Origin of the sequence: Cytobacillus eiseniae (assembly GCF_017874625.1) — a bacterium.
Taxonomy (GTDB): Bacteria; Bacillota; Bacilli; order Bacillales; family Cytobacillaceae; genus Cytobacillus; species Cytobacillus eiseniae.
This window is the reverse complement of record NZ_JAGIKZ010000012.1, coordinates 1-57,671: the sequence shown is the minus strand read 5'-3', so window position 1 is coordinate 57,671 and position 57,671 is coordinate 1. Positions and strand designations below refer to the sequence as shown.

Annotated in this window: 54 protein-coding genes and 2 riboswitches (1 of these 56 running past the window's edge); of the genes, 50 read left to right on the top strand and 4 right to left on the bottom strand. The window is 36.2% G+C overall.

Annotation, left to right across the window (positions count from 1 at the left end):
* Together J2Z40_RS11575 and J2Z40_RS11570 are read left to right on the top strand one after the other, a co-directional pair.
* A protein-coding gene (locus J2Z40_RS11575) for an ABC transporter permease (protein ID WP_066400525.1) crosses the window boundary here: on the top strand, window positions 1-1,567 show its 3' portion. Its footprint begins 128 nt before the window's first position; 1,567 of the gene's 1,695 nt are visible here — the last part of the coding sequence; its start codon lies off the left edge, out of view; the stop codon is at window positions 1,565-1,567.
* A 21-nt stretch (window positions 1,568-1,588) separates the two neighbouring features.
* Window positions 1,589-2,362 (top strand): HAD-IIA family hydrolase, encoded by a 774-nt coding sequence (locus tag J2Z40_RS11570; RefSeq protein WP_066400526.1) that lies wholly within the window; start codon window positions 1,589-1,591, stop codon window positions 2,360-2,362.
* Here J2Z40_RS11570 and J2Z40_RS11565 read toward each other — a convergent pair.
* Complete coding sequence (locus tag J2Z40_RS11565) at window positions 2,357-2,920, bottom strand: glycerol-3-phosphate responsive antiterminator (RefSeq protein WP_066400530.1); 564 nt, start codon at window positions 2,918-2,920, stop codon at window positions 2,357-2,359. The two genes, J2Z40_RS11570 and J2Z40_RS11565, sit on opposite strands and share 6 nt — an antisense overlap.
* Window positions 2,921-3,109: 189 nt before the next feature.
* Between J2Z40_RS11565 and J2Z40_RS11560 the strand changes: the two genes are divergently transcribed.
* On the top strand, window positions 3,110-4,753 hold the full coding sequence (locus tag J2Z40_RS11560) for a glycerol-3-phosphate dehydrogenase/oxidase (RefSeq protein WP_066400531.1): 1,644 nt from the start codon (window positions 3,110-3,112) through the stop codon (window positions 4,751-4,753).
* A 357-nt stretch (window positions 4,754-5,110) separates the two neighbouring features.
* Window positions 5,111-6,292, top strand: coding sequence for a galactokinase (locus J2Z40_RS11555; protein WP_066400532.1), 1,182 nt, complete (start codon window positions 5,111-5,113; stop codon window positions 6,290-6,292).
* A 284-nt stretch (window positions 6,293-6,576) separates the two neighbouring features.
* On the opposite strand, the gene J2Z40_RS11550 is transcribed toward J2Z40_RS11555, so the two are convergent.
* Window positions 6,577-7,752, bottom strand: coding sequence for an ROK family transcriptional regulator (locus J2Z40_RS11550; protein WP_066400533.1), 1,176 nt, complete (start codon window positions 7,750-7,752; stop codon window positions 6,577-6,579).
* A 243-nt stretch (window positions 7,753-7,995) separates the two neighbouring features.
* On the opposite strand from J2Z40_RS11550, the gene J2Z40_RS11545 reads away from it, so the two are divergent.
* The 8 genes from J2Z40_RS11545 to J2Z40_RS11510 all read left to right on the top strand — a co-directional run bounded on the left by J2Z40_RS11545 (window position 7,996) and on the right by J2Z40_RS11510 (window position 16,528).
* On the top strand, window positions 7,996-9,360 hold the full coding sequence (locus J2Z40_RS11545) for an MFS transporter (RefSeq protein WP_083954056.1): 1,365 nt from the start codon (window positions 7,996-7,998) through the stop codon (window positions 9,358-9,360).
* A complete protein-coding gene (locus J2Z40_RS11540) occupies window positions 9,344-10,366 on the top strand; it encodes a DUF2804 domain-containing protein (protein ID WP_083954057.1) in 1,023 nt (340 codons plus the stop codon). The genes J2Z40_RS11545 and J2Z40_RS11540 overlap by 17 nt, the downstream gene beginning before the upstream one ends.
* Window positions 10,360-12,126 carry a glycoside hydrolase family 2 protein gene (locus J2Z40_RS11535; RefSeq protein ID WP_083954058.1) on the top strand — a complete coding sequence of 589 codons (1,767 nt, stop codon included), beginning with the start codon at window positions 10,360-10,362 and terminating at the stop codon, window positions 12,124-12,126. The genes J2Z40_RS11540 and J2Z40_RS11535 overlap by 7 nt, the downstream gene beginning before the upstream one ends.
* A 63-nt stretch (window positions 12,127-12,189) precedes the next feature.
* A complete protein-coding gene (locus J2Z40_RS11530; RefSeq protein ID WP_066400534.1) occupies window positions 12,190-12,594 on the top strand; it encodes a hypothetical protein in 405 nt (134 codons plus the stop codon).
* A gap of 507 nt (window positions 12,595-13,101) precedes the next feature.
* Window positions 13,102-13,800: a response regulator transcription factor gene (locus tag J2Z40_RS11525; RefSeq protein WP_066400536.1), complete on the top strand. Its 699-nt coding sequence runs from the start codon at window positions 13,102-13,104 to the stop codon at window positions 13,798-13,800.
* Complete coding sequence (locus J2Z40_RS11520; protein WP_066400538.1) at window positions 13,797-15,158, top strand: sensor histidine kinase; 1,362 nt, start codon at window positions 13,797-13,799, stop codon at window positions 15,156-15,158. Before J2Z40_RS11525 ends, J2Z40_RS11520 begins: the two co-directional genes overlap by 4 nt.
* Before the next feature lie 52 nt (window positions 15,159-15,210).
* On the top strand, window positions 15,211-15,846 hold the full coding sequence (locus J2Z40_RS11515; RefSeq protein ID WP_083954059.1) for a PepSY domain-containing protein: 636 nt from the start codon (window positions 15,211-15,213) through the stop codon (window positions 15,844-15,846).
* A gap of 118 nt (window positions 15,847-15,964) precedes the next feature.
* Window positions 15,965-16,528, top strand: coding sequence for a PepSY domain-containing protein (locus J2Z40_RS11510; protein WP_066400539.1), 564 nt, complete (start codon window positions 15,965-15,967; stop codon window positions 16,526-16,528).
* A gap of 88 nt (window positions 16,529-16,616) precedes the next feature.
* Here the strand turns inward: J2Z40_RS11510 and J2Z40_RS11505 are convergent, their stop codons facing one another.
* Complete coding sequence (locus tag J2Z40_RS11505) at window positions 16,617-17,162, bottom strand: TetR/AcrR family transcriptional regulator (RefSeq protein WP_066400540.1); 546 nt, start codon at window positions 17,160-17,162, stop codon at window positions 16,617-16,619.
* Window positions 17,163-17,333: 171 nt separating this feature from the next.
* Between J2Z40_RS11505 and J2Z40_RS11500 the strand changes: the two genes are divergently transcribed.
* The 33 genes from J2Z40_RS11500 (at window position 17,334) to J2Z40_RS11345 (ending at window position 49,484) form a co-directional block, all read left to right on the top strand.
* Window positions 17,334-18,767 carry a DHA2 family efflux MFS transporter permease subunit gene (locus J2Z40_RS11500; protein WP_066400541.1) on the top strand — a complete coding sequence of 478 codons (1,434 nt, stop codon included), beginning with the start codon at window positions 17,334-17,336 and terminating at the stop codon, window positions 18,765-18,767.
* A 240-nt stretch (window positions 18,768-19,007) separates the two neighbouring features.
* A complete protein-coding gene (locus J2Z40_RS11495; RefSeq protein ID WP_066400544.1) occupies window positions 19,008-19,847 on the top strand; it encodes a phosphate ABC transporter substrate-binding protein in 840 nt (279 codons plus the stop codon).
* Window positions 19,848-19,902: 55 nt separating this feature from the next.
* Window positions 19,903-20,802 carry a phosphate ABC transporter permease subunit PstC gene (gene pstC, locus J2Z40_RS11490; RefSeq protein ID WP_066400545.1) on the top strand — a complete coding sequence of 300 codons (900 nt, stop codon included), beginning with the start codon at window positions 19,903-19,905 and terminating at the stop codon, window positions 20,800-20,802.
* A 1-nt stretch (window position 20,803) separates the two neighbouring features.
* Window positions 20,804-21,628, top strand: a complete 825-nt coding sequence (gene pstA / locus J2Z40_RS11485; RefSeq protein ID WP_066400546.1) for a phosphate ABC transporter permease PstA — start codon at window positions 20,804-20,806, stop codon at window positions 21,626-21,628.
* 14 nt (window positions 21,629-21,642) lie between these two features.
* Window positions 21,643-22,467, top strand: coding sequence for a phosphate ABC transporter ATP-binding protein PstB (gene pstB / locus J2Z40_RS11480; protein WP_083954060.1), 825 nt, complete (start codon window positions 21,643-21,645; stop codon window positions 22,465-22,467).
* Window positions 22,468-23,047: 580 nt separating this feature from the next.
* Window positions 23,048-23,509, top strand: coding sequence for a flavodoxin (locus tag J2Z40_RS11475; protein WP_066400547.1), 462 nt, complete (start codon window positions 23,048-23,050; stop codon window positions 23,507-23,509).
* Between the two features lie 194 nt (window positions 23,510-23,703).
* Window positions 23,704-24,660 carry a DUF2268 domain-containing putative Zn-dependent protease gene (locus J2Z40_RS11470; protein ID WP_066400550.1) on the top strand — a complete coding sequence of 319 codons (957 nt, stop codon included), beginning with the start codon at window positions 23,704-23,706 and terminating at the stop codon, window positions 24,658-24,660.
* A gap of 652 nt (window positions 24,661-25,312) precedes the next feature.
* The gene (cpaB, locus tag J2Z40_RS11465) at window positions 25,313-26,095 is read left to right on the top strand and encodes a Flp pilus assembly protein CpaB (RefSeq protein ID WP_066400551.1); all 783 of its coding nucleotides are present in this window, start codon (window positions 25,313-25,315) and stop codon (window positions 26,093-26,095) included.
* Between the two features lie 76 nt (window positions 26,096-26,171).
* Window positions 26,172-27,338 (top strand): CpaE/TadZ family protein, encoded by a 1,167-nt coding sequence (locus tag J2Z40_RS11460; protein WP_066400552.1) that lies wholly within the window; start codon window positions 26,172-26,174, stop codon window positions 27,336-27,338.
* A 25-nt stretch (window positions 27,339-27,363) separates the two neighbouring features.
* Window positions 27,364-28,740, top strand: a complete 1,377-nt coding sequence (locus J2Z40_RS11455) for a TadA family conjugal transfer-associated ATPase (protein ID WP_066400553.1) — start codon at window positions 27,364-27,366, stop codon at window positions 28,738-28,740.
* Window positions 28,718-29,644: a type II secretion system F family protein gene (locus J2Z40_RS20105; protein WP_066400558.1), complete on the top strand. Its 927-nt coding sequence runs from the start codon at window positions 28,718-28,720 to the stop codon at window positions 29,642-29,644. The genes J2Z40_RS11455 and J2Z40_RS20105 overlap by 23 nt, the downstream gene beginning before the upstream one ends.
* Window positions 29,645-29,648: 4 nt before the next feature.
* Window positions 29,649-30,584: a type II secretion system F family protein gene (locus J2Z40_RS11445; protein WP_066400559.1), complete on the top strand. Its 936-nt coding sequence runs from the start codon at window positions 29,649-29,651 to the stop codon at window positions 30,582-30,584.
* Window positions 30,585-30,902: 318 nt separating this feature from the next.
* Window positions 30,903-31,106, top strand: a complete 204-nt coding sequence (locus J2Z40_RS11440) for a hypothetical protein (protein ID WP_066400560.1) — start codon at window positions 30,903-30,905, stop codon at window positions 31,104-31,106.
* A gap of 82 nt (window positions 31,107-31,188) precedes the next feature.
* A complete protein-coding gene (locus tag J2Z40_RS11435; protein ID WP_066400561.1) occupies window positions 31,189-32,589 on the top strand; it encodes a VWA domain-containing protein in 1,401 nt (466 codons plus the stop codon).
* Between the two features lie 56 nt (window positions 32,590-32,645).
* Window positions 32,646-33,041, top strand: a complete 396-nt coding sequence (locus J2Z40_RS11430; RefSeq protein WP_066400562.1) for a TadE/TadG family type IV pilus assembly protein — start codon at window positions 32,646-32,648, stop codon at window positions 33,039-33,041.
* Window positions 33,038-33,691: a pilus assembly protein TadG-related protein gene (locus J2Z40_RS11425; protein WP_066400564.1), complete on the top strand. Its 654-nt coding sequence runs from the start codon at window positions 33,038-33,040 to the stop codon at window positions 33,689-33,691. Before J2Z40_RS11430 ends, J2Z40_RS11425 begins: the two co-directional genes overlap by 4 nt.
* 87 nt (window positions 33,692-33,778) lie before the next feature.
* Window positions 33,779-35,107 (top strand): hypothetical protein, encoded by a 1,329-nt coding sequence (locus J2Z40_RS11420; RefSeq protein ID WP_066400566.1) that lies wholly within the window; start codon window positions 33,779-33,781, stop codon window positions 35,105-35,107.
* Window positions 35,108-35,164: 57 nt separating this feature from the next.
* Complete coding sequence (locus J2Z40_RS11415) at window positions 35,165-35,950, top strand: hypothetical protein (protein ID WP_066400568.1); 786 nt, start codon at window positions 35,165-35,167, stop codon at window positions 35,948-35,950.
* A gap of 11 nt (window positions 35,951-35,961) precedes the next feature.
* Window positions 35,962-36,687, top strand: coding sequence for a hypothetical protein (locus tag J2Z40_RS11410; protein WP_066400571.1), 726 nt, complete (start codon window positions 35,962-35,964; stop codon window positions 36,685-36,687).
* A gap of 40 nt (window positions 36,688-36,727) precedes the next feature.
* Window positions 36,728-37,534, top strand: a complete 807-nt coding sequence (locus J2Z40_RS11405; RefSeq protein ID WP_066400573.1) for a hypothetical protein — start codon at window positions 36,728-36,730, stop codon at window positions 37,532-37,534.
* Window positions 37,535-38,169: 635 nt separating this feature from the next.
* Window positions 38,170-38,844, top strand: a complete 675-nt coding sequence (locus J2Z40_RS11400; RefSeq protein WP_066400574.1) for an OmpA family protein — start codon at window positions 38,170-38,172, stop codon at window positions 38,842-38,844.
* 32 nt (window positions 38,845-38,876) lie between these two features.
* Entirely contained in the window at window positions 38,877-39,242 is a 366-nt protein-coding gene (locus J2Z40_RS11395) for a DUF4064 domain-containing protein (RefSeq protein ID WP_066400576.1), read from the top strand.
* A gap of 143 nt (window positions 39,243-39,385) precedes the next feature.
* Window positions 39,386-40,342 carry an AAA family ATPase gene (locus tag J2Z40_RS11390; RefSeq protein ID WP_066400579.1) on the top strand — a complete coding sequence of 319 codons (957 nt, stop codon included), beginning with the start codon at window positions 39,386-39,388 and terminating at the stop codon, window positions 40,340-40,342.
* Window position 40,343: 1 nt separating this feature from the next.
* Complete coding sequence (locus tag J2Z40_RS11385; RefSeq protein WP_066400582.1) at window positions 40,344-41,561, top strand: DUF58 domain-containing protein; 1,218 nt, start codon at window positions 40,344-40,346, stop codon at window positions 41,559-41,561.
* Entirely contained in the window at window positions 41,558-43,768 is a 2,211-nt protein-coding gene (locus J2Z40_RS11380) for a transglutaminase domain-containing protein (RefSeq protein ID WP_066400585.1), read from the top strand. The genes J2Z40_RS11385 and J2Z40_RS11380 overlap by 4 nt, the downstream gene beginning before the upstream one ends.
* 35 nt (window positions 43,769-43,803) lie before the next feature.
* A riboswitch (purine riboswitch) is annotated at window positions 43,804-43,905 on the top strand.
* A gap of 175 nt (window positions 43,906-44,080) precedes the next feature.
* Window positions 44,081-45,601, top strand: coding sequence for a glutamine-hydrolyzing GMP synthase (gene guaA / locus J2Z40_RS11375; protein ID WP_180316821.1), 1,521 nt, complete (start codon window positions 44,081-44,083; stop codon window positions 45,599-45,601).
* Between the two features lie 158 nt (window positions 45,602-45,759).
* A complete protein-coding gene (locus J2Z40_RS19805) occupies window positions 45,760-46,155 on the top strand; it encodes a site-specific integrase (protein WP_066400589.1) in 396 nt (131 codons plus the stop codon).
* An 8-nt stretch (window positions 46,156-46,163) separates the two neighbouring features.
* Window positions 46,164-46,661, top strand: a complete 498-nt coding sequence (locus tag J2Z40_RS19800; RefSeq protein ID WP_245350071.1) for a tyrosine-type recombinase/integrase — start codon at window positions 46,164-46,166, stop codon at window positions 46,659-46,661.
* A 114-nt stretch (window positions 46,662-46,775) separates the two neighbouring features.
* Window positions 46,776-47,306 (top strand): hypothetical protein, encoded by a 531-nt coding sequence (locus tag J2Z40_RS11365; RefSeq protein ID WP_066400591.1) that lies wholly within the window; start codon window positions 46,776-46,778, stop codon window positions 47,304-47,306.
* A 181-nt stretch (window positions 47,307-47,487) separates the two neighbouring features.
* Window positions 47,488-48,168 (top strand): hypothetical protein, encoded by a 681-nt coding sequence (locus J2Z40_RS11360; protein ID WP_066400592.1) that lies wholly within the window; start codon window positions 47,488-47,490, stop codon window positions 48,166-48,168.
* Window positions 48,161-48,526, top strand: coding sequence for a hypothetical protein (locus J2Z40_RS11355; RefSeq protein WP_066400593.1), 366 nt, complete (start codon window positions 48,161-48,163; stop codon window positions 48,524-48,526). Before J2Z40_RS11360 ends, J2Z40_RS11355 begins: the two co-directional genes overlap by 8 nt.
* A gap of 113 nt (window positions 48,527-48,639) precedes the next feature.
* Window positions 48,640-49,023 carry a hypothetical protein gene (locus tag J2Z40_RS11350; protein ID WP_066400594.1) on the top strand — a complete coding sequence of 128 codons (384 nt, stop codon included), beginning with the start codon at window positions 48,640-48,642 and terminating at the stop codon, window positions 49,021-49,023.
* Window positions 49,024-49,145: 122 nt separating this feature from the next.
* The gene (locus J2Z40_RS11345; RefSeq protein ID WP_066400595.1) at window positions 49,146-49,484 is read left to right on the top strand and encodes a hypothetical protein; all 339 of its coding nucleotides are present in this window, start codon (window positions 49,146-49,148) and stop codon (window positions 49,482-49,484) included.
* Window positions 49,485-49,747: 263 nt separating this feature from the next.
* Here J2Z40_RS11345 and J2Z40_RS11340 read toward each other — a convergent pair whose 3' ends face one another.
* Entirely contained in the window at window positions 49,748-50,878 is a 1,131-nt protein-coding gene (locus J2Z40_RS11340; protein WP_066400596.1) for an SEC-C domain-containing protein, read from the bottom strand.
* Window positions 50,879-51,100: 222 nt separating this feature from the next.
* On the opposite strand from J2Z40_RS11340, the gene J2Z40_RS11335 reads away from it, so the two are divergent.
* The 5 genes from J2Z40_RS11335 (at window position 51,101) to J2Z40_RS11310 (ending at window position 57,074) form a co-directional block, all read left to right on the top strand.
* Window positions 51,101-51,685 (top strand): tyrosine-type recombinase/integrase, encoded by a 585-nt coding sequence (locus J2Z40_RS11335; protein WP_083954062.1) that lies wholly within the window; start codon window positions 51,101-51,103, stop codon window positions 51,683-51,685.
* A gap of 103 nt (window positions 51,686-51,788) precedes the next feature.
* On the top strand, window positions 51,789-52,298 hold the full coding sequence (locus tag J2Z40_RS11330; RefSeq protein ID WP_066400598.1) for a hypothetical protein: 510 nt from the start codon (window positions 51,789-51,791) through the stop codon (window positions 52,296-52,298).
* 230 nt (window positions 52,299-52,528) lie between these two features.
* On the top strand, window positions 52,529-52,999 hold the full coding sequence (locus J2Z40_RS11325; RefSeq protein ID WP_209795153.1) for a hypothetical protein: 471 nt from the start codon (window positions 52,529-52,531) through the stop codon (window positions 52,997-52,999).
* A 642-nt stretch (window positions 53,000-53,641) separates the two neighbouring features.
* Window positions 53,642-53,743, top strand: a riboswitch (purine riboswitch).
* Window positions 53,744-53,921: 178 nt separating this feature from the next.
* The gene (locus J2Z40_RS11315) at window positions 53,922-55,250 is read left to right on the top strand and encodes a solute carrier family 23 protein (protein WP_066400600.1); all 1,329 of its coding nucleotides are present in this window, start codon (window positions 53,922-53,924) and stop codon (window positions 55,248-55,250) included.
* A 357-nt stretch (window positions 55,251-55,607) separates the two neighbouring features.
* Window positions 55,608-57,074, top strand: a complete 1,467-nt coding sequence (locus J2Z40_RS11310) for a methyl-accepting chemotaxis protein (protein WP_066400601.1) — start codon at window positions 55,608-55,610, stop codon at window positions 57,072-57,074.
* The last annotated feature ends 597 nt before the right edge of the window (window positions 57,075-57,671 follow it).

The following is a 57,671-nucleotide window of genomic DNA, read 5'->3' as shown; positions in this document are numbered from 1 at the left end:
TGGATCATTTACAGATCCAGCCATTTTAAGTTCAAGTATTGAAAAATTAAAAGCCATTAATCTTGATAATTATCGACAAATATTTTCAAATGCAGGTTATTTAGATTCGTTGAAAAATAGTTTGTCCTTAGCTCTAGTTGTTATGGTTCTAGTTATCTTAATTTGTATTCCGCTGGCTTATGGAATTGCTCGTACAAATATGCCTTTCAAAAAAACCATTTCAGCTTTATGTACTATTCCATTGATTATCCCTACTTTTATCTCAGCATACGCTTTTATTATTATGTTCGGTCGTGCGGGCTGGGTGACTCATTTTTATGAACTGCTCGGTGGGGATGGAATGTTAATCAATCCGTATTCAATGACTGGTATCGTTCTAGTTCAAGTATTTTTCTTTTTCCCATATGCTCTTTGGCCGCTTGTTGCAGCCTTCAAAATAAGTGATGTGACATTAGAAGAAGCTTCGCTAAATTTAGGAGCGAAAAATTGGTTTACTTTTATATTTGTGACATTTCCTTTAGCCATTCCAGGGATCATTTCAAGTGCGCTGTTAATATTTACGGTTAGCTTTTCAGATTTTGGCACACCGATCGTTTTGGCACCGAAAGATTTAAACTTAATGGTTGTTGAAGCATATCGCGAAATTTCAGGTTTCTTCAACTGGGGTGGAGCAGCAATTTTAACAGTCATTATGATTATCGTTGCAGCATTTTTCTTCTGGCTACAGCATATTCTGACAAAAGGGAAGAATTATGGGTCCGTGTCAGGAAAGCCGAAACAACAAAAAATGGTGACTAATAAAGTATTGACTCGATCTCTATCAGTTTACTCTTTTCTTATTGTATTAGTACCACTGCTTGCATTGTTATCTGTATTGCTTCAGTCAGTAGCGACAACTTGGGGGAAGGATCTACTCCCATCAGGCTACACACTTAAACACTATCAAACAATATTCTCAACATCGTTAGGGAATATCCAAAATAGTGTTATTTTGGCAATCGGTGCACTTGTATTAAGTGTAATTATTGCAATATTTGTTTCCTATTTCGTTGTAAGACAAAACTCAGCGAAAATGGATTTCATGACTTCGATCCCACTTGTCGTTCCAGGGATTGCTTTTGGTATTGCGTTAATTCAAACATTTAATGTTGCCCCTCTACAATTGACGGGTACAGCTATTTTATTAATTATTGCTTATACCATTCGTCGTCTTCCTTATATGGTTCGATCAACAATGGGGGCGATGCGGGCAATTAAGCAAGATATTGAGGAAGCAGCAATTAATCTGGGTGCAACACCTTTAACAGCTGCGATTACAGTGATTGGTCCTTTATTATTACCGGGAATTGCAGCGGGGTCTGTTCTTGTATTTATTACTGTTATTAAGGAAACCAGTATTTCGATTCTACTTGCACCACCAGAATGGGCGCCTATGAGCTTAGCAATCTTTCAAAATATCCTTCGGGCAGAGTATTATTCTGCAGCGGCCATGTCCGTCATATTAGTAGCTTTAGTTCTAGTACTTCAAGGACTTGCGAATTATATCGGGAAAAAGCAGCGTTTGTAGGAAATTAGGAGGTAACTTGAAGTGAAAGGCTATGTATTTGATTTAGATGGGACGATTTATGTAGATGAACATGTGATTGATGGAGTACCAGAGGCGATTAGCCGTCTAAAAAAAAGAGGAGATAAGGTCGTTTTTTTAACAAACAAATCGATTTCAAGACGTTCTGACTACGTCAAGAAGCTAAATGATCTAGGAATTCAGGTAGAATTAGAGGAAGTGATTAATTCCAATTATATTACTGCACTCTATTTAAAATCCGTTTTACAACCGGATGAAAAAGTGATGTGTATTGGTGAAGAGCCATTGCTGGATGAACTCAGAGAGCAGGGAATAAAGTTATCAGACCAGCCGAATGCTGTATCCTATGTCGTATTAGGCTGGGATAGGGACTTTACCTATAAGAAAATAAATAATGCTTATCAAGCTTGGAAAAACGGTGCGAAAATTGTCGCGACGAATCCTGATCGTACTTGTCCTGTTCAAGGAGGAGAGATTCCAGATTGCGCCGCAATGATTGGAGCGTTAGAGGCTGTTACTGGTGAGTCTGTTTTCCAGGTGACTGGAAAACCATCACAGCTTACGGCTCAGTATGTTTTAAAAGAAGTATTAAAAATGCCTGTTAATCAATGTTTCATGATTGGTGATCGATTAGAAACAGATATCAAAATGGGCAATGAAGCAGGGATGTCATCTGTGCTAGTTATGACCGGAATTACGACAAAAGAGCTATTAGAAGCTTCCATTCATAAGCCTAAGCATGTATTAGATAGCGTGAAATACATTGATCAATTATAAATCATAGTTCCACATGGAGTGGTCTCCAGCAGAAACTGCGAGTGCACCTGCCTTTAAGGCTGAGAGTACTTCTTTTCTTTCAGTGATGAGACCCCCTGCAATGATTGGATGTGGAAGGCGATTGACAAGCTGATCAATAATTTTAGGCATAATCCCTGGTAGTATCTCGACTGCACTAGGATTGCAGGACTTAACCATTTCAATTCCTTTTTCAATGGCAGCTGCATCCAATAGAAAAATACGTTGAATAGTGACTAAACCAAATTCCTTTGCATACTTTACAACATGACTTCTCGTTGTAATGATGCCGGTCGGTTTTAAGTGTTTAGCTACATATTCAACGGCAGATTTTGAATTAGATAGCCCTTCAATGAAATCTAAGTGAAGAAATACTGTTTTTCCATAAGCTTGTAGCTTTTGAATGTAGTTAGCACTAGTTAATAAATCACCAGTTAATAAAAACACGACATTTGGCTTTGATTGACAGGCGCTGTCTAAATCTTTTTCATCAACAACAGAAGCGATTATTTGTGAGTCTACAAGGTCAACAATATTCATATTAAAAGTCTCCTTTAATGTAGAAAAGTAAATATAAATAAGGCAATTATATCATTTTTCAGAATAAAAAAAATATAAAATTTTCCGGTCAGAGAATGGATGAGAGACCATACTTTTCACACTGCAATTTTAAGTGGTGTGTTAAAGTATGGTTTTTTTCGTGTAGCCACATTAGAAAGGAAGAGCGTAATGAGTGAATTTTCATTTACCCAAAGAGAACAATGGATGAAGGAAGTGGACCAAGAACAATTCGATGTTGTTATTGTTGGTGGAGGTATTACAGGCATCGGTACAGCTTTAGATGCGGTAACAAGAGGGATGTCTGTTGCACTTATTGAAATGCAGGATTTTGCAGGAGGCACTTCTAGTCGATCAACGAAATTAGTACATGGTGGTCTTCGTTACTTAAAGCAGTTTGAAGTGAAAATGGTTTCTGAGGTAGGGAAGGAGCGTGAAATTGTCTATAATAATGCTCCTCATGTCACACATCCAGAGTGGATGTTGCTCCCAATTTATAGAAAAGGTACATTTGGAAAATACTCTACTTCTGCTGGTCTTCGTATTTATGATTTTTTAGCTGGTGTAAAAAAAGAAGAGCGTAGGAGGATGCTAACAAGGGAGGAAACACTTGCTAAGGAGCCATTATTAAAACAGGATGGTCTAATTGGTGGAGGCTATTATGTGGAGTATCGTACGGATGATGCACGTTTAACGATTGAGGTTGCAAAAAAGGCTGTTGAAAAAGGGGCTATCCTGCTAAATTATGTTAAAGCTGATTCGTTTATTTATGAAGCAGATCGAATTATCGGAGTCATAGGGGAAGATCAATTTTCAGGGAGGAAAGTACATTTACTCGGTACAAAAATTATCAATGCAACAGGTCCATGGATTGAATCTTTAGTAAAAAAAGATCGAATCATTAAAGGGAAGCATTTATTTCATACAAAGGGTGTACACATTGTAATTGATCAATCCAACTTCCCGTTAGAACAGGCTATTTATTTTGATACATCTGATGGAAGAATGGTTTTTGCGATTCCGAGGGATGGCAAAACGTATGTGGGTACTACAGATACAGAATATCATGGCGATTTAAAAAATCCAGTGGCAACATTAGAGGATAAGCAATACATTATTGAGGCGATCAAATATATGTTCCCAGATGTTCAAGTTCAAATAAATGATATAGAGTCTTCCTGGGCGGGGATTCGTCCGTTAATTCGTGAAGAAGGAAAGGGGCCATCAGAGATATCAAGAAAGGATGAAATTTGGATATCACCAACAGGATTAATTACGATTGCTGGAGGAAAGCTCACAGGTTACAGAAAGATGGCTGAACAAATTATAGATGTTGTGGCAGCGGATATGAATAAACAAGGTTTTAATTTTGGTGTATGCCTAACAAAGCATTTACGTATATCGGGAGGAGATTTTGAAACGCCGACTGATTACAACGTCTATGTAAAGGAAAAGAAAAATGAATTTACACATGTAGGGTTTTCGCAGGAAGAGGCACATTATTTATCTTCAATTTATGGAACAAATTCGGATATTCTCTTACAACTTGCAAGAGAAATTGAAGAAACTGAAGAGTTACCAAGATTTATTCGCTTACTTATACAGTATTCGGTTAAATACGAAATGGTAATGAACGTAAGTGATTTCCTTGTACGTAGAACGGGTGCGATACTCTTTGATATTCAGTGGGTAAAAAAATGGAGGAAATCCATTGAGGAGGAATTTCGAAAAATATTTAAATGGAATGAAGAAACTGTAGAAAGTAATAATAAAGAGTTAGAGAGAATGATTATGGAAATAGAACAATTAGTGTAATAGAACAGGTGTCTATATTTGCAGAGCAGTTGTGAAGTTGTTCTAAAAGTATGAAGGTGTGGCTAAATGGCAGACTTCGGTTGATAGAAGCGTAAGATGAAAGACCTTGAATATGAACGGTTCCAAATGCAGATTTTTTAGGGCTTCCCATAAGTTTAGCAAACTTGTAGGAACTCCTTTTTTAGTTCACGAAAAGAATCCACCTATACTTTATATTCTTTCATATCAAATTGCCTCCAAGAAAGAAATATAGTAAACTTACAACAACTTAATTAAAATAATTTATTAAGACGAGTAAATAATCTCTAAAATACTTTCTTCTAAAAATGAAAATGACATTTACTATTTGGAGGCTCTATGAATAGAACAGCCGATTTAATTTATCAATTTCAAACGATTTTTCATATAACAGAAATACCAAGGATCTTTTTTGCCCCAGGAAGAATTAATCTAATAGGAGAACATACGGATTACAATGGGGGACATGTATTTCCTGCCTCAATTTCTTATGGAACTTACGCTTTAGCAAGAAAACGGGACGATCAGAAATTACGGTTCTATTCTATGAACTTTCCAGAAATAGGCATAATTGAGTGTGATTTATCTAGTTTAGAATGGAAGGAATCTGATCATTGGGGGAATTATCCGAAGGGAATTGTTCATTATATCAATGAAACATCCGAAGGGATCAATAAGGGTGTGGATATCCTGTATTATGGAAATATTCCTAACGGTGCGGGACTTTCTTCTTCTGCTTCGATTGAATTAGTGACAGGCGTTGCTTTACTTTCATTATTTGATCTGCCAATCAAGCGAATTCCATTAATTCAGCTTTGTCAAAAGGTAGAGAATCAGTATATCGGTGTGAACAGTGGGATTATGGATCCGTTTGTGATTGGGATGGGGAAAAAGGATCACGCTCTTCTATTAAACTGCCAAACATTAGAATACGAATATGTCCCAATTGTTTTGAAAGACTACTGTGTTATGATTATTCATACGAATAAGGAACGAAAATTAGCAGCATCTAAATACAATGAGCGTCGTACACAATGTGAGAAGGCGCTCAATGATTTACAAAAGGAACTCCCAATCAGTAGTTTAGGTGACTTAATGCCAGAAGAATTTGAGGAGCGTAAGCATCTTATTCAAGGTGAAATCAATAGAAAGAGAGCCAAGCATGCTGTTTACGAGAATGCACGTGCATTAAATGCACTGGAGAAGCTAAATCAGGGTGATCTTCTCGCTTTTGGAAAGTTAATGAATGAATCACATCTTTCCTTAAGAGATAATTATGAAGTAACAGGGCTTGAACTGGATACAGTAGTACATGCTGCTTGGGCGCATGAAGGAGTCATTGGTGCACGCATGACCGGAGCCGGGTTTGGCGGTTGCGCAATTGCCATTGTAAAAAAGGACAAAGTGAATGACTTTAAGAAACATATTCAAGCTAGCTATCGCAAAAAAGTTGGCTACGATCCAACTTTCTATACAGCCACAATCGGTGATGGTGCGAAGGAATTGACAAAGGTCAGATGATTATGATGCAAGTGCAGGGCTCAGTGAAAAAGCTATGAATGTGGAGTTAATAGACGTGGCAGACAAAATTTAGAATCAAGTGATGAATATATTTAGATTAGATTCTTTTCCTAAAGAGACTGTGCAAATAACCGATTTCAAACCTATTGGAGGGAATAACGCATTTGTTATTGAAACGAATATTATTGAGGATGTTTTGATGAAAAGGAAATGTCGGCAGCTAATAGTAGTTTCCTTTTCTTAAATAGTATAAAAAAATAGGCTGAACACTTTTTGAATAAGGTTCAGCCTATTAATATTGGTTCAAATAATTCAATTAATATTAATGATACAGCACCTAATATAGTAGCATCATTTCCTAATTTTGTAACTATGACATTCGTATGCTGTGCTTCATTTGTTAATACTCTCTCATCAATCGCTTCAAGGAGAGCGGGCATGATGAATTTCTCGCTAAGCATAACTCCTCCACCTAATACAATAATACTTGGATTGACAAGATGAATTAAATTCGTTAATCCGATTCCAATAATCCTTCCTGTATCCCTAAGTAAGTCTATGCAGAATGGGTTCCCGTTTTCGGCTAATTCAAAAATATCCTTGCCTGTTAATTTCCCTACATGGTCTTTCAGTTGTTCTCTTCCACGTTCGGCAATGGCTTCTCCACTTACTAAGGTTTGCAGGCAACCGCGGTTTCCACATTCACATGTTTTTCCGTTGATATCGATGGTCATATGGCCAAATTCTCCTGCCATACCTTGTGCTCCATGGTACAGCTTTCCATTCAACACAATACCAGCGCCTACACCCCGCCCGATATTAACAGCAACCGTGCTTTCGAAATCACCAAGCCCCCCAAACCATGATTCGCCAAGTGCCATAGCTCGTGCATCATTTTCAACCTTTACCATTAAGTTAAATTCCTTTTCCAACTGTTCTCTAATTGGAACATTCCTTAAATTTAAAATTGGTGCAACTAATGATGTTCCAGACTCAACATCAACAACTCCGTGCATAGCAACACCAATGCCAATCATTTGCTCCTCATCAAGTTGAGATTCTTTTATTAAGTTATAGATATTGTCTTTTAAAATGGCAAGGAACTGTTCATTTGTTAATGGTCTTGTCAGCAAATATGAAGTTCTCTCGAAAACTTCACCAGTTAAGTCTGTCAGTATACAGTCCACTTTTTCTGGACCGACATCAACCCCGATAACATATAAAGAATTTGTATTTATATGTAGCAAGGTAGGTTTACGTCCGCCGCTTGAATGACCAAGCTCACTTTCCCTAACCAGTCCTTGTTCGATAAGTTCCTTGACAATACTACCGACAGTGGGAGGGGTGAGACTTGTTTCCTTAGCAATCTGTGCGCGTGAGATAGGTTCAGATGTCCGTATTTTATTTAATACAATGGACTTGTTAACGGATTTCATCAATTGAAATGTTCCACGTTGCATAGAAAATCCTCCGATCATTCAATGAGTAATATATGTAATTAATTATAGCATATACTTTATAAATTAATTTAATTAATATATTAAACTCCTGTAAAAACTATGTTATAATACTTTTAAATTGTTAGAAAAATTAAAATAATCATTCAAAACTTACAAGTTGGACAGACAACGATAGGATAGTTCTCACAAGTAGGTTAGTAGCAGACATAAACATAAACGTCAAAGGTGGTGGAGGGGAATAATATGGCCTTAAATAATGTGAAAACAGTGAACGAAAAGGATTATACCTATATGAATAAAATATCTCCTCGGAATTGGCTAATATTTATTGTTTTTGGTTTAATCGGACAGATCGCTTGGACTGTAGAAAACATGTATTTAAATCTATATATTTATAAAACAGTCACTTACAATCCTGATGCCATTGCGATTATGGTTGCAGCTAGTGCGGTTGTAGCAACTCTTACAACACTAACAATGGGGGCGTTATCGGATAAAGTAGGGAAAAGAAAAGTTTTTATGTCCGTTGGCTATATTATCTGGGGCATCTCCATTATTGCTTTTGGCTATATCTCAAAAGAGACAGTTGCTGTTATTTTTCCAGGCAGCAATGTAATCGTAACGACAGTGATCATTATTATTCTATTAGATTGTTTAATGACGTATATTGGTTCAACTGCTAATGATGCAGCCTTCCAAGCATGGATTACAGACGTAACAACACCTGCAAATCGTGGAAGAGCAGAGGGGCTGCTTGCCACGATGCCATTATTGGGGATGCTAGTTGTATTCGGTGTATTAGACTCATTTACTCAGCAAGGTAACTGGAAGTTATTTTTCTGGATTATTGGGCTTACCGTAACTGCAGCAGGTATTATTAGTATTTTTCTAATTAAAGATCGTCCGATTGAAAGGAAGGACTCTCATTACATCCAAGATTTAATATATGGCTTTCGCTTATCTACTATTAAAAACAATATGATGTTATACATTATTTTTGGTACAGTTTGTCTTTTAGGAATTGCCCAACAAGTATTTTTGCCCTATTTCATTATTTACTTTGAGTTCTTTATCGGGATTGCGGACTATGCGATTTTATTAGGTATCGTCTTAATACTCTCTTCCGTTATCAGTATTATTGGCGGACAGTTTGTAGATCGATATGGAAAGAAGAAGTTTCTATTGCTATCTGTCCTTTTATATATTTTGGGGATGTTCACTTTATTCATCCTTGGAAGAACGAGTGCAGATCATATGACACTCACTTACATATTTACAATTATTTTTGCAGTAGTCATGATGGGTTCTTATTTAGTTTCGATGGTTATTTTAAATTCAATGGCTAGAGACTTATTACCTGTTGCCCATATTGGCGTGTTTTCTGGGATACGGATGATCTTTTTTATTATGATTCCAATGGTGATTGGTCCATTTATAGGATCAACAATCATTAAAAATAGTCAATTTACTTATACGGATGAGTTTGGAATAAGCCAATTGGTTCCCACGCCTGAAATCTATTTGGGAGGGGCAATTATAGGATTGCTAGCATTAATCCCGATATTTTTGATTTTGAAAAGGATGAATAAAGATGATGAAACAATTTGAAATAACAAAAGAAGGGGACTTGCTTGATCAAAAAGGGCGAGTGAATCAAGCGGGATATGCAAAGGATCTAGTCCTTCGCTATAACCGAGAGATGGTCAAGGCGTCTAAGTGGAGAATAAAAGAGTGGGATTATTATTTAATAGGGAATAAGGATTTTGCCGTATCATTAACGGTTGCTGATAACTCGTATATGGGATTGGCTGGTGCTCAGTTTTTTGATTTTGTTCAACAGAAAAAGCTTGATTTTTCAAAGATTATTCCTCTTACAAAGGGAAAAATGAATTTGCCTACTCATAGTGAAAAGGGAGATATAATCTATCAAAATCAAAAGGTATCTATCCATATTCAATCATTTGACACGCATAAAAGGCTTTATTGTAAAATACCAAATTTTGATGGGAGTCGTGCGTTTGAGCTAGATGTGAACTTGTTTTACCAGAATCAGGATTCAATGGTGATCGCAACGCCATTTAAAGAAAATGAAAAAGCTTTCTACTACAATCAAAAGGTGAATAATCTTGAAGCGGCAGGCAGGTTGAAAATAGGCGAGACACAGTATAACTTGGATCACATGATGGGCGTATTGGATTGGGGAAGAGGCGTTTGGACCTATGATAATACTTGGTATTGGAGCTCGGCTTCAACGAAACTAGCAGATGGTTCGTTATTTGGCTTTAATCTGGGATATGGTTTTGGAGATACGAGCAAGGCGACTGAAAATATGGTTTTTTATCAAGGGAAAGCATATAAACTGAATGATGTTGATTTTGGCATTCCTGCTTCAAGCTATTTAAATACTTGGCATTTTACCTCAAGTGATCAAGCAATCGATTTGAAGTTTGAACCTATTTACGATAATCGTACGGATTTAAATGTAGGTGTAATTAGACAGGATGCTCACCAGGTCTTTGGTTTATTTAGCGGCTATGTTGTGATTGATCAAGAGAAAAAAATTGGGGTGAATCAGCTATTTGGATTTGCTGAAAAGGTGCGATTTAAATGGTAGGTGAAAGCATGAATCAGCTCTATACAGTGTGGGGAGAAGACTTGAAACAAGATCATGTGTTACAAGAATATCCAAGACCACAAATGAAAAGAGACAGTTACTTGAACCTTAATGGTTATTGGGATTATGCTATTAGTGAATCTGAGGTAGTTGATAGCTATGATGGGGAAATTCTTGTTCCCTTTTCACCAGAAAGTGTTCTTTCTGGTGTTCAGCGTGTAGTTACTCCAAACGATTATTTGTTTTATTACAAAGAGGTAGTTTTACCTAATGATTTTATGAAGGATCATATATTGCTTCATTTTGGAGCGGTTGATCAAATCTGTGAATTGTGGATTAATGACCAATATGTAGGGAAGCATATCGGTGGATTTACTCCTTTTCATTTCGATATTACCGATTATGTGATTGGATCACAGTTTGCTGTAAAACTGCGAGTAAAGGATGTTACAGATACAAGCTATCATCAAACAGGAAAACAGCGAATAGACAGAGGAGGCATCTGGTATACGCCGCAATCGGGAATCTGGCAAACTGTATGGATAGAGAGTGTGCCAAGTAATTATATCCAAGCATTAAAGCTGACTTCATTATTTGATGAGAAAAAAGTGAAAATCGAACTGCAAAAAGCAGGCACTGGACTCGTTAAGGCTGAAGTGTATTTTGGAAATGAACTAGAAGGAACCACTGAGTCTGAAGGGGATGAGATCATTATTTCCGTTCAGCATCTCTATCCATGGACACCAGAGACGCCTAATCTTTATCAAATCAAGCTAATTTACCATGAGGATATAATCGAAAGCTATATTGGCATGCGTCATATCGAAAGGAAAAAGGATGAGCATGGAATCTTTCGTTTCTATCTTAATCATCAACCTTATTTTCAATCAGGTGTTTTAGATCAAGGATATTATCCTGATGGATTATTAACGCCGCCATCTGATGAAGCGATGATATATGATATTGAGAAAATGAAGGAAATGGGATTTAATATGCTTCGTAAACATATTAAGATTGAGCCATTAAGATGGTACTATCATTGTGATCGGCTAGGTATGCTAGTCTGGCAGGATATGATTAATGGCAGCGAACGGAAGGATATTATTTTTCACGGGTTATTGGCGAATCTAGGTGTGCACCTAAAGGATCATCGATACAAATTATTTGGCAGGAAAAACGAAACCGGGAGAAATCAATTTCTTACTGAACTTGAAGAAATGCTTGTACATTTACAATCAGTTACATCCATCGTTACTTGGGTACCTTTCAATGAAGCGTGGGGGCAATTTGATGCAGTGAAGGTGGAAAAAATGGTAAGAAATTTTGATCATACGAGATTAATAGATCATGCGAGTGGGTGGTCTGATCAATATGTTGGCGATTACTATAGCAGACATACGTATTTTACAAAGCTAAGGTTTAGGCGAAAGCATGGGGGAAAACGCATCAGTGCTTTAACGGAGTTCGGCGGGTATAGTTTACCGATTAAAGGGCATCGATTCCATGATGAATCTATTTTTGGCTACAAAAAATACGACACAGAAATGAAACTGGAAGAGGCGTACACGGATCTTTATCAGCAGCAAGTGGTTCCACAAATAAAGAATGGACTTTCTGTATTAATTTATACACAACTTAGTGATGTGGAAGATGAGATGAATGGTTTACTCACATATGATCGTAAAATCAACAAAATGTCCACCGAAAAAGTTAAGGAAATAAATGAATTATTGTATTCCACCTTTCATAAACAATTTTGATAGTAAAGTGTCTATAATCCTTTAGTGGTATAATGATTATATCAATGAAAGGGGAAATGAAAGTTGGAAAAAGAACAAGTTGTTTTCTTATCAAATGAGCTGGAACAAGCAAATCTCTCTTTATTTAACGTAAAAAAATTAGATACAACCGTTAAAAACTTCCTGCCAGGTTTTCAAAAGGGAAAAGAAGCTATCGCTGGTTTTGAAGTGACAAAGCGGGAGAATAATAGCAGCTATCTCTTTACTTTCATACATACAGGGGAAAACTATTATTTAGTTATCTATTCGCAAAATAAAAAAGCGATGGCAGAATTGAAGAATATAGAAATGATTGATGGCAACCCGCACATCGTTTGGAAATATAGTCCAGCAAAGCGAGATGGGAAGAACCAAGAACGAAAAGATTATTTTACAAAAAACTTTGGCCGAGGCCATTCGCCAAATCCCCATTCCAAAGTCTTCTACTGATATAGAAACATTTATTGTTGCGCTCTTTGATCTTTGCGAACATCGTCTTGAAGCAGATCAAATGGGTGAAGGAAAATAAAATGAATAGAATAGAATAGAATAGAAGCTTCCCATAGGTTGAGTAAACTTGTGGGAAGTTTTTTTGTTTTACTCTTTTGGCTGTTTTCTTAAAGATTGTTGTTTTTAAATCAATTGTTAGAATGAATGCTTTACCAACTAGGTCGGTTGATTGGAGCGGAAGGTGCGAGACTCCTGCGGGATGTGTAGGACAGCTGAGACTCCACAGTAGCGATTGCTCCGAGGAGGCTCAGCGCCTACCCCGCGGAAAGGGAGCAAGCTGGAGCGGAAATCAACTTTTACCAACTTTATCTTAATATGTAACAATGTTTGCAAAAATAGCCATTCTTTTTAAAGGTGTTTGAAGGCATATCATGTTGTCTCGTTGAATGTATGATGATGAATATGTTAAAAAGAAGATGTATAATTTGATGAAATTGTGAGGTTAACATGGATAAGCCAAAAATTTTAATCATTGAAGATGAGGAAAAGATTGCCCGTGTTTTAGAGCTTGAATTGACTTATGAAGGGTATGAGGTCCAAAAGGCTCTGGATGGTTTGGAAGGTTTTCGGTTGTATCAAAAGGAATCTTGGGATTTGATTTTACTTGATGTGATGTTACCAGGGATTAGCGGGATTGAAGTGTTGCGGCGAATTCGTTCAAATGATCCACATACGATTGTAATTATGTTGACAGCTAAAGATTCTGTTGAGGATAAAGTGTCTGGCCTCGATCTTGGTGCGAATGATTATATGACTAAGCCGTTTCAAATTGAAGAGCTGCTTGCGCGCATCCGTGCTAGCATGCGCGTTCATAAGCAGTCTGTTGTAGGGGAATTTAATCAGGACTGGATTATTGTCGGTGATTTAAAGTTAAATGAAGTGACGAGAGAAGTTCTGCGAGGTGAAATGAGCATCGAACTGACGCCACGAGAGTTTGATTTACTGGCATTTTTAATGAGCCATTCTCGACAAGTGTTAAGACGAGAACAATTATTAAATCATGTATGGGGATACGATTACTATGGCGACACAAATGTAATTGATGTTTATATTCGTTACTTGCGTAATAAAATTGATAAGCCCTTTCATTCGCCATTGATTCATACAGTTAGAGGAGTCGGCTATGTGCTGAAGGAGTCAAAATGAAGCTGCGAAATAAAATAAATTTGTATACATCCGTTTTATTCATTTGCTTACTCATTTTAATTAATTTTTCTATTTATCTCTCTTTTAGTAGAGTGATGATGAATAGTGAATTAGAACGCGCGATTGCAGAAGCGAAACAAGCAATTAACGGCATTCAAACGGTCGATGCTTCCGTACCACTTGAGGATATTTTACGGGCATATGTTCCAATCAATGGGATGTTGCGGATTGTTCAAGAGACAGGAAAAGCAGAAGCAACTGTGACAGCATCGGGTCAAACGATGCTTCGGGACGAATTAGCCTTTACTTATCAACAAAAGGAAGTGCAAAGCATTATTGAATACAACAATCTTCCGTATGCTTTTGTAACCATTCCAATGATTTCTCGTGAGGGGGCGGTTGTGGAATTACAAGTAACGGAAAATCTGAATTCAACAGATGAAATGCTAAATCGCCTCCGAATTGTTCTTGTGATTGGTACGATTTTGGCAATGATCCCCGTCTTGATTTCTTCCTGGCTACTAAGTAACTTTATTACTAGACCGATTTCATCCATGATTTCAACGATGAAGGATATCAAGGGAAGTGGCCAATTCAAACGAATTCCCTTGCCAAAAAAGTCAAAAGACGAACTTTATCTAATGGGTGAAGGGTTTAATAATATGATCGAACTTTTAGAAGTGAATTATGAAAAACAAGGACAGTTTATTTCAAATGCGTCTCATGAATTAAAAACCCCACTAACAGTAATCGAGTCATATGCTTCATTGTTAAAAAGAAGAGGGAAAGATCAACCAGAATTATTTGATGAATCCGTTCAGGCCATTCATTCAGAAGCTATTCGAATGAAGGATTTGACCGAGCAATTGTTGCTGCTTGCCCGTAATGAAGATAAATGGTTGCTCGATGTGAAGGAGCTGCATTTAAATCAAATCGTCGATGAGTCAATACGTTCCTTTCAGAAAGCTTATAATCGTGACATTGAATATAAGCAAGAGGCTGAAATAATTATTAAAGGGGACCTTCAAAAATTTAAACAGTTGTTTTTCATTTTTATGGACAATGCGAGGAAATATAGTGAAGAAATAATTACTGTGAGAATAACAAGGAATGACCAAGGAGCCATCGTTGAAATAGTGGACCGCGGCATTGGGATCCCGGCTGCTGATTTAGAAAAAGTATTCGATCGTTTTTACCGAGTGGATAAAGCCCGTTCAAGAAAAACAGGCGGCTTCGGTTTAGGATTATCTTTAGCAAAAGAAATTGCAGATGTACTTGGTGTTACAATTACTTTAGATAGCATAGAAGGACTTGGCACAACGGTAAAAATTAATTTTCCTGCACCTAGTTCTCATTAAATTCTCATTTTCATCGTGTACAATTTTATAAAAATGATATGGAGTGAGAAAAGTGGGCGGTTTGAATAAAAAGAAATTTGTGATTGGCGCAGTTATCCTTTTGGCAATCATGTTTGGTGTTTGGCAAGTATCGAACAAGATGACTTCGGCAGAGCCTCTTACCGCTGAACAAGCTACTAGTAAGGTAAAGGAACTTTATAGCGGTCAGATTGTAGAGGTAAAGGAAGGCGAAAATTTATATTTGATTACGATACAATTGGAAACTGGTACGTATGATATTGAGATTGACCGCCATTCTGGAGATATTGGCAAGCTGACACAGACAACAACAGACCTTGTGAGCAACGAAAAGGTGAAGAAAGAGCCTCACGATGATTCATCATCTACTCTCCCTAACGACTCTTCAGTGGAGAAGCCGAAGGAGAAAGATCCTTCGGGGGAATCAGAATCTAAGCAAGAAAAAAAAGATTCAACTGCTGCTGAAAAACCGAAGCTACTAACTGAGAAGGAAGCAATAGCGATCGCTCTCAAGGAGTTAAATGGAGAAGTAGATGATGTGGAGCTAGAAAGCCAAGGAGGAATCACTTATTATTTAGTAGATATTGAACGGGAAGATAATGAGGATGAGGCTACGATACAAATTAATGCGGTTTCTGGTGAGATCATGTCAATCGTTTGGGACGATTAGCATTTGTAAAAATGAAAGACATCTTTCTATTTTCTCATCAATTTCTCATTTTGCTATTAAGAAACCCTCATTTTAGTTGTCTATAGTATAGATATACTAAAAAAGGAGGTACAGCAAAATGAAAAAACGAAATGTACTGATTGCCGGAGTAGCTGGTTTCATTTTATTAGGTGGAGCGATTGGAGTAGGCGCATTAACAGATTCCACTCAAGGGTCAGGGAATAACCTAATGACGGTAAAGAAAGCAGAAGAAAAAGCATTAAATGAAGTAAAAGGGATTATTGAAAGTGTTGAACTTGAGAATGATAATGGCCAGCTTAAATATGAAGTGGAAGTTCAGGATCTAAATGGCCATGATGATATTGACATTGATATTGATGCGAAATCTGGGGAAGTCATCAAAGTGGATCAAGGTGATGACAAAAATGAAAGCAAAGATGCTCCTATTTCCATCAAGAAAAACGATCTTACGAAAAAGCTAACAAAAAATGAAGCAATTGCCATTGCGACAAAGGAAACGCCTGGCAAGGTAGTAGATGCAGACTATGACGATGGCGAATATGAAATTGAAATCCATACAGCGACACATGAAGTAGAATATGAAATCGATGCAAGAACTGGACAAATCTTAGAAAAAGATATGGAAAAGTTTGATGATGACGATGATCGTTATGATGATTAATAGAGGCTACTAAGTGATTGAAGCTTGCCAATAGGCAGGCTTCTTTTCTTGATCTCTCCAAACAAGTTTGAAAGCTATTCTGACTAATCTAATGTCTCTTCGTCATCCATATCGACATTTGTCCTGCAATATATTCAGAGCTATAATGTTTTCCATCGCGAATCCACCACATTAAAATACCTAGAATGGAGGAGGCAATAATATCTTTTGAAACAGCATCTTCGCTTGCTACTTTTCGCAGATCTCTTCTAGCTTGAATGAAATCCACAATAAAATGATGAAGCTTCATTTGGAATGCTCTTTCCTCAAATAACACAGATAAGTATCTTCGGTGTTGATAAAAATAATCCAAAAAGGTTAGCAGCTGTTCATCTAAATTAACTCTTTCTTCCTGCAGTAATGGGGATAATTTTTCAGTTAGATCATCGATAAGATCATATACTACATGCCTCAATAAATCTCGCATATCTAAATAATGCAAGTAGAATGTAGCACGATTTAATTCGGCCTTAGCCGTTACTTTCTGAACCGTTAGTTCTTGTAAACTTTGAGACTCCATTAATAATGATTTAACAGCTTCCTTTAATAAACGTTTGGAGCGAATGGCACGTGGATCTTCTTTTTTTATAGACATTTTTTATTTCTCCTTTATCTATTAAACAACCACTTTTGCGACATTTTTTAGGGAGATGTTGTATAGTTAACGGTTTATTAAAATATGTTGGTGGTTTCTTCATAAAAATGTTGTTACAATTCATTTTATCGTCATTGTGTTGATAAAGTAAATGGGAGGTCTTACGTTTCTATGGCGCAACAAATAAATAAGAAAGTATTAGTATTTGTGTTGCTCCTTGGTGGTTTTTTATCGATATTAAACCAAACACTTCTAAATGTTGCTTTAAGTAAATTCATGGAAGTGTTTGATGTTGGTGCGACAACCGTTCAATGGTTAGCAACAGGATTCATGCTCGTTAATGGTGTATTAATTCCCGTTACGGCATATTTAATGAAGCGTTTTTCTACACGGCAATTATTTATTAGCTCGATGTTATTATTATTAGTTGGTTCAATTATTTGTGCAATTTCAATGAATTTTACGATTTTATTAATAGGACGTATGATTCAAGCTGCGGGTGCTGGGATTATAATGCCACTCATGATGAGTATCGTTATGTTTATTTACCCGCCTGAAAAAAGAGGCAGTGCCATGGGCCTGATAGGGCTTGCGATGATTTTTGCTCCAGCGATCGCACCAACGTTATCTGGCTTTGTTATTGAATATGCATCATGGCGCTGGTTGTTTATCGGTTTAATTCCACTCGTTGGAATCGTTATCCTATTAGCATTCAAATATTTAATTAACGTATCTGAAGGATCGAAGGCAGAATTGGATGTACGAAGCGTCATTCAATCAACATTAGGTTTCGGACTCGTACTATATGGATTCAGTAATGCTGGCGGTCACGGCTGGGATGATGTGCTTGTATTAACAACGATTATTGCAGGTGTTTTAGTATTAGTATTATTTACGATACGTCAATTACGCGCAAGTGATCCGTTCTTAAATGTACGTGTATTTCAAAACAAAACATTTACAATGACATCGTTCATTAACATTATCATAACGATGATGTTATATGCCGATATGATTTTACTGCCGATTTATTTACAAGATGGCCGGGGCTTTACTGCATTTGATGCAGGATTATTATTATTACCGGGAGCGATTATTAACGCGATTCTATCTCCTGTTACTGGGAAAATGTACGACCGATTCGGTGCGAAGCCATTATTCATTATTGGTTTGCTTTTTGTTATTCCTTCCATGTGGGTCGTAACAGACTTAACTGAAACAACCACATTTTCATTTTTAATGATTCGTACGATTTTCTTGCGTATCGGTTTAAGCTTTATTACGATGCCACTGAATACAGCAGGTTTAAATGCGTTATCGAAGGAACTTGTTACACATGGCACAGCCGTAAATAATACGGTTCGTCAAATTGCAGGGGCCATTGGCACAGCAGTTGTCGTCACTATATATACATCAAGAGCTACAAATTATGCAGGTGATTTAGCCAATCAAGGTGTGAGTGAAGGAATAAAGGAATGGGCATCCATTTTTGCTTCCAGTGATTCATACTACTTCATGATGATATTAGCGATAATTGCACTTGTAATTACCTTTCTAACACCAGTGAAAAATCCTAAGTCATCTGAAACATCAACGGAGCTGTAATAAGAATATTCAGCTTGACCACTTCCTAAAAAGAAAGGAAGTGGTTTTTTGCTTTTTTCTGAATGAAAAATATTTAATTGTAATGTTTTTGATGTTTTATTAGAAAGCTAAGAATGAACAATATACTTCACCTCAAACTTTACAAAACTTTTACAAAACATTCATTAAGAATTTACGTACAAAGTGTATTCTTTACATTTGGAATAGAAGTAACCAATCGATCATCTTGGGGGTTTAGTAATGACTTTTATTAGAAAGACGGCAATTGGATTATTGGTGCTATTCACAGTAAGTGCCCTATCAGCATGCAACAATAGTAATAATAAAACGGATTCATCAAATGATCGTACGAATAGAATTTCGATTTCAGGATCGACATCAGTAGGGCCATTGGCAGAAAAAATTGCTGACAAATACATGGATACAAATGATGTGAAGATAGAAATCAATCAGATCGGTTCATCAGCTGGAATTACGAATGCTACAAGTGGTGTGTCAGAGATTGGCATGTCATCCCGTGATTTGAAAGAAGAAGAAAAAGCAAGCGGTCTTGTTGAGACAATCATTGCGTACGACGGAATTGTTGTTGTCACTCACCCTGCAAATAAAGTGAAGAATCTGACGATGGATCAAGTGAAGCAAATTTTTACAGGAGAGGTTTCGAACTGGAAAGAACTTGGTGGAGAAAATTTGGAAATCGTCGTTGTTTCCCGTGAGGATGGATCAGGCTCACGTGAAGCCTTTCAAGAGATTGTAGGTTATTCTTCCGGCGAATTAATTCGAAATGCGATTATTGCAAGTGGAAATGGGAATATAAAAACGACGGTTGCGATGAATAAGCATGCTGTTGGATTTATTTCATTTGAATATATTGATTCTTCCATTTCAACGATCGATATTAGTGGAGTGAAAGCAACGGCGGAAAATGTATTACAGCAAAAGTATAGCCTTTCCCGTCCATTCTTGTTTGCGCATAAGGAAGATCACTTAACAACCGCTGGACAACAGTTCATCGAATATATTTTAAGCCCAGAAGGTCAAGATATTGTAGAAGAAGTTGGGGCTATTCGTGTAAAATAACAGTTTTATCAAATAGACATAATCATTTGTAAATGCGAGCTTGGAGGAATGCTGAATGTCAGCCCTACCTGAAAAAATGGGAAATGCAAATAAAAAAAAGTACATATTAGAGGGTTTATCATCAAAACTGTTCCAATTTTGTGCACTTATTTCGGTTATCAGTTTATTGTTAATCGTCGGTTTTGTTTTTTATAAAGGCTCTCTGCCATTTGTTGTAGATGGATATAGCTTTATTGACTTTTTAACGGGAGTCGATTGGGTGCCAAGCGAAGAGAAATTTGGAATCTTACCTATGATTGTTGCATCTGTGTATGCGACAATCGGTGCCTTAATTATTGGAGTTCCAGTTGGATTGTTTACCGCGATATTTTTAGCGGAAATTGCTCCAAAAAGAGTAGCGAAGTTCATTTCACCAGCCGTTCAGCTGCTAGCAGGGATTCCTTCTGTCCTTTATGGGGTTTTTGGACTGGCGATTATCGTTCCATTTTTACAAAATGTTTTAAACTTACCGAGAGGGCAAAGCTTATTGGCAGTTATACTTGTGTTGGCGATTATGATGCTTCCAACAATTGTGACAGTAGCCGAAACTGCCATTCGCGCAGTGCCGAAAACCTACCGTGAAGGTTCATTGGCGCTTGGAGCCTCTCAAATAGAAACCATATTTAAAGTGGTTGTTCCAGCGGCAAAATCAGGAGTAATGGCTGCGATTGTTTTAGGAGTAGGAAGAGCAATTGGAGAAACAATGGCGGTTATATTAGTAGCAGGAAATAGTTTAATCATTCCGACTAGCCTAACCGATAGTCTTCGTCCGTTAACAACGAATATTGCATTAGAGATGGGCTATGCATTTGGTTCACACCAAAACATGCTATTTGCAACAGGGATTGTTTTATTCTCATTTATTCTAATATTAAACTTTGTTTTAGCAAAAATTAGTGCGAAGGGTGAGAAATAAGTTGAGAACGCTAAAAGATAATATATTGCGTGGATTCCTTTGGTTTGCGGCATTCTTAACCGTTGCCATCCTTGTGACGATTGTTGGATATATTTTTATGAAAGGCTATCGTCTAATAAACTTTGACTTCATTTTTGGCGATTATTCGCCTACAGGCCATGGTGGGATTTGGCCGATGATCATTACGACGATTTATACGATTATCATTTCTCTAATTATTGCTACTCCGATCGGGATTTTCGCAGCTGTATATTTGCAAGAGTATGCAAAACAAGGTCGATTAGTTAGAATGATTCGTTTTGCAACAGAAAGCTTAACAGGGATTCCATCAATTATCTATGGATTATTTGGAGCGGTTTTCTTTGTAACTACATTGAAATTAGGTATGTCCATTATTTCAGCTTCCTTAACTTTAACGATTATTGTATTGCCAGTGATCATTCGAACGACAGAAGAATCGTTAAAAACAGTTCCTAATACTTACCGTGAAGGCTCTCTTGCTTTAGGAACGACGAAATTACAAACGTTATATAAGGTAATTTTACCAAGTGCGATGCCTGGGATTTTATCCGGAATCATTCTCTCTATCGGAAGGATTGTTGGAGAATCAGCTGCAATCTTTTTAACTGCAGGTACGGTAGCAGCGATGCCAGAAGGGATCTTCTCATCAGCAAGAACTTTAACTGTCCACTCTTTCTTAGTTACACAGGAGTCAGGTGATATTGAACTTGCTTCTGCTGTTGGGATTGTATTAATTGTTATTATTTTAGTGTTGAACCTATTGGCCACATTTATATCGAAAAAACTAAATAAAGCAAATTATTAATTGAGGTGTCTAACATGAATTCGATAGAGACTAAATTGAATAAAGCACGGACAGGGAAAATAACACCTATAAAGCAAGATTCTGAAGAAAAGGCAATTATCAGTGTAAGGGATCTTAATTTGTTTTATGGAGAAAAGCAGGCACTTTTCTCCGTATCAATGGATATTCAGGAAAAAGAAGTGACTGCTTTAATCGGGCCTTCTGGGTGTGGGAAATCAACGTTTTTACGTACATTAAATCGCATGAATGATCTGATTGATAGCGTCCAAATTAATGGTGACATTGTGATCGACAATGAAAATATCTATCAAACGAATGATGTAATCAAATTGAGAACGAAAGTAGGAATGGTATTCCAAAAAGCCAATCTATTCCCAATGAGTATTTATGATAATGTGGCATATGGGCCAAGGATGCAAGGGTTAAAAAATAAAAAGGAATTAGATAAAATTGTAGAAGAAAGCTTGCGAGGGGCGGCTATTTGGGATGAAGTAAAGGATCGGCTAAAAACATCTGCACTAGGCTTATCAGGCGGACAGCAGCAACGCATTTGTATTGCCCGTGCGATCGCTATGAAGCCAGAAATTATTCTTATGGATGAGCCAACTTCAGCATTGGATCCCATTTCAACATTAAAGGTAGAAGAATTGATCGAGAAAATGAAGAAGGATTTTACGATTGTCATTGTTACACATAATATGCAGCAGGCTGCACGTATTTCAGACAAGACAGCCTTTTTCCTAAATGGAGAAGTGATTGAGTATGAACAAACAGATAAAATTTTTTCAATGCCAAATGACCAGCGAACAGAAGATTATATTACAGGAAGATTTGGTTAATACACATTTATGTTTCAAGTTCTACTACATAGTGGCGGTGTTTAATAAAGTAGTTCTGGTAAAACAGATAGAGCATTCAAAGTAGCAGCAAAAAAAGCAATAGCTATAAAGAACCGCATGGATTTAGTGTGAAAATCCATGCGGTTCTTTATATTTTAGCATGACACGATTTCGTTTGTGGACACTGGGTACGTTATTGTTCTAAATCATGCCAATTCGGAGAGGTTTCGGACACAGAGTGCGCTATTTGCTAAAAATGAGGTGAAAATGACACTGTTTTAGATAAATAACGGAACGTGTGTCCGATAAAAGCATGAAAGTGCAATGATTATAGCAAATAGCGGAATGTGAGTCCTAACATAATATTTTTGCATACAGCATCGCAAAGATAGAAAATCCCATTGCTATTATATACTAAAGTTTGAATTCATTGATATAACAAGGATGCTGCTTTTTAATTAGAAATTAAATGCAAATTGATACAGATCAATTTATATAGGAAGATCCACGCCTATACTTTATTAGTAACGTGAAAATAATGAAAAAAGATAATTCTTCACTTATAAGGGAGCGTGAAAAGATGAATACAATTATAGTTTACGCGAGTATGACTGGTACGACAGAGCGAATGGCCCGTACTATTGCCAATGAGTTAATGAAGGAAGGGGATAAGGTAGTTATTAAAGATGCAATAGAAGCTTATGCGGAGGAATTAAAATCTTATGATCGTCTCCTTATGGGCAGCCATACATGGGGAGATGGGGAGCTATCCGATGAAATAATTGGCTTCTATGAGGAATTAATTCACACTGATTTAACAGGGAAACTGGCTGCCGCTTTTGGACCTGGGGATTCCACCTATGCACAGTTTGCAAGAGCGGTTGATATTTTGGAGGATTCTTTAAAGAATCAAGGATGTGAAATCATTGCAGAGGGATTAAAGGTTGATTGTTGGCTAGAGGATGATCAGTCGATGGAAGAGAAGAGTATTTCTTTTGCAAGAACAGTCATTCAATCTTCAAGGCTGCATAGTTTTGCGTAAATTGCTTCTCTTTTTGCTAAATTGAGTTTGAGCTACTTTTAGTTTTCAAGATTTTGTCTGAGCTTCTCTTACTTTATAGAGAAGTTTTTTTGTGAATAGAGTCTTTTTTAACTTGTGGAAAATTCAAAAAATAGCAAACATAGTGATATACTATTAGTAGAATGGAATATTTTTCAATATTTAGGGGGAAGCAAATGAAAAAGATCATACTATTCATAGTTATTATGTTACTCGCTAGTTGTTCAACTGATGATGCACATTCTATCCCAGAGGATACAAATATTAAAAATGTCTCAATTGAAAAGCTAACCATTAATAATCAAGAATTTGAAATTATTCCTACTTACAGCTACTACTTAGATTATATTGCGGAGCAACAGAACAGCAATATAAGTAAAAATGAATCGTTCTTAAATCATGTTGTTACTCCAGTCAGTAATGAAATTTATGGAAATAGTTATTCACTTAATGGAAATTACCACTTTGCTACACCAAGGAGTATTAGTGTGTTAAATGAGTATATCAGTCAATTAGTAGAAAAGCATGGAGACATTATACGTTTCCTAGAAGAGGGTTTAACCGACTCTTCAGACATGCTTCCTGGCGGTAATTATAAAATTTTTCTAACACCCTATAATCCAGATGAAAGCTCATTATATATGCAAGGGGTTGCAGGATTTGCTGATGAAGGATTAATCGTTCTTCAAATAGATCCAAATGTATTTACAGGTGCTAGCCTAAAAGAAACAGTTGCTCATGAATATCATCATACGGTGTATATTGAGTTCTCTGACTATGAAACTCGTCTTCACCACTTAATCGATCGTGTCATTATGGAGGGAAAGGCAGATACTTTTGCAAAAGCGGTATACCCTGATCACTCGCCCCTTTGGATCGAACCTCTCAGTCCAGATACAAGTAAAGTAGTTTGGGCTTATATTAAGGAAAATAAATATTCGTACAAATATGAAGATATCATCAATCTCTTTTATGGAAGTGTTGCTGACGGTTTGCCACGTTGGTCAAACTACAAAATGGGTTATCACCTAATGGAAAGCTTTTTATCAAACAATCCGGATATGTCAGTTGAGGAATGGACCTTTATTCCTGCGACAGAGATTATTGAAGGGACTGAGTTTAGTTTGAAGTAAGCTGAATATCTGAACAGAGGACATAGACTGAATTGATTAGTTTCCCTCAATTTATCATCCTACTACTTGATATACTTTGTATAAAATAGTGAGGCGGAGAAATAGGATCACTCGCTTCATTTCATGAATAAATATGAGGATAATTTTCTTATTTTTCTCTCTGATGGATAAAAAAGAACATGATCGAGCATTCGATCATGTTCTTTTTTTTGACTTTTCCCTCACAATAACGGGTAGTAAGACCCTTAATGTAAAGTGTTAGAGAATACGAATGATCGATAAATAAGGATCAACTCCCTCCACTGATATAAGCTACCATTTTAAAAAAGGTAAAAAATAGTTTAATAGACCCATAAAATGTAATAAATGTAACAAAGTGTGCATCTTTGTAATGAATGATTAACGAATATCTATCTCATTTCCTGTATGAGAGTAATGCGATTATCATGGAAAATAATCTCAAATGCAAGATATATCTAGGTATTTAATTATAGACAAGATTCGACTTTCTCATTCGTAAGTTTGACGAAAATGTGAACGCGTGATAAAAATGATTTAGTTAAATATAGGAAAACCTACTAGTTATCTGTAAAAAGTGAAGTGTAAAAAAGGATAAGAAACTGAAATAAATATTTAGGAGAGAAGATGCTGGATGTTAGAGTCAAAAAGAAGAGCAATCATATTTATTTCGATTTCATTAATTCTAGCGTTGATTGCCGGATATATGTTTTTACAGAAGGTTAATGAATTGAATGCAAATTTAGGCGGAACAACAACTGTGTATGTAGCGAAGGAAGATATCAATTCGAGAACAATTATTAAGCCAGATATGGTGGAAACTGTCGACCTTCCGAATAAGTTTGTCACAGAAGCACATGTGAAAAATCCGAAAGACATTACAAATAAAGTATCTATTGTTCCTTTATCAGCGGGCGATATGGTTACATTGAATCTCCTAAAGCCATTTTCTGAAGTTGGAGACCCTAATCATCGTTTAATTGCCCTTTTTGCGAATGAAAGAGTATCGTTCGATCAGGAACTTGATGACCTTGATCGCGTTGATATTGTAGTTTCACAGCAATTTGAAGGAGAACCGAAAACAGAAATCTTTATGACAGATGTCCATGTATTCCGCGTGGATAAAAGCAAAAATGAATTTAGGGGTATCGCATTGGAAGTAACAAAAGAGGAAGCTCCTAAGTTAATACATATGCAAAATTATGCAGATAGCATAAGAGTATTAAAGGCAAATGTAGGCAAAGAAGACATATTAGAACAAACAGAGGAAAAGCCAGTAGAAAAGGAAGCGGAGAAAGAGGTCGAAGTAGAAAAAACAAATCCGCCGCCAGATCCAGCAGCTAATGCAGAGCAGCCTCCAGCACAAGATGTTCCAGCAGAAGGGCAGAATGAGAATACGGAGCAACAGAACAATTAACTAGAATACTAGATAGGTAGTAATTTATTTTAAGAAAATGTAATCGGAAGTATATAAATGGTCGGAGGTACAGAATATGGGTACAGAAAGCAGTATTCTGCTTGTTAGTGATGATAAACAAATAAGTGAGCAGATTATGCAGCAGGCATTACAAATGTATCCCAACTTACAGCAGGCTGCTCCTTCTGAGGTGAAAAAGGAAATTGATCGACTTTCTCCTGATGTAGTATTGCTAGTTAACCCAGATGATGAATCGGGAATTGAGCTTGTTCAATACATACATAGTGAGTATCCGAATATCATTATTGTTTTTATTGCGAAACAGCAGGATTTTCTGTTGCTGCGTGATGCATCAAGAGCAGGTTCAACTGATTTCTTTATCCTTCCAGATGAATTGAGCCAGTTCAGTGACAGGATAGAAAGAATCCTTCTAATTGCTAAAGAGCAAAATGCGAAGAATGAAAATAGCTTGATCGCTCCTCAAGGGGGCCTACGACGAGGAAGGGGACAAATCTTTTCTTTCTATAGTGGAAAAGGTGGCAGTGGATCAACCCTTCTATCTAGCACGTTTGCACAAACACTTAAATTAGAATCAACGGCACAGGTGTTATTCATTGATATGAATTTACAATTTGGCGGGGCAGATATGTATTTAGGAATTGAAAGTAATCGTTCATTAGCCGACTTAAGGCCCGTTATTAATGAATTAAATGAAAATCATATAAGAAATGTTAGTGAGAAAGAGCCTTTTTCGAAAATGGAAATCCTATTAAGTCCTCGAGATGCAGAAATTGCAGAAAGCTTAAATGAAGATTTCTTTACAAAATTATTGCGTGCATGTAGACGAAGCTATGATTTTGTTATTGTCGATTTGCCTTCAACAATGTCGGCAAATACATACGTTGCTTTAGAGGAAGCAGATCAAATCTATTATGTTATGAATCTTGATACACCTTCCTTTCAAGTATTTAAACATGTAGAAGATTTATTCAAAAGGTTAGGAATGGACACAGAGGGACGGCTACAAATTGTTGTGAATCAAAAAGGAAGAGAAAATGAGCTTACCCCTTCAGATGTAAAGAACTTTATCACTTCTCCTGTTGGAGCTGAAGTGAGAAGGGATATAAAGGGTGTTCAGACATTTATTAATAAAGGTGAACCGCTTCGAAAAGCTACTAAAGAAAAGAAACTCATCCCGATGGCAAAAGATATTCGGAAGTGGGTCTTATCTATTCTGAAATAGGCATGGGAAAGGAGGCCAACCACTTATGTCATTATTTAATCGTTCAGAAATAAAGAAACCTGATACGAGCAAAGAATCACAAGTAAGCTATTCTACTTACGATAGTCCTTATATAGAAGAATTAATCGAGCATTATAAAGCAAGACTTTTGCGTGAAACGAATCTTGAACAGTTGACAAGTCTTACTCAAGGGGAAATGCGGTTAGCGATTGAACGATTAATTAGTCAATTTATGACAGAGGAGAAAGTGATCATTTCTCGACGGGATAAAGAGATCCTGCTAACTCGCTTAATTGATGAATCAGTCGGTTTTGGCCCCTTAGAACCTCTGCTTCAAGATGATGAAATAACTGAGATTCTTATTAATGGTCACAATGAAGTATACATCGAGAAAAAAGGACAATTGCAATTAACAGGCTTGCAATTCCGTGATGAAGCACATGTAAGGCATATTATTGATCGGGTTGTTGCGCCATTAGGCAGACGAGTGGATGAGAGTTCACCAATGGTCGATGCCAGATTACTTGATGGGAGCCGGGTGAACGCTGTTATTCCTCCTGTCAGCTTAAATGGAACCTTAATTTCTATAAGGAAATTTAGAGCTGACCCATATAAAATGAGCGATCTTATTGATTTTGGTTCTTTGAATGAATCAATGGCTACATTTATTGATGCAGCGGTCTTTGCGAAAATGAGTGTTCTTATTTCTGGAGGAACAGGTAGCGGGAAAACCACGTTATTAAATGCTTTGGCACGAGCAATCCCTGGCAAGGAAAGGGTTATTACAATTGAAGACTCTGCAGAATTAAAGCTTGATCGACCAAATGTAGTCGGCATGGAGGCGAGACCTCCAAACGTTGAGGGATCAGGTGAAATTACGATTAGACAATTGGTTCGAAATGCTTTGCGTATGAGACCCGATCGGATTATTGTCGGTGAGGTGCGTGGGGCAGAAGCATTTGACATGCTTCAAGCAATGAATACAGGACATGAAGGCTCTCTTACAACCGTCCATGCGAATTCGCCATTAGACGCATTAAAGCGTGTGGAAGGGATGGTCATCATGGCAGGAATGGATTTGCCATCGAAAGTGATAAGAGAATACATTGTTGGTGCAATTGACCTTATTGTCCAAGGGACCCGCCTTCCAGATGGACAGAGAAAGCTCGTATCCATCTCAGAAGTGGTTAAAAAGCCGAGTGGAGAAGCAGAAATTCACGAAATCTTTAAATTCAAACGAACAGGTATTGATTCAGACGGAAAGGTGTTAGGCTATTTTGCACCAACAGGAATTGTACCTAATTGTTTAGAAAGATTACAGATTTTTGGAGCAGATATTAATGAGTCCATTTTCCAGGCTGAGGAAGAGGTGAAGAATAGTGACTATATCTATTCTTTATAGTCTAGCCGTCCTCTTCTGTCTCTGGGGTGTATATAATCTACTAGGTTTTCGCACAGCAAAGAAGGAGTGGCGAAATAAAGTAAGCAAATGGTTTGGGAATAGAAAAACAAGGAAAAGCTTCATTCTTATCCTTGGTGATAAATTTGACCAAACAAAATTTGGGCTGAAGGCCATTTATCAATTAAAGCGGGCAAATATTCACCTAATGGCCTCAGAGTTTTATGGAATTTTATTATTTGGAGCAATCGTTACATCCTTTCTCTTGAATAATTTTTTTGGAATTAGTTTTCCTATTAATATCCTTATTTCTGTCATTTTAATGGATGTTAGCAGGCGTGTGCTCTTTCTTATTAGAAAGAACAAATTTCAAGAAAGAATGAATGATCAGTTACCAGAGATTTGTCGGATTCTTGCAAACTCAACAAGATCTGGAATGACGTTGACACAAGGGATTGGCATAGCTGCTCAAGAATTGAATGAGCCGGCGAAGGAAGAATTTCAAAGACTGTCTGGTGAATTACAGCTAGGTGTTGATTTTAGCCGTGCTTTGAGGAATTTACAAAAAAGAATTCCATCTAGAGAGTATCAGTTATTTATTGCCTCATTGTTAATTCAAAAGCAAGCAGGAGGAAATATGCATGCGGTATTGGATGAAATGGGTCAAACACTTGAGGAAAGAAAACTGCTATTACAGGAAATAAAGACAATGACAGCTGAACAAAGATATGTCGCTTATATTGTCCCTGTTCTGCCCATCTTTCTACTATTAATTATGAATAATGTAGTAGATGGATTTCTAGATCCTCTATTTTCAGGAATAGGGATCGTTCTACTTGTCTTATTTTTAATTGGTACATTTTTATCTTTCTTCTTAGTAAAAAAAGTGACCAATATAAGGGTGTAATTGAATGGATGGATTGATCTTAATTAGTGTCATCATAAGCTTGTCATTATTTGCTCTTAGTTTAAAGTTCTTTTACGATTATTTACTGGAAAAACAAGAATTGAAACAGCATATCCAGGAAAAAGTGATTGTTGATCGATTTGATATTAAGAAAAGGAAAACAAGCAGAGAAAGAATGCTTGAAAAAACATTCTATTATGCAGATGATTTTTCTGCAATTGGCAATCGCGTCAATTTTTTTAGTGAGTCCCACGATGTGGAAAGGTGGCTCATGCAGGCAAGTTATCCTTATAGCTTAACTGTTGAACGCTTTCAAGGACTTAAAATATTCATGTTGCTTGTTGGCTTTATTCTAGGTGTTTTGATGATCATTATTCGTTTTCCTTTGTCCCAGTTCATGGTACTTATCTTGCCTTTGACCGGCTATTTTCTAACGATCTTTTGGTTAAAGGGAAAGGCGAAGAGAAGGCAGGATGAGCTTGGATTTGTTCTGCCAGACTTCTTAGATACGGTAAGTGTGACTCTTCAAGCAGGCCTAGGATTGGATCAAGCATTAAGAGACATCGTTCCGTATTTTCAAGGGCCAGTTGGTGAAGAGTTTTCTCGGTTTAATCAGGAAATTGATTTAGGCGTACCTAGAGAGCAGGCATATAGAAGAATGCTAGAAAGAAATGATAATCTTGCTTTTCAATCGTTAATTAAGTCTTTGATACAAGGATCTCGTCTAGGGGTGCCAGTAGCAACAACTTTTAAGATACAAGCAAATGAAATGCGGCAGATGAAGAAGGAAAAGGTGAAGGAAATAGCCGCAAAGGCATCGCCAAAAATCACCTTAATTACATCTTTCATCGTAATGCCAACTGTCATGATATTAATCGGAGGCTTACTCATTTTGAATATGTTTACAGGTGAAGATAGTTTATTGAACATGTTTAAGTGATCAAGGGCTTACGCTTTTAATGTCTAGCTGTAGCGCCTATCGCCTATCAAACTTCAGGTCACCTCCCTACGATAAGTCAACATCGGTTCGCTGTCGCAAACCGTGTTTCCTTTATCTCAGTCGATGCCCTTCCAGTTTGTACGGCGATGACCAAGGCGCTTACGCTTTTCAATGTCTAGCTGCAGCGCCTACCCCCTCGAGGTCACAAGCCAATCAGTCCAGAAGGTTAAAGAACAACCTTCTAGCCAGCTTGTCTTGTGCTTGTCGGGGGTGACCAAGGCGCTTACGCTTTTCTAAATTGAAAGGAGGTGTGGAGTGATGCTTAAAAAGCAATGTGTGAAATATTTTGTTAAGTATAAAGGCCTTCTTCAAAATGAAAGAGGTGCACAAACTTTAGAGTGGGTTGCAGTAGGAGCAGTAGTTGTAACAATTGCTGCATTATTAGGTACAGCATTTAAGGATAGCACAGGCATTTCTGATATTGTTACTGCAATTATTACAAAGATAAAAGATAGTATTTAATTAATTGGAAGTACTTACTTAATGGTGGTAATTGAACTATTCAATTGCCACTATCATTTTTTCTGAGGAGTGTTTGTTCTTTATGAAGATACGAGGTCATGTGTTCATAATGATCCTGCTACTAAGCTGTTTCCTTTTAACTGCTTGTAGTGAAAAAAAGGAATCAGATAGTCAGCCAGATACGAAAGAAGAGGATCCGTTAACACAACTAGAAGACGAGGACGTAGTAAAAAATGAGACTGCTACTATAGAAGAACTTATTGCAGAGCTACCTAGGCCAACGATCACTGCAGCAGAATTTATAAACGCTGTCCCAGGAAGGTTTTCTGGAAAAAGATATGATGATCTGTCTTCAGAAGAACAGACTGAAATCGTAAATATCTTAAAGGAATTGCCTCAGGTTGGTGATCAGCCAACAGAGCAAGAAATGGAATTATATTGGCGGAAATCCCTTTCTCTTTTTCACGAGGATTATCCTAATCCTGCTGACGCTCTTGATGATGTAAATATTGAAGCGTTTGGAAGTCCTGAAATAGAGGATGAGCGCTATCAATTTAAAGAACAGCTAAATGTTGAAATCATTCTTGATGCAAGTGGAAGTATGGGAAATGTGATTGATGGAAAAACGATGATGGATATTGCGAAAGAATCGATTAATGAATTTGCTGCTTCACTGCCTGAGGGGACGAATATGGCTCTTCGTATTTATGGGCATGAAGGAACAGGAGCAAATAAGGACAAAGAGCTTTCCTGTAAAAGCAATGAGCTAATTTATGAAATGCAATCATTTGATCAGAACTTACTTAATCAAGCATTAAATGGGGTAAAGCCAGCTGGCTGGACACCTTTGGCAAATGCGATTGAACTGGCCAAAAATGATTTGTCTCAATATGACAGTGAAAGTAATACAAATATTGTTTATTTAGTTAGTGACGGGATTGAGACGTGCAATGGTGATCCGGTAGCTAAAGCAAAGGAATTAGCGGAATCCGCTATTCAACCAATTGTTAATGTCATTGGCTTTGATTTGGATGCAAAGGGACAGCAGCAGATGAAAGAAGTAGCTGAGGCTGCAAAGGGGATTTACAATAATGCTAGAAATCAAGAGGAATTAAAACAAGAGCTGCAAAAGGCAAAAATGATTGCGGAAAAGTGGCAGGCATGGAAGAAGGATGCAACCTATACTGTACAAATGAATAGAAATGATCAATTTCTTAAGAATATCCCTTCCTTCAATATTGAATGGAGCGAGGCGAATGGGAATGAAGATATGAATATTCTTCAGCCATTAAGAGCACTAAGGGATGAAGGGCATATAAGCAAAGCAGCATTTCAGCTTTTATCTGACAAATCAAGTGAAAGATTCAGTAAGGCAATCGAACTTGGTAAGCAGATTGAGTTAGATTTGCGAAATATAGCTGATCAAAATCTAGAAACTGCGAAAGAAGAAATTAATAAAAAATACGATAGCAATATTGAATAGAGTGATCGCTTTCATTTTTTACAATCGTATCACTCTAGTAATAAGGGGTCGATCAGATGTTCCAGATAAAAGAGAGAATACGAGAAGAAAAAGGGTCCTTTACTTTAGAGTTTTTAATGGTTTTGCCTTATTACCTTTTTTTCTTCCTCCTCCTTTGGCAGGCAGTAGCCTCTGGAATGACAATTATGCAGGCGCAATCCGCAGTAAATGAAGCAGCAAAAATTTATGCCATCACCGAAAGGATAGATGAAGCAAGAGATGCTGCTAAAACAGCGATTGGCCATAGTGACATTATGACGTTTGATGATTTTGATATTCCACCACATCCAGGAAGTAAAGAATTTGTTGCAGAAGTTAAATTAACGCATGGGCTAGTTTTTGTTCCGAAAGAATGGCGGAAAGTAGCGTCTATGCAGCTGACTCATTCGGCAACTGGCAGGGTATTAAAATGAAGAAATATATAAAGAATGAACGTGGCAGTGGGGTTATCCTAACCATTTTTAGCTTTGCAATAGTCGGAATCATGCTAATAATCGTGCTAAACGTCGCAATGGTATTTACAAAAAAAGAACAGGCTTCAATCGCAGCAGAGCATGCTAGCTTAGCGGCAACAGGCATTGTATATGAGAAAGTCGACAATGTTGTGAATACACATGAAAAAAAGGTTGTCATTGGGATAGATGAAGATGGGAATGAAATCATAGAATACGAGCCGCTACTAGATAAGGTTCTTGCTATGGAAAGTGCCATTTATGCGTCTAGCCCAGGCATCTCTAGTAATGAAGCTTACATTCAGGCAGTGAATCAGGTGCTATCAAGTGAAATCCCCGATGATGAAGATCTGCCTAGTAAAATAACTGCTGCATTAAATTCCGCTAAAATGTCCATTTCTCCTATTGTTCAACATATTATTGCTGAGAATTATGGCAAAGAAACAGACTATGAATGGAATTTTCTTCATGGAGAAAATCGTATTGAAGTCATTGCAAAGTCAGAGTTCGAGGCTGTTAATCATAATGGAATCACCTTTGGCAGTGATAGTGATATCCCACAGAGGGGAATTGGGCCGGTTATTTCATTTATTGAGCAGTCTGGTTGGTAAGAAATGAGTAGTCGAGACTATTTAAAATGCGTAGGCGATAAACAAGGTGCTTCCTCATTTCTAATAGGAAAGGAGTAAATGGATTAGATGAGAAAAAGGAGCAAATTATTTCTTAGAAGAATTGCTGCTGGATTTATGGCAGCCTTTATTGTTGTAATGAGTTTCTTGCCTGTTGTTTCCTTAGCAGCAGGGAATTTTCAAACTGGGAACTTTACACCGGGGAACTTTAATTCTGGAACATTTTCAACTGGATCCTTTTCTCCAGGGAATTTCACCCCTGGAACCTTTACGCCAGGGACATTTGCCCCTGGAACCTTTACTCCGGGTACGTTTGCTCCTGGAGAATTCTCTCCTGGTGACTTTGCCCCTGGACAATTTACCCCAGGCCAGTTTGCTCCTGGAGAATTTAATCAAGGAGAAACGAGTCAAGGTCAATTTACACCTGGTACAACTACTCCTGGAAATTTCACAGATGGCGGTCCATCAACTAACCCTGGGGAGGGAAGTGATGGAAACTACAATCCATCACCATTTAATCCACCTGGTATAGACCTTCCTGGCAATGTTGAGCATCCAAATGGAAACCCTGGGAATTTTGATCCGAATGGGATCGATCAAGGGAACCCGAAAGATAGCGAATCTCCAAGATTCCCATTTGAAGATGACCCAAATTATAATACAATTAAATTTATTACAGATAGCCTGGTTTTTCCAGCAATTGAAGGGCTAGACAAACATACATTAGTAGATATTGATTGGGATAAGTATGGACAGGATTTCCATTCTAATTTGTCTCAAAGTATTGTAAAGAATCAATTAGGCGATATGTTTAAAGATGATTCACTTTTAAGTGGTATTGGCAATCTAGGGTTAGATGTCTGGTCAGGTGTTGATCATGCAAAGCATTTAGGTGAATTTTTTAATTCCTGGACAGATATTAAAAATGCTTGGAGTGCAGCAACTACTGGAGGAAGCTTTAGTGGTGCAGCTTCAAATGCTGGTTCTTTTATATCAAATGCAACAAAATCCTTTGATATGGGGACTGGTATTGCGGGTAAAGCAGCACCTTGGATGGCAGCGATCAGTACAGGGATATCAGGGGCAGAAACAATTATGAACTTTGCTAATGGCAACAATGTGGATGGCTTTGCTAGCCTTGGTGAAACATTAATGTCAGGAGCCGTTGTTTTATCCGCAACTGGAGTTGGTGCCCCAGTCGCTGCAGGTGTTGCCGTTGTTGGTGGACTGTTATGGACTGGCGCAATGGTAGTTAAGCATAAGGATACGATTGTGAAAGCGGCTAAGAAAGTCGGTGACGGAATTAAGAAGGCAGCGAAAGTAGTTGGTGATACTGTTAAAGGCGGCATTGATGCTGTTAAATCTGGATTTAAAAAAGTAGCAGGCTGGTTCGGATAAAAGAAAGTGTATAAAAGGCCCCTATTGATAAGGGGCCTTTCATGGAGGTTTGAATACATGATTAGAATGGATAATATTCCAGAGCATATTAAAGCATCATTACAATCATTTTATAAGACTAGTGAAAAACCAGATGTTTTTCCATCGAAATTTCAAATTGACGGGGAACTGTACTATTACTTTGCATTTGCCCCTGCGGCAGAGCAGCTAATTATGAGAGAAGATGGGGGGGTTCCTCGTTTTCATCAAGTGCAAAGAGAAGCGCTTATATTTAATAGCTACAATACATCAATCGAGACAATCATACATATCGGTAATAAATGGGTGAAATCAGGTAAAAAGGGCAAATATGAGAAACTGAAAAGTATCTTACATGATTTAAAAGACAAATTGCCAGTAGACCTAGCTAATGCCTATGAAACATATCTAATGACCGCGGATACGATTCTTGAAAATCAAACAATAATTGATCAATCTGTCAAAAGAGCAAAAGCAATTTGGGACCGAACGAATGCAGAGGAGCTTGCCACAGAGCAAGATCAAATCGAGATGAGAAAATGCATTGTTGAGATGACTCGTGCCGCATACAAACAGAATGAGATTCAGTTAAGAACGGAGAATGAACGAGAGATTGTGTGGAAGTACGTTTCATCCAAACGCTGGTCAATTGGCCTCGGACAATATTTGAAATTAATGCCCTATCAAAAAAATATGATGAAAAATACACCAGAAAATAGGAAGGAAGCAGAAGAGCTAGGGAAAATGGTGCTTGGGGATGACCTTCCACTTGAGCAGCATGAAAATGCAAAAGCAGTATGGGAAAAGCTTCGTAACCCAAGATAGGAGGGAACCATATGTTTTCGTCTGTAAAAGATGCCTTTGGATTATATAAAAGAAATATTCTTCGAGTCCTTCTTATTGGCATAACGATCTTTTTGCCTATTCAGATCCTTTATACGATTCTCGTTAACTATATCTCAATGCCATTTTATTATTTTAATATTCCGCTTTGGCCGAGTTTTTTTCAGAGTGTCTTTATGTTAATGAGTGTATTCATTATGCTCATTCCAATAATTAGTATGGCTGCCCAGGACATAAAAATGAAGAAAGTGAAAACAGGAAAACTTTATATTGATACAGTAAAGTATGCATTTTTTGTGTATTTAATTAGTATTCCTGTCTCGATTTTTACGTCAATTGGCTTTCTATTGTTAATCGTCCCAGGGATTATTTTACTTATTTTTTTGCTGGGAATTCCATTTGTAAAAGTAATCGAGGATGAGTCCTTTAAAATGGTCATAAAGAAATCTGTTTTATTTGGAAAAGAGAACTTTCTCGTTATATGCGGATTTCTCCTGCTATTTGCAGCGGTTGACTTTGTTGTGACCTATGCGCTTTCATTTTTAGCGATTGTCTTTACAGGTCAAATGGCAATAACGAACTGGGTAATCATGGTTTTCAATATGCTCTTCCTTCCATTATTTATTTTTACGATGACGAAGCAATACTTGAATTGGAATGGGGAAGCTGATGTGATTCATGAGGAAGAGTATATGAAACAATTAGAGCAATATAGTTAACTCGTTTCAAGCAATTCTTGTTATGGTAAGGCGGTGAAAAATGCTTACATATTCTGTTTTGCCAGATCATATTAAGCAGGTAGCAGAAAAATACAATCATTCAAATGAAAAATTAGATTGTTTGCCATCTAAATTAATGTATGAAGATATTAACTACTATGTTGTGCATTACTATCCATCACTTCATGATTTATTCATTCAAGAGAATGGGGGTGTGCCACCTTTCGAACAAGTGAGAAGAGCGATTCTAATTGTCAAGGTATATCAAACGGCAGGAAATACGCTAATTCGAACAGGTGGGAAATGGGTAAAGGAACCAACGGCAAGGAATTATCGGAAATTGGAGCAAAGGTTAACCTCTATAAAAAGAAAAATCAACAAATTCATTTCGCAAGAAGGATTAATTAAGCTAGATAATATAATAGAAGCTTCTAGGAAAATCAATAAAGACCAGGATTTAATTTTTGAGTGTGTGGATAAAGGGACTGAATTAATTGATCACGCAAATAAAACAGAAATGGTTAACGAATCAATCCAACAAGAAGTGAGAAACTATGTTGTTAAAATGGTTCGGGCTGCAGTTCGGCAAAATCAAGTTCAACTAGATACTGAAGTAGATAGAAAAGAACTCCTTGCCTATTTAGGAAGGGAAGTTTGGAAAAAGCCTTCTATCCTATTTGATTATCTATGGTTTAAGAAAAATGTCTCCTATATGCTAAATAGCTCTTCTCCAACAGCGAAAGATATGTATGATCTACAGGAAATGGTGAGTAAAGAGAAAACTATCGATGAAATGGAAAATGCAGATGAGATGATTTCATTGATACGCAACCCAAAGGCTAAATGATACAAAGAGCTGGAAAATGCCTAACTAGAATAGTAAGTATAAAACCATTCTTATAAAGGGAGGAATGGTTTTTTTAGATTGGCTGAAAGGCACTAAAAATTATAAACGATGAAGTCGTTACTGCTGCTAGAACTCCTACTAGTAATGTTTTCTTGTGTAAGTCATTTCAACTCTTTGAAATGAAAGAAATAGAATGCTTGTCGTATATTTAATTAGGCTTTTTTCTAAAAGATTGTTGCTTTTGAATCAAATGTTTTACCAATTAAGTCGGTTGATTGGAGCGGAAGGTAGTGAGGCTCCTCGAAAATGCATCCGCATTTCCTTCGTGCGGTGTTAATTCAAGAAGCATATTCAATGTCCTGCGGGATGTGTGGGACAGCTGAGACCTAAGCAGGAGCGATTGCTCCGAGGAGGCTCAAGCGGACTATCCCACGGAAAGGGAGCAATCTGGAGTGGAAATCACCCTTTATCAATTATGTGTAAAATAGCAACAATGTTTACGAAAACAGCCTTTAATTATGAATCCTTTTGCCTATTTTTCCCATTTTTCAAAATATAATCAGAAAAATAATGTAAAATTGAAGAATTGGAATAATTGAATGCATAAAATTTCATAAGAAGGTGGTTTTCTACATATGAAATCGTATCAAGTAATTTTTTCACTCATTTGTATTGTGTTTTTTTTAGTAGGCTGCAGCGAGAAAAATCAAGAATTGTCTGGGGAGGAGCAATCAAGTAATACAGAGGAGGTAGGAAAAGAAACTCTTGAAGAAAGTGAAGATGGGGATTCGCAATTTAAGCCAGGTACTTTTACCCCGGGTACATTTGAGCCAGGCACCTTTACTCCGGGAACCTTCACACCGGGAACGTTTGAGCCAGGCACATTTATCCCAGGAACCTTTACACCAGGAAATTTCGATTCAAGTGTCACTGTCTCAGTTGAAGAGGACGAAATTGTGATTGAAGTACCGAGCCATCTGTTATTCGACTTTGACAAAAGTGAGTTAAAATCATCTGTTATTCATACACTCGATCAGTTAAGTCATGACCTAAATGAGTATGAGGGAGCAAATGTATGGATACATGGGCATACAGATAGCCAAGGAAATACAGATTATAATCAAACATTATCAGAAGAGCGAGCAAGAGCAGTACAAAGCTATTTAGAGAAAACAGTGGATGGAGAAAAGGTAAATTTAGAAGCGAAGGGCTTCGGGCAAACTAAGTCAATTTCATCAAATGATACGGAGGAAGGCAGAGAGCAGAACCGTCGTGTAGAAATTATTGTAGAGCCATTAGTGAAAAAGTAAAAGCATCTTCGAAATAGAGGCTGGAGGAAAATATGAAAAGAACAGCTGAATTTGTATTAGGGCTAGTTGGGGGAATTTTAGGTATATTATTATCGTTAGTAGGTTTCTTTTTTAGTTTTATTGGTTTTTTGGCAGAGGACCCTGGCCCAGCTTCGGTTATTTTAATTATCACTTTTGTATTCTTTGTTATTCAATTAGCTGCGTTGATTATGAGCTGCCTTGTTAATCGAATGGACCATAAATTGTATGGAGGATTAATGATTACTTGGGGTGTATTATCCTTTCCAGTAGCTATTTTTCTTATGTTTGTGCCAAGCATTCTCTATATCATTGCTGGTGCATTAGGTTTAAGAAAATTGGATGCAGGGAATATGGAATTTGAAAAAACGTTTATCTAAATAGTAGAGGCTATCATACTAGTAATCATATCCCTGAGAGGTTTTTCCTTTTCAGGGATTTTTATTATCGCAGGATTTTGACAAAAAATATCGAATTAAAAGATAGAACTAAAATTACAAAGGCAGAAAACAGGAGGGATTATATGACACATGAGCAAATCCACCCATTGATTAAAAGGGTCTTGGAAAATATAGAAAAAGTAATGATCGGAAAGAGAAATGTAGCCGAATTAAGCGTCATCGCCTTGTTAGCAGAGGGGCATGTTTTATTAGAAGATGTACCAGGTGTAGGGAAAACAATGATGGTGCGTGCGTTAGCGAAATCCGTCGGCGCAAGCTTTAGGAGAATTCAATTTACACCAGACCTATTACCATCAGACGTGACAGGCGTGTCTATTTATAATCCAAAGGAGATGGAATTTCAATTTAGACCGGGTCCAATTATGGGGAATATAATTTTAGCTGATGAGATTAATCGTACTTCCCCGAAAACTCAGTCTGCCCTGCTAGAAGGAATGGAAGAAAGCAGTGTCACAATAGATGGAGTCACCCATCATCTAGGAAAACCTTTCTTTGTAATGGCAACGCAGAATCCAATCGAATATGAAGGAACATATCCACTTCCAGAAGCACAGCTTGATCGGTTTTTATTAAAAATGAAGATGGGTTATCCTGAAATGGCCGATGAAATGGAAGTATTGAATCGAGTTCAGAAGAAAAACCCGATTGAAGAACTAGAACCTGTTATTGATTTAGAGGAATTAAGAGAATTACAGATGAAGTGTAAGGATGTACATGTCGATGAGACAATCAAACGTTACATAGTAGAACTATCAAATCGAACGAGGACACATGGGAGTGTATATCTTGGAGTTAGTCCAAGGGGATCGATTGCCTTAATGAAGGCGGCACAAGCCTATGCATTCATTTATGGGAGAGATTATGTCCTTCCGGATGATATTCAATATTTGGCTCCGGCAGTTTTCGCCCATCGTATTATTTTAAAATCTGAAGCGCGATTTGAGGGAATAGGAGCGGAAGAAGTAGTAGAACGAGTGATGAATCGAGTGCCAGTACCTGTTCAAAGGTTAGTGAAGTAAGATGAATCGACTAATTACTGCCACTAGAAAGGTATGGAAATTAATCGTCCTGCTGCTCCTTATTGTTATTACCTTTTCATATGCGATGTTTCAAGGTGGATTTGTTAGTTGGTTTTTATTTTATAGTTTTCTTCCTTTTTCTCTCTATGCCCTTTTCCTTTCATTCTATTCGATGAATCAATTTGAGGTAAAGCGGACTTTTCATAAGAATGAATTTATTGCAGGTGAGTCATTGAAGGTAACGATTACGCTTAAGAGGAGAGTGGCATTTCCGTTATTCTATTTAATAGTAGAGGATTGTATTAACAATCAGCTCTTCTTTTCACAGCAGGGAAATCGTTCGAAATCGTTTGTATTTCCAGGGTTTCAAAAGGAATTTACGTGGTCGTATGAAGTAGAAAAATTACCAAGGGGTGAACATTTTTTTCAAGCGATACGATTGAGAACAGGTGATTTACTTGGATTAATCGAAAAGGAAAATTATATTCAGCTTGAGGATAAAATGCTCGTCTACCCGTCCTATGAGAACTTGATCTATAAGACAATGGAAAATCAATATGATCAGGGAATGACAGCATCGAGGGAACGTGTGCAAAGGGATACGTCAATGGCTATTGGAATTAGAGAATACCAGCCAGGTGACCGTTTTTCGTGGATTAATTGGAAAGCGACAGCAAAGCGAAATGAAATGATGACGAAGGATTTTGAACAAAGACAATCACATAATGTCTATATCTTGATGGATTGTGCGCCTGACCGTCGTTTTGAAGCGATCGTTTCCTTCTCTGCATCGATTATTAAAGCGATTCTCTTAAAGGGAGCGCATGTAGGTTTTCTCTCCTCCGCCTCTGAACGAACGGCCTTTCCGGTTAGAGGGGGAGAAAGTCAACAGCAGCAGCTTTTTTATCATTTAGCAAAGATAAAAGATAACAGTGAAGTTTCATTGGATCGTGTGTTAAAGGTCGAGAATCCATCTTTATCACAAAGTAATAATCTAATGCTCGTTACTTCGCAGTTAACGAGAAGCTTAATTGAAGTTGCAGGCCGATTTACTGCAAATAGTGCTGCAATTACCCTCTTTCTTATCAAAAGTGAGAAGGAAACGATTTCACAGCAAGAGCTAGCATTGAAGGAAGCTGCGAGAACAAGAGGAATTCGTGTTGTTTTCGTACATGATGGCCATTTCTTATCTGTATTTTCGGAGGTGGCTATAAGGTGATTTCACGGAAGGCTCAGAAGGATTTCATTACATTTTTCCTGTATTTATTCGTCCATATTATGCTTTGGGAGTGGTTAAGACCGCTAGAGCAGCTGACTGATACGTCGAATATTGGTGTGTTTCTTCTATTTATTCTTCTTTCTTTTTTGTTGGCATTTATGGGAACTTCTTTATTAGTGAGTATAGGTATAAAAATGGCCTATATCGTATGGATGTTGCATTTTTTATATTTTGAAGAGTCCATTTTTCAACTTTCATGGATTTCCCAGTTTGTACACGATGTCATAGAGAATATTCAAATCCTATTTGCAAGAGATTGGTCTAGTTTAAGCAACATATTCAGAAGTTTATTATTTTTTATCCTACTTTGGCTGATGACTTATTTAATTCAGTATTGGCTCATTAAGCGCAGACAAATATTGCTTTTCTTCTTACTAACTTTAATTTATATTACGGTTTTAGATACATTTACTCCTTATGATGCAGGGTTGGCCATTGTGCGGACTGTTATCTCTGGTTTTACTGTTTTGGGGATGCTCACGTTTTATCGTCTTTTAGAAAAAGAAGTTATTCAAATTAAGACTATTCCTATAAAGAAGTGGATGTATCCACTACTCATCATGATCGCAATGAGTGTTGGGTTTGGTCTTGCTTCACCGAAAGCAGAACCTATTTGGCCAGATCCAGTCCCATATATTAAATCATATGGGAAAGACAGTGGCACAAGCGATGGAAAAGGGCTTCAAAAGATTGGGTATGGTTTGGATGATTCTAATCTGGGTGGCCCCTTTATAGGTGATAACACGGTCATATTCAATGCAGAAGCAAACTCCCGTCATTATTGGAAAGTTGAAACAAAGGATGTATATACAGGAAAGGGATGGGTTACGTCTAGTTCTCGTGATGAGAGAGAGCCATTTGGATATGAGGAGCTTGTCCCCATCCAATCCTATAACAATGATGCTAAGGTTGAAATAAAAGAGGAAGTAAGTACAGTTTTTTCAATGGGGAACGATGCACATATTGTGTACCCATTAGGAATTAAGCAAATTATTGCTGCTCCTTTTTATACGTTTGAAAAGGAAACAGCAACTGAAAAAATCCATTCAATAGAAGGGAATATCCCAGTTTCTATTGAACAATATTCACTCGTTTTTGATAAGCCAAGCTATAGTGTGACAGCTCTAAATGAAGCAAGTTCAGTAGAGAATGTTGCCGCAGATCGCGAATTGATTGATCATTATACGATGCTTCCAGATGATTTGCCTTCGCGAATTCGCGACTTGGCTATAGAGATTACGGAAGACAAAGATAGCTGGTTTGAGAAGACGAGGGAGATTGAAGGATATTTTAGAAAATCTGGTTTCTCATATGATCAGCTGGATGTAGCTGTACCAGGTCCAGATGATGATTATGTAGATCAGTTTTTATTCGATACGAAACGCGGCTATTGTGATAACTTTTCTACATCAATGGTTATATTAGCAAGATCTATTGGTATCCCCGCAAGATGGGTAAAGGGATATACAGAAGGCGAATATAAGGGATTAGGGGATACGGGAAGTCGTATGTTTGAAGTCACAAATAATAATGCGCATTCATGGGTAGAAGTCTATTTTCCTGGTGTTGGCTGGGTTCCGTTCGAACCAACACAAGGCTTCTCTAATAGTGTTCAATTTAATTTTGACACCTACTTAGCAGAAGATCGTCAGCCTGAAGCGATAGAGCAAGAAGAGATTGAAAGAGAAAAGCCAGAATTAGCAGATAAAAATGAAAACAAAACAGTTTCCGCTTTTTCCTTCGAAAAGCTGTTCGATCGATTGAAGGACTTATTGACCGATCATTGGAAATGGATTGTTTCTATTATTCTTGTGATTGCTTTTCTAGTCTTCCTTATTTATCACTTCCGTGGACGTTGGCTTCCTTTTTATTTAGCCTGGAGGTTTAAATGGACAAGAAAGGATGAAAATCTTCCAAAGGCGTATTTGCTCTTATTAAGAGAGCTAGGGCGCTATGGGTTACATCGGAAGGAAGGACAGACACTTAGAGACTATGCTGATTATGTTGATCGCTTTTTCTCATCAAGTGAAATGGGCAGATTAACCACCTGTTATGAACAGCTTATTTATAGGGGAGAGCTTAAAGCAGGCAGCTGGGAAGAAACGAAGGAATTATGGGAAAATTTAATTAAAAAGACAATCGCTTGACCAAAAAAATAACCTGTTGTTACAATAGATATAGAAATATAATTGAATATATCCTTCATATATCCTCGATAATATGGTTCGAAAGTTTCTACCAAATCACCTTAAATGATTTGACTATGAAGGCAGATGAATTCTATAAATGTGTTTATTTATTGAACAGTATTCTGCCTTCACCATTATTTGGAGAGGAGAGTACTGTTTTTTTGTTTGCTTAAATGAGGATAAGAGAATAATAAAAACAATGCAATTAAATTTTATTAACATAATGGGGTGAACCGTTTGACGGTGAAGACAGAATGGCAAAATCAAGAAATGATCATTGTTTTAGACTTTGGAAGTCAATACAATCAGTTAATTACACGTAGAATTAGAGAATTTGGGGTATATAGTGAACTGCACCCACACACAATTACAGCTGAAGAAATTAAGCAATTGAATCCGAAGGGAATTATTTTTTCAGGTGGGCCAAATAGTGTGTATGGAGAAGGGGCATTCCATTGTGATGAAAAGATTTTTGAACTAGGATTGCCGATCTTTGGAATATGCTATGGCATGCAGCTAATGACCATGCATTTCGGAGGCAAAGTAGAGAAAGCGAAACATCGTGAGTATGGCAAGGCACTATTGAAACTTGAAAATCAATCAAAGCTTTTTGCTGATCTTCCTGAAGAGCAGACTGTTTGGATGAGCCATGGGGATCTTGTTGTTGAAGCACCACAAGGATTTGTTGTTGATGGAACAAATCCGTCATGTCCAATTGCAGCGATGAGTAATGAGGAAAAAGGCCTATATGCGGTGCAATTCCATCCTGAAGTGCTTCATTCTGTATACGGTAACGATATTTTGAAGAATTTCGTTTTTGGTGTGTGTAATTGTAAAGGTGACTGGTCAATGGGGAACTTCATTGAAGTGGAGATGGAGAAAATCCGTCAAAAGGTTGGAAACAAAAAGGTTCTCTGTGCGTTAAGCGGTGGAGTTGATTCCTCTGTCGTTGCTGTTCTTATTCACAAAGCAATTGGTGATCAATTAACATGTATTTTTGTTGATCATGGCTTGCTTCGTAAAGGGGAAGCAGATAGTGTCATGAAGACCTTTGCAGATGGTTTTCATATGAATGTCATTAAAGTGGATGCACAAGATCGTTTCTTATCCAAGCTTAAAGGTGTGTCTGATCCGGAACAAAAAAGAAAAATCATCGGAAATGAATTTATTTATGTATTTGATGATGAAGCAACCAAGCTTGAAGGCATTGAATTTTTAGCACAAGGTACTTTATATACAGATATTATTGAAAGTGGGACAGCAACTGCACAGACAATTAAATCCCATCACAATGTTGGCGGGCTTCCAGAAGATATGCAGTTTAAACTGATTGAGCCGTTAAATACTTTATTTAAAGATGAAGTACGTGCTTTAGGTACAGAATTAGGCATTCCAGATGAAATCGTTTGGAGACAGCCATTCCCAGGACCAGGCCTAGGGATTCGTGTATTAGGCGAAATTTCAGAAGAAAAGCTCGAAATTGTTCGTGAATCAGATTATATCTTGCGTGAAGAAATTAAAAAGGCTGGCTTAGATCGTGATATATGGCAGTACTTCACTGTGCTTCCAGATATCCGCAGTGTAGGAGTAATGGGAGATGCTAGAACATATGATTATACAATTGGCATCCGTGCAGTTACTTCCATTGATGGAATGACTTCTGATTGGGCAAGAATTCCTTGGGATGTGCTTGAAGTCATCTCCACACGAATTGTAAATGAAGTAAACCACATTAATCGAGTTGTTTATGATATTACGAGCAAGCCACCTGCAACGATTGAGTGGGAATAGTACTAAATACCTAATACCTAATAATCTATAATCATAGTCATATCAAGGGTTTAGCGGTTGTTTGAGTGAGCATTTTCTTGTTCACCTGCAACAATTAACTGTCAAAATAGGACTTTCCATTATTCATGTAATTCATGAAAAATGGGAGGTCTTTTTTTATGGTTAGAATTATTGAGCTGATTGACGATTTTAAATTAAATCAAGAAATTATAGGTCGCAAACCAAAGTATGTTGAGATGTGTATATGGCGGTTGAAACGTTGGCAAGAGTTTATGGAAGCCGAATGTGAAGTAGTAGATGTTGAAGCTGTTGAGCCGATTCATGTTAAGAAATACGTGCAATATCGTCAACAAGTAGGTAGCGAGAAGCCAATCACTTTAAACAATAATATCGCTACGCTCAAAGTATTTTTCAATTACTTAATAGATGAGGAATACCTTGAAGAAAAGAATAATCCAATGCGTAGAATCAAAAGTTTAAAGGAAGAAAAGCGTGTCATTTTAACGTTTAATGGTGCAGAGGTGAAACGTACTCAAATATTCGTGACAAACTGATTCTGATTATGCTCTTTGACACGGGCATACGAGTTAGTGAGCTTTGTGACATTAAGGTTAGTGACATTTCAATGCGTCATATTCTGATTCATGGTAAAGGTTCTAAGCAACGTCTAGTGTACATCAGTAAGACCATGAGAAAATATATGCGAAAGTTTGAAGAAGCCAAGAAGGAGCGTTTCAAGCGTAAAGAGAGCCATGAGGTAGAGGACTTCTATTTTCTAGATCAATGCGCCAAGCAATTGCACCGCTCACGTATCAATAAGATTCTAAAGGAGCATTGTGACAATGTAGGTGTACGTGAGGAAGTTCGTTGTTCACCGCATGACTGTAGACATTATTTTGCTCAGAAACAACTAAGAAACGGAATTGACGTTTATAGTTTAAGTCGGTTATTGGGGCATTTTGATACGCAGGAAACAACCAAGTACCTTAGAGGGCTTGAACAGGATAGCATACTTGAAATTGGTCGTTTGCATAGTCCGTTGAATGATATTGGAATATGAATTTCAAGTCATGTAGCAAAACGCTATTATTTGACGTATAGTATTTCTTGTATTATTATTTGTATTACAAAACGTATTACTTATTGTATTACTTAAATGTGTAGGGGGTTTAGCATGGAGAATAATACAAAAACAATTAGTTTTAGACTAGATGAAAAAACGTTTGAAAAAATGGAATTTTTAAAGGCTAATTTGTTTAGTGATAAAGAATTAAGTAATTCAGAATTAATTCGTTATTCTCTAAACTATTTAGAGGATAGTTTTGGTAGAGGTATGGCTGATAATGGAAAATTTTATGAGTTAGTACAATCGTATATTAAGACTATTTATTTAAGAGCACCATCAACTAATTTTCGTATGCTCGATGAAGTACTTTATGCGATGGAAGAAACTTATGCGGAGTATTCAGTAGAAGAAGTGGAGGAACTCGGAAAACTATATGATGAATTAAATCCAATATCTCTTGTACAATTAATTCGTTTTAAAAATAAAATTGTTCCTATTACTTTCTTGAAAATTATGGGTGAAGATGTAGACGAATTAGAAGAAATGACTGAAACAGAATTAGCGGATTTAATTATGAAGAAGTTTTCGGAAGAAGAATTTAAAAAGGACGCCAAGAGATTGTTCCATATAGAATGTTAATTCCTATGTGCTTCTTTAGTAATAGTTTAGGCACTAACAGCAGAAAGTTTGAGGATTTTTATTATTAATGAATCTCTCATGTGCCTAGTTGAATAGCGAGCAAATCATTTACTAATATAAAGAGTTTTAATTAGTAGTTAAACATCTCGCAAAAACTATAAGCTAAAATGAGTAATAGAAATTGGAATTAACAACGTTAGAAGCCATTCAATACTGTATTTATGAGGGTATTGAAGGAGCTGAAAAAAGGTTACAGAGCTATGAACGTAGAGGCAGAATTGATAATTCAAGTGTTCTTGAAGCATTGATTAGAGATTTAAAAATGATCCATGTTAGCGTTTCTTTGAAAACAGATGAAGAAGGAGAAATTCTTAAAGGTAAAAAACGGAGATTTCTTTTAGGAGAAAAGCGAAGTGAACGAGCGGAACGGATTGATGATCGTAAAAACAATGGGGCTATAAGAGAAGCAGGAAAGTCTCTACTAGATGAGCTAGTTTTTAAAGCGATACTTGAACTGCAAAAGACACATTGCAATGATGATGGAGACATTGAGGTCACGACTACCCAACTAATAAAAAAATATGCTTTCATTAATCCTGGTGCTATTGAGTACAAGGTTATACTAAAGCTCATTCGAGAAAATATCTTTGGTGAAGCAAATATGATATATGCTCATTCTATAACAGAATATATTAGAGCTTACATTAGAGATACAAATCGAAATATTTTAACAAGCTCTTTAAAAGAACTTGAAAAGACAGGTAGAATATCTTGGTCGTTTAAATACTTTATTTCAGATATAACGGGTCATAATGATGTTTCTGAGGAAGATTACTTGGAAAAGCAAAGACTTGGTGTATAGACGGAATGTTATTCAAGTATTAAATAAAGAGTGTTTTGAGGTTTCCTCAAATGAAGCTAAGCAAGTTTTTGCAGATATTTTATTAAAGCGAATAAAGAAAGATTATCTTGTAAATTCAAGCCAAATAGATGGTAGTTTTTTTGATAGAAACAAAAGTTTTATACTTGCTAAGTATATTGAAATTCTTGAAGTCGTACTTCCACTGTGGTGTACAGACTATTTTTCAAGATACACATCTGCATTTGGTGAGATTGCTTTCCATACAGAGCTATTAACGGAAGAGGAAAAATCCGTAATTGGACTAGAAGAATTATCGCAGTTAGCTTATCTTGATATTAGTGAGCAAATACCTTTCTGAAAAATAATGATCGATATGAACACATCACGATATTGTGGTGTATTTTTTACTTGATGTAAGAAAATTTAAATAATTATGATATTGGTAAAACTCTCCTTTTTTGAGGGCATTTTATGAATGGGACAAATTTGGTAGATATTTCTAATGAAAATGTTACAACAAGTGAAGTACAGACACTTAAAGTAGGTTTAATTATGCCAATATCTAATACGGAAGGTTATCAATTGCGGCATTGGGCTGAAGTTAGAAGAATTATTGAAGAGGCATTATTAGATATTGATAATTATAAATGTAAGGTAAGTATGGTTAGTGAAGCTGAAGATGTTACTTTGATCCAAAAAAACATAATTCAACGGATTTATGAAGATGATATTGTTATTGTTGATGTAAGTTCTAAAAACCCTAATGTAATGTTTGAATTAGGTGTTAGGTTTGCATTTGATAAGGCATTTATTTTATTGAAAGACGATGATACTGATTACGGATTATTTATTTGATATATCTTCTATCCATCATATTAATTATCCAAAGGATTTAAGGTATAAGGTATTGTTGAAATGAAGGAGCAACTTAAAATAAAATTATAGCAACCTTTAAAAAGTCTAAGAATGAAGAAAGTATGTATTTAAAGGATTTTGGAACTTACCAAGTATCAAATTTAGAAAGTACCGAGTTACCGTATAAAGAGTACATGGAAAAGATGTTTACCGACATAAAAAAGGATATTAGAAATATAAATTTAAGTGAAAATCAGGTTAAAAATCGTGTTTTAAATCTTGTTCAAGAATATATAGAATTAAACCCTAATGTTGACACGACTAAATTTTATAAAAAAGAACACGAAATTCAATCTATTATTCGAAATGACATAGAAGTATCTAAACTTGTTGGTAGTTTAAAAGAACTTGATAAAGTTATAGATGACGTTTATACGAATTTGAGTATATTACCATTTTGATAAAATTACCTCATTATAATAATTAATGTTACTTTATACGATACGACATGGATTAATCGTTTCATTCTAAGTTGAAGTGTTCTTTCTTATTGTAGGAAAAATAGCCGACTATTTATTGCTTAAAAAATTAATGAGCTTAATAGAACAAATCTATTATCTATTATTGTCATAGATAAGTAGCAATTCATAGGGAGTGAACGATAGGAAAGAACGATAGGTTATGTAAAAAGGGCTTACAATAGTTTAGGTAAGCCCGTATAAAATTAAATTGTATAGTTGAATAGATTTAACCTAAAGGTACTTAACATATTTTTCATTCGAAGCTCGGGAGTGGGACTTATAATTCCCATGAAGGCAGTCGAGATGATATTTTTCTCTGCTTCAGAAATACTATCAATTAATTGAGGAGAGAAGTATATATTTTCACTAAATTCAGCAAGGCAAAACGATAGATAGCTGAATAATAAATTATCATCTGTATTACTTTTTAATGCCTTCATAAAACCTTCATAGCAACTATCTTCTTTAAATCTTGAAACAATTATTAATGTGCTATCATCCTTTGGAATAATAGAGATGTAAACGCTAGGAACAAATAACTTTTCATCATAATCATAAATGTCTATTGTTTTATTACCGTTTAAATCAACATTAACTGCAACAGCTGTAGTAGCAGTGAACCCTACTTTGAATGGTAAAACTTTTACGAAACTCTCTATAGCATCAAAATTTTTACTTTCATACACATTTTTAAATCTACGATATTCTATATCTACATCTTTGAGGTTTAACTCGTTATTCTTGTACATGCCTAATATTTGTAAATCTCGGGTAGCAAAGGGGTATTTTTTAAAGAGTTGTGCATAGCTTTTCTTTAATCTATGTTTCCGATGCGCTTCAAAACAGTGTGCTCTAAATGCAAACCAAAAATTTTGTTCTTCTGTATTTTGATAATCTACATCTTCTATTTTAGAAAAATACTTCTCATCATGATGTTTGCAAAAACCATAAAATGTACTTGCTTGATTTTTTCCTTTTAGCTTAAATTCTAATTTAGGTAAAGTAGTTCGTTCGTCGAAATTCATATCTAAATAATATACATGATTGTCTGTTGCTATCTGATTTAATACACCATTATTTTGAAGTGAATGAGCTTCTATAAAACCGTAGTCACATTCTTCTTTGTCGAAACCCAAACACATTTTAAAGTCGGTATCTTTAAAATGCTTATGTGATTCAAAGTACAATCTTTTAGAATTATATTTTGTTGTATCAATATTTTTTTCTTTTCCTTTTGTATAGCAACAAAATTTGTAGTTTTTCCCACTTTCGCATGGGCAAGGTTTATATGGTTCAAATTTATACTTTTTTAATTGTTGATGAGTGGTAAACATAATGGACACCTCAATTTTTTTGTTTAACCAAATAATACCATTTGAATTTGATTATTACATATTAATCATTAGAAAAATATTTTATCTCAAATGAATGTATGCTTTTGCAGAAAAAAATACATGTTAAATGTTGATATAATTATGTTCTACTGCTGAACACTTAATGAATGTATGCTATTGTTTGTTTGATATTAAAAGCATACATATAAAAGGGGTTAAACAATGGCTAACATGAATGAGAAAAAGGGAATGTTAATTGACGTTCAACCTTTGAAAACAAAAAAAGAAGTAAACAACTTAATAGAAGCATTGGGGATGAGTAAGCAAAATGGTAAACGTGACCAATTACTATTTAAATTAGGAGTTTCAACAGGATTACGCTGTGGTGATATAGTTGCTCTAAAAGTTGAACAGGTAAAAGGTAAAAGCTCATTTAAGATTCGTGAGGGAAAGACGAGGAAAGAGCGTACAGTGTATCTTAATAGCTTGATGGCTGATATTGCTGATTACATTGAAACATTACCAACAGATATAATTTATCTGTTCCCTAGTCGTAAGGGTGACTGTCATATCACGACTACGCAAGCATACCGTATTATTGCTAAAGCAGGAGATATGGTTGGAAATAATTCTATTGGTACACACACAATGAGTAAGACGTTTGGATATACTTATTATCAAGCGACTAAAGATGTAGCAACACTCATGGAAATCTTTAATCACAGTTCGCAGAAAATCACATTACGCTATATCGGAATCACTGAGGAGAGCATCGAGAATAGCCTTAAGAGCATTTCGTTCTTTTAGTGTATATAGTATGAGGGCATATCGATATTGGTATGTTCTTTTTATTTTCTTTATTGTAAAATATATACAATTGTTACATCTTAACAAATATAGAGGTGAGAAAATGGAGAATGTAATTGAATCAGCGCAAGAGTTAATAAATACATTAGATAATGATTTAACGAGATCAGCTACAAAAAATACTGCTACATTTATTGCAGACAAAATGAGGCAGTTAAAAGGTGGAAGAGATAAAGATATAATTATACGTGGGTATGAGGAATTAATTAATGGCTTATTAGAAGATAAAAGTGAGTTAGAAAGGATAGCTAGAAGCTATAAAGAATTGTATGAGGGGGTAGAAATTAGTGCTGAAAATTTAGAGTATCTTCAAAATACAATTAGAAGTGCAATCAAAATTTTAGGTGGCCTTGGAGTTCAATCACCACAAAATGACATTGCTATGGAGTCAGTAGTTCAACTAATTAGCTTGGATACATTAAGAACTATGCAATTATTAGGTTTTAATTATAAAAAAGCTATAGGTGAGCCATTAACAGAACTTTGTGCTGAAAAAATAAGAAGTTTTGGAAATACTAATAATAAAACACATCAAGGAAATCGTAAGAAGTAAAATCATTCTTTTACAATAAAAAATATGATGGAGATGATGAATAATGCCATTTGAAATGGAATTACAGGAGACAATTAGAGATTACGTGTATGGTCATTTACCTTCAGAAAGTTGGTATAATATAAACTTTTATCCTTTTATTGAGGATAGTAATTTAAGAGAAAGATTGAAAACTGAATTCATTAACGCAAGAGTAATTTATAAAATGTTTGAAGGACTTCAAGCTACAGATGAACTATTATTGGCGCAAATTAAAAACTCAAGTAATAATGTATGTTTCTATTCAAGAAGCAGTATTAAATTATATTCTATTTGAGAAGAAAAAAGATACACAAATAGTAAATGATTTACTGTATCAAAAGCGACACAAAAAAATTTCTATACCTCAAAACAAAAGAGATAAGTTAGAAAAAGAATTAATACATGATGAAAAGGGAATTATTCCGTATTATGAGGTTATAGAGTCAATTGACAAAACGAAAATTAGGTATGATCAAAAAGTAGAAGCATGTTTTAAATTAGAATTAATAGATGAGAATTTAAAGCATGATTTAATAAAGCTTTACGAATATAGAAATACAGTACATATTGAAGCAGAGCTAAAAAAAGGTTTAAATTACGATTTAGCAATGGGAGAGCTTGCTTATAGAAGAGTAGAAGGTCTTAGTATTAAGCTTTCAGAAAAATTACTAACAATTTAAGAGTATAGGGGCGGTATTAACCGATATTTTAGTGTTGTACACACTAGAATTACGTACACCACTAGCATATCAACACCCTGATAAGATAATCGAACCGACATATCCATTATTCAACATAATAGTGTTGTAAAATAGTGCTTCACCTGCTACTATTGAGGACAAGAATTACATGAATTGAACGGATTTTTCTATTTTAATAAATCAAGTAAAACTTTTATATATCAATGGTTGGTGAGCGTGCTGTATGACATTACTTCTAAGCCGCCTGCAACGATTGAGTGGGAATAAAAAAAAGCGAAAGCGCCTTGATCATCGCCGTACAAACTGGAAGGGCATCGACTGAGATAAAGGAAACATGGTTTGCGACAGCGAACCGATGCTGACTTATCGTAGGGAGATGACCTGAAGTTTGATAGGCGATAGGCGCAGCTGCTAGACAAAGAAAAGCGAAAGCAGCTTGATTAGTTCTAATAAGCATATATATTCTAGCAATAAGGTCTGTACTTTCCCCTTATTGCTGGAATGACAATTACGATTGATCGATAAAAATGAATAAAAAAACGAACATTATTAATAAAATATCATTAAATGTTCGCTTTTTTTATTGACGAATCACCTAGTTGTTGATAAAATAAAGATGAATTAAATATTGTCGTATTACGTCGTATAATCTTGGGGATATGGCCCATAAGTTTCTACCGAGCTACCGTAAATAGCTTGACTACGAGGTAAGTGTTAAATTTAAAGGATAGTTTGTTCCCTTTTTACTTACACGAACCCTGTTGTCAACGCTTCGGTATCATAAACTGGAGCGTTTTTTAGTGCATTTTTTTAGATAAGGAAGACGGAATCTCCTACATGTGGATTTTGAAAATCCTTATAGCTCTTGAAAAATAATAGAACGATTTAGGGGGAAAAAAGAGTGAAGAAGTACTTCCAGTTTGAAGAACTCGGAACAAACTATCGAAGAGAAACAATCGGGGGTCTGACGACATTTTTAGCAATGGCTTATATCTTAATCGTTAACCCTATGACATTATCTTTAATGGATATACCAGATTTACCTGATTCGATGAGGATGGATTATGGAGCTGTTTTTGTTGCAACAGCTGTAGCGGCTGCTATCGGTTCATTATTAATGGGTGTCTTAGCGAAGTATCCTGTCGCGCTTGCACCAGGTATGGGACTCAATGCATTCTTTGCATATACGGTTGTATTAACGATGGGGATTCCTTGGCAGCATGCTTTAGGCGGAGTTTTAATTTCTGGTGTCGTATTTATCATATTATCAATTTCTGGTTTGCGAGAAATTATTATTAACTCGATCCCAGCGGAATTAAAATTTGCAGTTAGTGCTGGGATTGGTTTATTTATTACATTTGTTGGTGCACAAAGTGCTGGATTAATTGTAAATGATGATGCAGTATTAGTAGGTTTAGGTGATTTTACAGATGGCAATGTCCTGTTAGCTATATTTGGAATTTTTATTACTGTTATCTTAATGACAAAAGGAATTAAAGGCGGAATCTTTATTGGGATGGTCATTACGTCGATTATTGGGATGATCTTTGGACTAATCTCTGTACCTGATAGAGTAGTAGATTCAATTCCAAGTGTCGCACCAACTTTTGGAGCTGCTTTTGAAGCCTTTGGTGATCCGGCTTTCTTTACGACAAACATGCTTGTTGTCGTGTTAACCTTCTTGTTTGTTGATTTCTTTGATACGGCAGGTACATTAGTTGGAGTTGCTAACCAAGCAGGTTTAATGAAAGACAATAAATTACCTCGAGCAGGAAAGGCGTTGCTAGCGGATTCGATTGCAACAGTTGTTGGGGCGATTTTCGGAACGTCTACAACTACGTCTTATGTTGAATCAACTTCAGGAGTAGCAGCTGGAGCAAGAACTGGTTTTGCTTCTATTGTTACAGCGTGCCTATTCTTACTTGCGTTATTTTTCTTTCCGTTATTAGAAGTGATCACTTCTGCAGTGACGGCTCCTGCACTAATTATTGTAGGTGTACTGATGGTTGCATCTTTAGGTAAAATTGATTGGACGAAATTTGAAATCGCTGTTCCAGCCTTTTTAACAATCATTATCATGCCTTTAACATATAGCATTGCTACAGGTATTGCGGTTGGATTTATTTTCTACCCAATTACAATGATTGTTAAAGGGCGTGCAAAAGAGATTCACCCAATTATGTATGGACTATTTGTCATATTTATTCTATATTTCATTTTCCTAAAATAATAGCTAAACGGAGATTTGCGTCGATGCAGTCTCCGTTTTATTTTGTATACAAGGGATATTTTTATAGAAAGCTAAGAGGGGGACTACTGAATATGTAGCAGTAGTGTTCTATATTAATAGTATTAGATGAACAACAACGATCATCCTGATGGACAAAGATGTAGATGTGAAAAAACAATCGCTTCTTTAGTTTGTGAAGCCTCCAGCTAGTATTTCTGCCTATAAATATTTACTCTACACTTTTTCTCCTAATTCAATCTTTAACCTCTGCCCAAGTTTCTTTGATATCTACAACTATATACAAAAGAAAACTTTTCTAGTAAAATGAATGTGGAAAATTATAGAAGGAGAATGAAGATGTCAATTGAAGAATTGCAATTAGAGACATTAAGAAAGAAAAATAGAATTACACTGATTATGTTAATTATTTCAGTGATTCTAGGTGTAGTCGTAGAAGCGAGTTTAGGGCAGCCGCTTCGACTAATTTTAACAATCCTTATAAGTGGAGCTGCTCTATGTTCTGTTATTGCATTTTTACATCTAACAAAACGATTAACGAAACAAATTTCTTATTTGGCGATAGTCGGTTTAACGATTATTCTAGGATTGATTATGATAATTAGCCCTGCTGAGAATAATCTATCACTCATATATTTTTTATTAGTATGTTCGGCACTTTATATGAATATAGCTCTTTATCTAATGGGGACTCTTTTTGGTGCAGGATTATTGATCTTTGCGTTTACTTTTAATGGTGAAGTTTATTCATCGGATTTACCGACGTATTCGTTATTATTTTCTCTAGCTGTTATTGTTTTATTTTTTCAACAAAGAATTATGGGAAAGCTTGAATCTGATCTTGGAAAAATGCAGGCCTCGGCAGAAGAGAAATTGGCTCGTGAAGCAGAACAGCGCACCATTTTAGAGGAAAACTCTCATATAATTGCTAGCAATATGCAGATGGTAGAAGAACAATCAGAATCGGAAAAGCTGGCGACTGTAGAATTGAATGTGGCACTTCAAGAAATAGCTTCAGGCACACAATCACAAGGAAATGCGATCAGTAATATTGTCCATGCGATTGAAAGTACGGCTAAACAAGTAGAAGCAATGAATGGACGGGTGCTTCAAATTAATGAATCAACTAATCAAATGACCGTTCAAATAGTAGAAGGTCGCTCACAATCCAAAATAATGAATAATCAAATGCAGGAATTCAAGCATTTTATTGAATTGATGGAGAAGGATATGAACCAATTAAGTGAAAACATTGAGTCATCCTTAAGTGCTATTCAATCAATCCAAGGAATCACTGCACAAACGAATTTGCTTGCTTTAAATGCATCAATCGAAGCAGCAAGAGCAGGGGAAGCAGGAAAAGGCTTTTCTGTTGTAGCTGAAGAAATTCGTAAGCTTGCTGAAACCTCAGATAAAACAGCTGTTCAAATTTCGACAACCTTAAATCAAGTTCATTCTAATAATCGAGAAACTCAGAATCAAATGAATATCGTATCTAGTAAAATGGAAGAAAATATTCATGGGACAGAGAAGAATGAATCGATATTTGAATCGATTCAAATATCGATTCAACAACTTCAACAGGAAATTCAAACCTTTGGAGACGTTGCCAAAAATATTGACCAAGAATCAGGTGCTATTGAAATAGCAGTAAATGAATTTGCTTCTATATTAGAAGAGGCATCTGCCTCTCTTGAAGAAATTTCAGCAACTGTTCAATCACAAACGAATAATAAAGAGCAACTAGCTAACTTAATTCAAGAAACGAATATCGCTACACAAAATCTTTCGAATGTATTTAAATAAACTCGCCAATAGGGGCGAGTTTGTTTTTTTATAATGCCTTAAATTCATAAAAGGGATGAAACTACAATAATCTGCATCTCAGTAGTTTTGATCGTAATAAAGACTCTTAATCGTTAAGGAAATACTTTTAGATGAAGAAGATGTGTGAAATATACAATTCTATTTTTGATTTATGATTTGATATATCATATTGATAGACAATGGATCGTATCCTTTGTAAAACTTTTATCTTGAGTTGATAGCTGTATGAGTTTGTTTTCTCGTATTTATATATACATATAGTGAGTAAGAAGGGGGATATATCCTTGTTTTAATTATCGAGAAGAAAAATATGAAGAAAAAACAAAAATTATATTGCAAAAGTATTTTCTGCGTGTTATATTAATTAACGTCCTCTTCAAACAACACAAATTTTAAAAAAACATTTTTAAAAAAGTGTTGACTTAAAACGAGGATGTGTGATATATTAATAAAGTTGCTTCTGAGTAACGTGGAAAATTAAAAAATTGCTCTTTGAAAACTGAACGAACAAAAAACGTCAACGTTTAAACTTATTTTTTATTTTAGAGCTAATCAACTCTTTATTGGAGAGTTTGA

What these genes read in the sequence shown, in the direction of transcription:
- J2Z40_RS11565 (WP_066400530.1), bottom strand. Translation starts at nt 2,920, where the DNA reads ATGAATATTGTTGACCTTGTAGACTCACAAATAATCGCTTCTGTTGTT.
- J2Z40_RS11560 (WP_066400531.1), top strand. Translation starts at nt 3,110, where the DNA reads ATGAGTGAATTTTCATTTACCCAAAGAGAACAATGGATGAAGGAAGTG.
- J2Z40_RS11555 (WP_066400532.1), top strand. Translation starts at nt 5,111, where the DNA reads ATGAATAGAACAGCCGATTTAATTTATCAATTTCAAACGATTTTTCAT.
- J2Z40_RS11550 (WP_066400533.1), bottom strand. Translation starts at nt 7,752, where the DNA reads ATGCAACGTGGAACATTTCAATTGATGAAATCCGTTAACAAGTCCATT.
- J2Z40_RS11545 (WP_083954056.1), top strand. Translation starts at nt 7,996, where the DNA reads ATGGCCTTAAATAATGTGAAAACAGTGAACGAAAAGGATTATACCTAT.
- J2Z40_RS11540 (WP_083954057.1), top strand. Translation starts at nt 9,344, where the DNA reads ATGATGAAACAATTTGAAATAACAAAAGAAGGGGACTTGCTTGATCAA.
- J2Z40_RS11535 (WP_083954058.1), top strand. Translation starts at nt 10,360, where the DNA reads ATGGTAGGTGAAAGCATGAATCAGCTCTATACAGTGTGGGGAGAAGAC.
- J2Z40_RS11525 (WP_066400536.1), top strand. Translation starts at nt 13,102, where the DNA reads ATGGATAAGCCAAAAATTTTAATCATTGAAGATGAGGAAAAGATTGCC.
- J2Z40_RS11520 (WP_066400538.1), top strand. Translation starts at nt 13,797, where the DNA reads ATGAAGCTGCGAAATAAAATAAATTTGTATACATCCGTTTTATTCATT.
- J2Z40_RS11510 (WP_066400539.1), top strand. Translation starts at nt 15,965, where the DNA reads ATGAAAAAACGAAATGTACTGATTGCCGGAGTAGCTGGTTTCATTTTA.
- J2Z40_RS11505 (WP_066400540.1), bottom strand. Translation starts at nt 17,162, where the DNA reads ATGTCTATAAAAAAAGAAGATCCACGTGCCATTCGCTCCAAACGTTTA.
- J2Z40_RS11500 (WP_066400541.1), top strand. Translation starts at nt 17,334, where the DNA reads ATGGCGCAACAAATAAATAAGAAAGTATTAGTATTTGTGTTGCTCCTT.
- J2Z40_RS11495 (WP_066400544.1), top strand. Translation starts at nt 19,008, where the DNA reads ATGACTTTTATTAGAAAGACGGCAATTGGATTATTGGTGCTATTCACA.
- pstC (WP_066400545.1), top strand. Translation starts at nt 19,903, where the DNA reads ATGTCAGCCCTACCTGAAAAAATGGGAAATGCAAATAAAAAAAAGTAC.
- pstB (WP_083954060.1), top strand. Translation starts at nt 21,643, where the DNA reads ATGAATTCGATAGAGACTAAATTGAATAAAGCACGGACAGGGAAAATA.
- J2Z40_RS11475 (WP_066400547.1), top strand. Translation starts at nt 23,048, where the DNA reads ATGAATACAATTATAGTTTACGCGAGTATGACTGGTACGACAGAGCGA.
- J2Z40_RS11470 (WP_066400550.1), top strand. Translation starts at nt 23,704, where the DNA reads ATGAAAAAGATCATACTATTCATAGTTATTATGTTACTCGCTAGTTGT.
- cpaB (WP_066400551.1), top strand. Translation starts at nt 25,313, where the DNA reads ATGTTAGAGTCAAAAAGAAGAGCAATCATATTTATTTCGATTTCATTA.
- J2Z40_RS11460 (WP_066400552.1), top strand. Translation starts at nt 26,172, where the DNA reads ATGGGTACAGAAAGCAGTATTCTGCTTGTTAGTGATGATAAACAAATA.
- J2Z40_RS11455 (WP_066400553.1), top strand. Translation starts at nt 27,364, where the DNA reads ATGTCATTATTTAATCGTTCAGAAATAAAGAAACCTGATACGAGCAAA.
- J2Z40_RS11445 (WP_066400559.1), top strand. Translation starts at nt 29,649, where the DNA reads ATGGATGGATTGATCTTAATTAGTGTCATCATAAGCTTGTCATTATTT.
- J2Z40_RS11440 (WP_066400560.1), top strand. Translation starts at nt 30,903, where the DNA reads ATGCTTAAAAAGCAATGTGTGAAATATTTTGTTAAGTATAAAGGCCTT.
- J2Z40_RS11435 (WP_066400561.1), top strand. Translation starts at nt 31,189, where the DNA reads ATGAAGATACGAGGTCATGTGTTCATAATGATCCTGCTACTAAGCTGT.
- J2Z40_RS11430 (WP_066400562.1), top strand. Translation starts at nt 32,646, where the DNA reads ATGTTCCAGATAAAAGAGAGAATACGAGAAGAAAAAGGGTCCTTTACT.
- J2Z40_RS11425 (WP_066400564.1), top strand. Translation starts at nt 33,038, where the DNA reads ATGAAGAAATATATAAAGAATGAACGTGGCAGTGGGGTTATCCTAACC.
- J2Z40_RS11420 (WP_066400566.1), top strand. Translation starts at nt 33,779, where the DNA reads ATGAGAAAAAGGAGCAAATTATTTCTTAGAAGAATTGCTGCTGGATTT.
- J2Z40_RS11415 (WP_066400568.1), top strand. Translation starts at nt 35,165, where the DNA reads ATGATTAGAATGGATAATATTCCAGAGCATATTAAAGCATCATTACAA.
- J2Z40_RS11410 (WP_066400571.1), top strand. Translation starts at nt 35,962, where the DNA reads ATGTTTTCGTCTGTAAAAGATGCCTTTGGATTATATAAAAGAAATATT.
- J2Z40_RS11405 (WP_066400573.1), top strand. Translation starts at nt 36,728, where the DNA reads ATGCTTACATATTCTGTTTTGCCAGATCATATTAAGCAGGTAGCAGAA.
- J2Z40_RS11400 (WP_066400574.1), top strand. Translation starts at nt 38,170, where the DNA reads ATGAAATCGTATCAAGTAATTTTTTCACTCATTTGTATTGTGTTTTTT.
- J2Z40_RS11395 (WP_066400576.1), top strand. Translation starts at nt 38,877, where the DNA reads ATGAAAAGAACAGCTGAATTTGTATTAGGGCTAGTTGGGGGAATTTTA.
- J2Z40_RS11390 (WP_066400579.1), top strand. Translation starts at nt 39,386, where the DNA reads ATGACACATGAGCAAATCCACCCATTGATTAAAAGGGTCTTGGAAAAT.
- J2Z40_RS11385 (WP_066400582.1), top strand. Translation starts at nt 40,344, where the DNA reads ATGAATCGACTAATTACTGCCACTAGAAAGGTATGGAAATTAATCGTC.
- guaA (WP_180316821.1), top strand. Translation starts at nt 44,081, where the DNA reads ATGATCATTGTTTTAGACTTTGGAAGTCAATACAATCAGTTAATTACA.
- J2Z40_RS19805 (WP_066400589.1), top strand. Translation starts at nt 45,760, where the DNA reads ATGGTTAGAATTATTGAGCTGATTGACGATTTTAAATTAAATCAAGAA.
- J2Z40_RS19800 (WP_245350071.1), top strand. Translation starts at nt 46,164, where the DNA reads ATGCTCTTTGACACGGGCATACGAGTTAGTGAGCTTTGTGACATTAAG.
- J2Z40_RS11365 (WP_066400591.1), top strand. Translation starts at nt 46,776, where the DNA reads ATGGAGAATAATACAAAAACAATTAGTTTTAGACTAGATGAAAAAACG.
- J2Z40_RS11350 (WP_066400594.1), top strand. Translation starts at nt 48,640, where the DNA reads ATGAATGGGACAAATTTGGTAGATATTTCTAATGAAAATGTTACAACA.
- J2Z40_RS11345 (WP_066400595.1), top strand. Translation starts at nt 49,146, where the DNA reads ATGTATTTAAAGGATTTTGGAACTTACCAAGTATCAAATTTAGAAAGT.
- J2Z40_RS11340 (WP_066400596.1), bottom strand. Translation starts at nt 50,878, where the DNA reads ATGTTTACCACTCATCAACAATTAAAAAAGTATAAATTTGAACCATAT.
- J2Z40_RS11335 (WP_083954062.1), top strand. Translation starts at nt 51,101, where the DNA reads ATGGCTAACATGAATGAGAAAAAGGGAATGTTAATTGACGTTCAACCT.
- J2Z40_RS11330 (WP_066400598.1), top strand. Translation starts at nt 51,789, where the DNA reads ATGGAGAATGTAATTGAATCAGCGCAAGAGTTAATAAATACATTAGAT.
- J2Z40_RS11325 (WP_209795153.1), top strand. Translation starts at nt 52,529, where the DNA reads ATGAACTATTATTGGCGCAAATTAAAAACTCAAGTAATAATGTATGTT.
- J2Z40_RS11310 (WP_066400601.1), top strand. Translation starts at nt 55,608, where the DNA reads ATGTCAATTGAAGAATTGCAATTAGAGACATTAAGAAAGAAAAATAGA.